A 42,722-nucleotide genomic window follows, 5' to 3' on the forward strand; every position below is an offset into this window, starting at 1 on the left:
GATGTGTATAAGAGACAGCATCGTCGAGCAGTTCAACGAGTCGGCCGCCACCCTGATCACCGAGTATCGCGGTCTGACGGTGGCGAACCTGGCGGAGCTGCGGCGATCACTTGCCGGTTCGGCCACCTACACGGTGGCGAAGAACACGCTGGTCAAGCGGGCTGCTGCCGAGGCCGGGCTGGAGGGCCTCGACGAGCTGTTCGCCGGTCCGACGGCGATCGCTTTCGTTCGGGGTGAGCCCGTCGACGCCGCCAAGGCCATCAAGAAGTTCGCCAAGGACCACAAGGCGCTGGTCATCAAGGGCGGCTACATGGACGGTCGGGCACTGACCGTCGCCGAGGTGGAGCGCATCGCCGACCTGGAGTCGCGCGAGGTGCTGCTGGCCAAGATGGCCGGTGCCATGAAGGCCAACCTGTCCAAGGCTGCCGGACTGTTCGCTGCCCCGGCATCGCAGATGGCGCGCCTGGCAGCGGCGCTGCAGGAGAAGAAGCCCGCCGAGGCAGCTCCTGCCGCCGAGGCCCCGGCTGCCGAGGCGCCGGCCGAGGCCGAGGCTCCCGCCGAGACCGACGCTCCGGCGGAGGCCGCCGAGGCTGCGGCCGAGACCGAATAACCCCAATCCCAACTTCCCTAACCGGAATCAGAAAGGACCGAAATCATGGCTAAATTGTCCACCGAAGAGCTGCTCGACGTCTTCAAAGAGATGACCCTGCTCGAACTGTCGGAGTTCGTGAAGCAGTTCGAGGAGACCTTCGACGTCACCGCCGCGGCTCCGGTCGCTGTGGCCGCCGTCGCTGGTGGCGCCCCCGCCGCCGCTGAGGCCGGCGAGGAGCAGTCCGAGTTCGACGTCATCCTGGAGTCGGCCGGCGAGAAGAAGATCGGCGTGATCAAGGTGGTCCGCGAGATCGTCTCCGGCCTGGGCCTCAAGGAAGCCAAGGACCTGGTCGACAGCGCCCCCAAGCCGCTGCTGGAGAAGGTCGCCAAGGAGGCTGCCGAGGACGCCAAGGCCAAGCTCGAGGCCGCCGGCGCCAGCGTCACCGTCAAGTAGTAGCGCTACGCAGCAAAGCCCCCGGGCCCCGCAAGGGTCCGGGGGCTTTTGCCGTTCAGCCGTGGTGAAGCGCCGCGGCCAGCGAATGCGCCGCCCGCTCGGGCGTATCGCCGAGGGCGACCAGCAGACTGATCGTCATCGGACTCAGGACCTGGGTTGCCGCGTAGACCTCGTCGTCCAACTCGCCGAAGTAGCCGGCCAGCTCCAGCATCATGAAGCCGTGCATCACCGTCCAGAACTGCGCGGCGGCGGCCACCACCGCCGCGTCGGTCTGCTCGGCCGACTCGTTCGGCGCCACCCGCAGGCGGCCGGCCTGTATCGATCGGTGCACGCCGCGGACCAGGTGGGCGAAGCTGGGCACCGCGGCGTCGATTTCGGCGGTGCCGAACGCGAGCATGTTGTGGGCGGGCGCATTGATGCCGTGTGCGCTGGTGCTGCCGAACATCAGCCGGTAGAGGTGGGGCCGATCGCGGGCGAACCTGCGGTAGACGATGCCGGTGGCGAGCAGGTCGGCGACGGGATCGTCGGTGGCGGGCAGCGTCAGTGCCTCGTCGAACTGGCGCAGGCCCTCGTCGGTGATCGCGGCGATCAGCTGCGGCATCCCGCCGAAGTGGGTGTAGACCGCCATGGTGGAGGTTCCGGCGGCGGCGGCGATCTTGCGGGTCTGCAGCGCTTCGGGACCGTGTTCGTCGAGCAGGGCGAGGGCCGCGGCCAGCAAGTCCTCGCGCACCGTCCGCTCGGGCTGCGAAGTCACGCTTGCCATCGTCGCACAGGCGGCGTACGGTTCAAATAACACTGAAATAACAATGTTATGGAGGCTTCCATGTCGATCGACACGTCACGTTCGGCGCGGACGCCGAACCCCTACCTCGACGACGTCCTGGCGCCGGTGGACGCCGAGCTGACGGTGACCGACCTGCGCGTCACCGGCCAGATCCCGGACTACCTCGACGGCCGCTACCTGCGCAACGGGCCCAACCCGGTCGCCGACGTCGATCCGGCGACCTACCACTGGTTCACCGGCGACCCGATGGTGCACGGCGTGGCGTTGGGTGACGGCCGGGCCCGGTGGTACCGCAACCGCTGGGTACGCACCCCGGCGGTCTGCGCCGCGCTGGGCGAACCCCTGCCGGGCCGCATCGACGTGCGGGCCGGGATGAAGTCCGTCGGACCGAACACCAACGTGCTCGAGCACGCCGGCAAGACGCTGGCGCTGGTGGAGGGGGGAGTGGCCAGCTACGAGCTGACCGAGGATCTGGACACGGTCGGCACCTGCGACTTCGACGGCACCCTGTACGGGGGCTACACCGCGCACCCGCATCGTGACCCGCGCACCGGCGAGTTGCACGCCGTGTCCTATTCCTTCGCCCGGGGCAGTTCTGTGCAGTACTCGGTGATCGACACCGCCGGGCGCATGCGCCGCTCCGTCGACATCGCGGTGACCGGAGCGCCGATGATGCACGACTTCTCGCTGACCGAGAAGTACGTGGTGGTCTACGACCTGCCGGTCACCTTCGATTCGGCCGACGTGCTGCCGGTGCGCATGCCCCGCTGGCTCAAGGCGCCGGCCCGACTGGTGCTGAGCAACCTGATCGGCAAGGTCCGGCTGCCCAACCCGGTCACCGCGCTGGTCAACCGCGACACCAGGCCCCCGTCCGGGATGCCCTACTCCTGGAATGCCGACTACCCCGCGCGCATCGGGGTGATGCCGCGCGAGGGCGCGCCGAAGGTGCGCTGGTTCGAGGTGGAGCCCTGCTATGTCTTCCACCCGGTCAACGCCTACACCGAAGTCACAGCGGCCGGACACGAGTTGCTGGTCCTCGACGTGGTGCGCTACGCGAAGATGTTCGAGGTCGACCGGCACGGCCCGGGCGACGTTCCGCCCACGTTGGACCGCTGGACGATCAACCTCGACACCGGGGCGGTGAACACCGAGGCGCGCGATGACCGGCCGCAGGAGTTCCCCCGGATCAACGAGGCGCTGACGGGGGTCAAACACCGTTTCGGCTACACCATGGGCATCCAGGGCGGCTTCGTCGGCGGGGCGGGGACGCCGATGTCGACCGCGCTCTACAAGCACGACTACCGCAACGGGACGAGCCTGACCGCGCCGCTGGATCCGGCGCTGGTGATCGGCGAGATGTCGTTCGTGCCCAGGCCCGGCGGCCGGGAGGAGGATGACGGCGTTCTGATCGGTATGGCCCACCACCGGGGCGCCGACGAGGGTCAACTGCTGATCCTCGACGCCGCGACCTGTGAGTCGGTTGCCACCGTGCACCTGCCGCAACGGGTTCCGATGGGCTTCCACGGCAACTGGGCACCAGTTGACTGAGGCAGACCTCCGATAACGGTCGCCCGGGTGCGCTACAGTGGCCCAAGCCACAAGCCAGTCGTGGCATGACGACGTTGCGGAAGGACCTCACTAATGGGTGTCGCCATCGAGGTACAGGGGCTTACCAAGTCCTTCGGATCGGCCCGGATTTGGGAAGACGTCTCTATGACCATTCCCGAGGGAGAGGTCAGCGTTCTGCTGGGACCCTCCGGTACCGGCAAGTCCGTGTTCTTGAAGTCCCTGATCGGCCTGCTGCGCCCCGAGCGCGGGTCGATCACCATCGACGGCACCGACATCCTGCAGTGCTCGGCCAAGGAGCTCTACGAGATCCGCACGCTGTTCGGCGTGTTGTTCCAGGACGGCGCGCTGTTCGGGTCGATGAACATCTACGACAACACCGCCTTCCCGCTGCGTGAGCACACCAAGAAGTCCGAGAAGGAAATCCGTGACATCGTCATGGAGAAGCTCGAGATGGTCGGTATGCCCAACGACGGCTACAAGTTCCCCGGCGAGATCTCCGGCGGTATGCGCAAGCGTGCCGGCCTGGCCCGGGCGCTGGTGCTCGACCCGCAGATCATCCTCTGCGACGAGCCCGACTCCGGCCTGGACCCGGTCCGCACCGCCTACCTGAGCCAGCTGCTGATCGACATCAACGCCCAGATCGACGCCACCATCCTCATCGTCACGCACAACATCAACATCGCGCGCACGGTGCCGGACAACATCGGCATGCTGTTCCGCAAGGAACTGGTGATGTTCGGGCCCCGCGAGGTGCTGCTGACCTCGGACGAGCCGGTGGTGCGCCAGTTCCTCAACGGCCGGCGTATCGGCCCCATCGGCATGTCCGAGGAGAAGGACCAGGCGACCGCGGCGGCCGAGGAAGCCATGATCGCCGCCGGCCAGAGCGACGGCGGCGTCGAAGAGATCGAGGGCGTGCCGCCCCAGCTCAGCGCGACCCCCGGCCTGCCGGAGCGCAAGGGGGTGGCCCGCCGCCGGGCTCGGGTGCGCGAGATTCTGCACACCCTGCCGCCCAACGCCCAGGCGGCCATCCGCGACGAGCTCGACGGCACCAACAAGTACGCCGTGCACGAGTTCCCGGCGGACGAAGACGCTCCCACTGCGTCCATCCCGACCCCGCCTGGCTGAGTCCGGCAAGGCTCGCCGACCTCAGCTCTTGACGGACGGACCTCGACGGTCCAATCTGTTCACCAGCACACTTGCGGGGAGCTCGGCGGAGGCCAGCCAGCACCGATAGGGCTCCGGGACGGCGCAGTTGAGGATTGCGTCAGCCTGCGCTATTGTTGGACGTTGCGCTGGCTTCCTCCTGCCCATCCCTTACTCGCACCCGAACACCGCAGTACAGCCTGAGCCAGGTCCGTCGGCTCGATTCAGGACTGTCACCTCGTGGTTGGGCTGTGCGTGAGACCGGACAGAGCGTTCGCCAGCCGAACCAACGGTCGATATTCGCAGCGAACGGGCCCGGTGAGATCCGGGGTCCGCTGGCCGCATTAGGTGCTGGAAGGATGCATCTTGGCAGTCTCCCGCCAGAGCAAAAAGAACGCTTCAGGTACTACCACCCACAATTCTCCCAACAGCTCCGTGCCCGGGGCCCCCAACCGGGTGTCCTTCGCCAAGCTGCGTGAGCCCCTCGAGGTTCCCGGTCTGCTCGACGTGCAGACCGACTCGTTCCAGTGGCTGATCGGGGCGCCGCAGTGGCGCGAGAAGATGGCCCAGCAGACCGGTGCTGCGCCCAAGGGTGGCCTTGAAGAGGTGCTCGAAGAGCTGTCCCCGATTGAGGACTTCTCCGGCTCCATGTCGCTGTCGTTCTCCGACCCGCGGTTCGACGAGGTCAAGGCGCCGGTCGAGGAGTGCCGCGACAAGGACATGACGTATGCCGCCCCGCTGTTCGTCACCGCGGAGTTCATCAACAACAACACCGGCGAGATCAAGAGCCAGACGGTGTTCATGGGTGACTTCCCGATGATGACCGAGAAGGGCACGTTCATCATCAACGGCACCGAGCGCGTGGTGGTGTCCCAGCTGGTGCGTTCGCCGGGCGTGTACTTCGACGCCAACATCGACAAGTCCACCGAGAAGACGCTGCACTCGGTGAAGGTGATCCCGGGCCGCGGCGCCTGGCTGGAGTTCGACGTCGACAAGCGCGACCTGGTCGGCGTCCGTATCGACCGCAAGCGCCGCCAGCCGGTCACCATCCTGCTCAAAGCGCTGGGCTGGACCTCCGAGGCGATCCGGGAGCGGTTCGGCTTCTCCGAGATCATGATGTCGACGCTGGAGAAGGACAGCGCCGCCAGCCCCGACGAGGCGCTGCTGGACATCTACCGCAAGCTGCGTCCGGGCGAGCCGCCGACCAAGGAGTCCGCGCAGACGCTGCTGGAGAACCTGTTCTTCAAGGAGAAGCGCTACGACCTGGCGCGGGTGGGTCGCTACAAGATCAACAAGAAGCTGGGCCTGACCGCCAACCCGGGCGAGTCGCAGCCGACCACGCTGACCGAAGAGGACATCGTGGCCACCATCGAGTACCTGGTGCGCCTGCACCAGGCCGCTCAGGACGGCGTCTCGGCCACCATGACGGTGCCGGGCGGCGTCGAGGTTCCCGTCGAGGTCGACGACATCGATCACTTCGGCAACCGGCGGCTGCGCACCGTGGGTGAGCTGATCCAGAACCAGATCCGGGTCGGCCTGTCCCGGATGGAGCGGGTGGTCCGCGAGCGGATGACGACGCAGGACGTCGAGGCCATCACGCCGCAGACCCTGATCAACATCCGCCCGGTGGTCGCCGCGATCAAGGAGTTCTTCGGCACCAGCCAGCTCTCCCAGTTCATGGACCAGAACAACCCGCTGTCGGGCCTGACCCACAAGCGCCGCCTGTCGGCGCTGGGCCCGGGTGGTCTGTCCCGGGAGCGGGCCGGCCTGGAAGTTCGTGACGTGCACCCGTCCCACTACGGCCGGATGTGTCCGATCGAGACCCCGGAAGGCCCCAACATCGGTCTGATCGGGTCGCTGTCGGTCTATGCGCGGGTCAACCCGTTCGGCTTCATCGAGACGCCCTACCGCAAGGTGGTCGACGGTGTGGTCACCGACGAGATCCACTACCTGACCGCCGACGAGGAGGACCGCCACGTCGTGGCGCAGGCCAACTCGCCGCTGGAGGACGACGGTCACTTCACCGAGGACCGCGTTCTGGTCCGCCGGAAGGGCGGCGAGGTCGAGTACGTGTCCTCGGCCGAGGTCGACTACATGGACGTCTCCCCGCGCCAGATGGTGTCGGTGGCCACGGCCATGATCCCGTTCCTCGAGCACGACGACGCCAACCGTGCCCTGATGGGCGCCAACATGCAGCGTCAGGCGGTTCCGCTGGTGCGCAGCGAGGCGCCGCTGGTGGGCACCGGCATGGAGTTGCGCGCCGCGATCGACGCCGGGGACGTGATCGTCGCCGACAAGACCGGTGTCATCGAGGAGGTGTCTGCCGACTACGTCACGGTGATGGCCGACGACGGCACCCGGCAGACCTACCGGATGCGCAAGTTCAACCGGTCCAACCACGGCACCTGCGCCAACCAGCGTCCGATCGTCAACGCCGGCCAGCGCGTGGAGGCCGGTCAGGTGATCGCGGACGGCCCGTGCACCGACAACGGTGAGATGGCCCTGGGCAAGAACCTGCTCGTGGCGATCATGCCGTGGGAAGGGCACAACTACGAGGACGCGATCATCCTGTCCAACAGGCTGGTCGAGGAGGACACGCTGACCTCGATCCACATCGAGGAGCACGAGATCGACGCCCGCGACACCAAGCTGGGCGCCGAGGAGATCACCCGGGACATCCCGAACGTCTCCGATGAGGTGCTGGCCGACCTCGACGAGCGCGGCATCGTCCGTATCGGCGCCGAGGTCCGCGACGGCGACATCCTGGTCGGCAAGGTCACCCCCAAGGGTGAGACCGAGCTGACGCCCGAGGAGCGGCTGCTGCGGGCGATCTTCGGCGAGAAGGCCCGCGAGGTCCGCGACACCTCCCTGAAGGTGCCGCACGGTGAGTCCGGCAAGGTCATCGGCATCCGGGTGTTCTCCCGGGAGGACGACGACGAGCTGCCCGCCGGTGTCAACGAGCTGGTGCGTGTCTACGTCGCGCAGAAGCGCAAGATCTCCGACGGTGACAAGCTGGCCGGCCGCCACGGCAACAAGGGCGTCATCGGCAAGATCCTGCCGGTGGAGGACATGCCGTTCCTGCCGGACGGCACGCCGGTCGACATCATCTTGAACACCCACGGTGTGCCGCGACGCATGAACATCGGTCAGATCCTGGAGACCCACCTGGGCTGGATCGCCAAGACCGGGTGGAACATCGATGTGGCGGCCGGTGTGCCGGACTGGGCGGACCAGCTCCCCGAGGAGCTGTACGCCGCCGGAGCGGACACCCGCACCGCGACCCCGGTGTTCGACGGGGCGCGGGAGGCCGAGCTGCAGGGCCTGCTGGCCTCGACTCTGCCCAACCGCGACGGCGAGGTCATGGTCAACGGCGACGGCAAGGCGAAGCTGTTCGACGGCCGCTCCGGTGAGCCGTTCCCGTACCCGGTGACCGTCGGCTACATGTACATCATGAAGCTGCACCACCTGGTGGACGACAAGATTCACGCGCGTTCCACCGGTCCGTACTCGATGATCACCCAGCAGCCGCTGGGCGGTAAGGCGCAGTTCGGTGGCCAGCGGTTCGGTGAGATGGAGTGCTGGGCCATGCAGGCCTACGGTGCGGCGTACACGCTGCAGGAGCTGCTCACGATCAAGTCCGACGACACCGTCGGCCGGGTGAAGGTCTACGAGGCGATCGTCAAGGGCGAGAACATCCCCGAGCCGGGCATCCCGGAGTCCTTCAAGGTGCTGCTCAAAGAGCTGCAGTCGCTGTGCCTCAACGTCGAGGTGCTGGCGAAGGACGGTGCGGCGATCGAGCTGCGCGAAGGCGAGGACGAGGACCTGGAGCGGGCAGCCGCGAACCTGGGAATCAACCTGTCCCGCAACGAATCCGCTTCTGTGGAAGACCTGGCCTAGTTACTAGTTACTAATCCCGCAAGGGGAAAGGGAGTTACGTGCTCGACGTCAACTTCTTCGATGAGCTCCGCATCGGCCTGGCGACCGCGGAGGACATCCGGCAATGGTCCTACGGCGAGGTCAAGAAGCCGGAAACGATCAACTACCGCACGCTCAAGCCCGAGAAGGACGGCCTGTTCTGCGAGAAGATCTTCGGACCGACTCGCGACTGGGAGTGCTACTGCGGCAAGTACAAGCGGGTGCGCTTCAAGGGCATCATCTGTGAGCGCTGTGGCGTCGAGGTGACTCGCGCCAAGGTGCGTCGTGAGCGGATGGGCCACATCGAACTGGCCGCCCCGGTCACCCACATCTGGTACTTCAAGGGCGTGCCGTCGCGCCTGGGCTACCTGCTGGACCTGGCGCCCAAGGACCTCGAGAAGATCATCTACTTCGCGGCCTACGTCATCACCAGCGTCGACACCGAGATGCGCCACAACGAGCTGTCCACCCTGGAAGCCGAGATGGTCGTCGAGAAGAAGGCGGTCGAGGACCAGCGCGACGCCGACCTGGAGGCCCGCGCCCAGAAGCTCGAGGCCGACCTGGCCGAGCTCGAGGCCGAGGGTGCCAAAGCCGACGTGCGCCGTAAGGTTCGCGACGGCGGCGAGCGCGAGATGCGCCAGCTGCGCGACCGTGCCCAGCGTGAGCTGGACCGCCTCGACAACATCTGGGACACCTTCGTCAAGCTGGCTCCCAAGCAGCTGATCGTCGACGAGACCGTCTACCGCGAGCTGGTGGACCGCTACGGCGAGTACTTCACCGGCGCCATGGGCGCCGAGTCGATCCAGAAGCTCATCGAGACCTTCGACATCGACGCCGAGGCCGAGTCGCTGCGCGACATCATCAAGAACGGCAAGGGCCAGAAGAAGCTTCGCGCCCTCAAGCGCCTCAAGGTGGTCGCCGCGTTCCAGCAGTCGGGCAACTCCCCGATGGGCATGGTGCTCGACGCGGTGCCGGTTATCCCGCCGGAGCTGCGCCCGATGGTCCAGCTCGACGGTGGCCGGTTCGCCACCAGCGACCTCAACGACCTGTACCGCCGGGTCATCAACCGCAACAACCGGCTCAAGCGACTGATCGATCTGGGTGCGCCCGAGATCATCGTCAACAACGAGAAGCGGATGCTGCAGGAGTCGGTCGACGCGCTGTTCGACAACGGCCGTCGTGGCCGGCCGGTCACCGGACCGGGCAACCGCCCGCTGAAGTCCCTGAGCGACCTGCTCAAGGGCAAGCAGGGACGGTTCCGTCAGAACCTGCTCGGCAAGCGTGTCGACTACTCGGGCCGTTCGGTCATCGTCGTCGGTCCCCAGCTCAAGCTGCACCAGTGCGGTCTGCCGAAGCTGATGGCGCTGGAGCTGTTCAAGCCGTTCGTGATGAAGCGGCTGGTCGACCTGAACCACGCGCAGAACATCAAGAGCGCCAAGCGGATGGTGGAGCGGCAGCGCCCCCAGGTGTGGGACGTCCTCGAAGAGGTCATCGCCGAGCACCCGGTGCTGCTCAACCGTGCACCCACGCTGCACCGGCTGGGTATTCAGGCCTTCGAGCCGCAGCTGGTGGAAGGCAAGGCCATCCAGCTGCACCCGCTGGTCTGTGAGGCCTTCAACGCCGACTTCGACGGCGACCAGATGGCCGTGCACCTGCCGCTGAGCGCCGAGGCGCAGGCCGAGGCCCGCATCCTGATGCTGTCGAGCAACAACATCCTGTCGCCGGCGTCGGGTCGTCCGCTGGCCATGCCGCGACTGGACATGGTTACGGGCCTGTATTACCTGACCACCGAGATCGAAGGTGACACAGGCGAATACACTCCGGCGGCCAAGGACCGTCCGGAGACGGGCGTGTACTCCTCGCCGGCCGAGGCGATCATGGCCGTGGACCGCGGCGCGCTGAGCGTGCGGGCACGGATCAAGGTGCGTCTGGACCAGCTGCGGCCGCCGGCCGAGGTGGAGACCGAGCTGTTCGGCGAGAACGGCTGGCGCCCGGGCGGCGCCTGGATCGCCGAGACCACGCTGGGCCGGGTCCTGTTCAACGAGCTGCTGCCGGCCGGTTATCCGTTCGTGGACAAGCAGATGCACAAGAAGGTTCAGGCCGTCATCATCAACGACCTGGCCGAGCGCTACCCGATGATCGTGGTCGCGCAGACCGTCGACAAGCTCAAGGACGCCGGCTTCTACTGGGCCACGCGTTCGGGGGTCACGGTGTCGATGGCCGACGTGCTGGTGCCGCCGCGCAAGAAGGAGATCCTCGACTCCTACGAGGAGCGCGCCGACAAGCTGGAGAAGCAGTTCCAGCGTGGTGCACTCAACCGGGACGAGCGCAACGAGGCGCTGGTGGAGATCTGGAAGGAAGCCACCGAAGAGGTGGGTCAGGCGCTGCGTGACCACTACCCGTCCGACAACCCGATCATCACGATCGTGGACTCCGGGGCCACGGGTAACTTCACCCAGACCCGGACGCTGGCCGGCATGAAGGGTCTGGTGACCAACCCCAAGGGTGAGTTCATCCCGCGGCCCATCAAGTCCTCGTTCCGTGAGGGCCTGACCGTGCTGGAGTACTTCATCAACACCCACGGCGCCCGAAAGGGTCTGGCGGACACCGCTTTGCGTACCGCCGACTCCGGTTACCTGACTCGTCGTCTGGTGGACGTGTCCCAGGACGTGATCGTGCGCGAGCACGACTGCGGTACTGAGCGCGGCATCATCGTCGACTTGGCCGAGGTCCAGGCCGATGGATCGCTGATCCGCAACCCGTTCGTGGAGACGTCGGCGTACGCCCGCACGCTGGCCGTGGACGCGGTCGACAGCAACGGCAACGTTGTCGTCGAGCGCGGACACGACCTGGGCGACCCGTCGATCGAGGCACTGCTGGCGGCCGGTGTCGCCAGCGTCAAGGTGCGCTCGGTGCTGACCTGCGCCACCGGAACCGGAGTCTGCGCCACCTGCTACGGCCGTTCGATGGCCACCGGCAAGCTGGTCGACATCGGTGAGGCGGTCGGTATCGTCGCCGCCCAGTCCATCGGTGAGCCCGGCACGCAGCTGACCATGCGTACCTTCCACCAGGGTGGTGTCGGTGAGGACATCACCGGCGGTCTGCCGCGGGTGCAGGAACTGTTCGAGGCCCGGGTGCCGCGCGGCAAGGCGCCGATCGCCGACGTCGCGGGTCGGGTGCAGCTCGAAGAGGGCGAGAAGTTCTACAAGATCACGATCGTGCCGGACGACGGTGGCGAGGAAGTGGTCTACGACAAGCTGCCCAAGCGTCAGCGGCTGCGCGTGTTCAAGCACGACGACGGCTCGGAGCGGTTGCTGGCCGACGGCGACCACGTCGAGGTCGGACAGCAGCTCATGGAGGGTTCTGCCGACCCGCACGAGGTGCTGCGTGTGCAGGGGCCCCGTGAGGTGCAGATCCACCTGGTCAACGAGGTCCAGCAGGTCTACCGGGCCCAGGGTGTGTCGATCCACGACAAGCACATCGAGGTGATCGTCCGGCAGATGCTGCGCCGGGTGACCATCATCGACTCGGGCGCCACGGAGTTCCTGCCCGGATCGCTGACCGAGCGGGCCGAGTTCGAGACCGAGAACCGTCGCGTGGTCGCCGAGGGCGGCGAGCCCGCGGCCGGCCGGCCGGTGCTGATGGGTATCACCAAGGCGTCGCTGGCCACCGACTCGTGGCTGTCGGCGGCCTCCTTCCAGGAGACCACCCGCGTGCTGACCGATGCGGCGATCAACTGCCGCAGCGACAAGCTGCAGGGCCTGAAGGAGAACGTGATCATCGGCAAGCTGATCCCGGCCGGCACCGGCATCAACCGGTACCGCAACATCGCCGTGCAGCCCACCGAGGAGGCCCGGGCCGCTGCGTACACGATCCCGTCCTACGAGGATCAGTACTACAGCCCGGACTTCGGCGCCGCCACCGGTGCCGCGGTTCCGCTGGACGACTACGGATACAGCGACTACCGCTAGTCGGCACACGAGAAGAGCCCCGGAGCAGCGCTCCGGGGCTCTTCTCGTTCGGCCGCGCAGAAGGCGGCGTGGACCCCCGGTGAGCACGCAAGGTTGCGGCCCGGCAGCCGACCCGGTTGCATCGTTGGCATGGGGGACGAACTCAAAGACACCACCTTCTCGCGCAAGCAGCGCCGCCAGTACCGGCACAAGATCCAGCAGTGCCTGGATGTCTTCGAGACGATGCTGGCCCAGTCCAGCTTCGACTGCGATCCGCCGTTGACCGGTATGGAGATCGAGGGCAACCTGATCGGCGCAGACTACCGGCCCGCCATGGCCAACGCCGGTGTCCTGTCATCTATCGACGATCCGGCGTTTCAGCGCGAATTGGGTTCCTACAACATCGAGTTCAACGTGCCGCCCCGGCAGTTCACGGCGCTGTCCGCGCTGGACCTCGAAGCGCAGGTGCGGGCCCGGCTCAATGCCGCCGAGGCCAAGGCCCGCGCCCACGACGCGCGGATCGTGATGATCGGGATTCTGCCGACGCTGATGCCCGAGCACCTGTCCGGGGACTGGATGAGTGACTCCGCGCGGTATGTGGCGCTCAATGACTCGATCTTCGCCGCCCGCGGCGAAGACATCGACATCGACATCGACGGCCCGGAGCCGCTGAACCTGCACGTCGGAGACATCGCGCCGGAATCGGCCTGCACCAGTACACAATTGCACCTGCAAGTCTCGCCGTCAGACTTCGCCAGCCACTGGAATGCCGCGCAGGTGGTGGCCGGCCCGCAACTGGCGATCGGCGCCAATTCCCCCTACTTCTTCGGCCATCGGCTCTGGGCGGAGACCCGGGTGGAGCTGTTCGCCCAGTCCACCGACACCCGCCCCGACGAGCTGAAGAACCAGGGCGTGCGGCCCCGGGTCTGGTTCGGCGAAAGGTGGATCACCTCGATCTTCGACCTGTTCGAGGAGAACGTGCGCTACTTCCCGTCGCTGCTTCCCGAGATCTCCGACGAGGACCCGGCCGACGAACTCGCGCAGGGCCGCCCCCCGCAGCTGGCCGAGCTGCGTCTGCACAACGGCACCGTCTACCGCTGGAACCGCCCGGTCTACGACGTCGTGGACGGCCGGCCACACCTGCGGGTGGAGAACCGCGTCCTGCCCTCGGGTCCTACGGTCGCCGACATGGTGGCTAACGCGGTCTTCTACTACGGCCTGCTGCACCGCCTGGCCCGTGAGCAGCGTCCGCTGTGGACCCAGTTGGGTTTTGCGGTGGCCCACGACAACTTTCGGCGGGCGGCGCGCCACGGCATGGCGGCCCGGCTGTTCTGGCCGGGCCTGGGCGAGGTGAGTGCGGCGGAGCTGACGCGGCGCGTGCTGCTGCCGTCGGCCCGGCAGGGTCTGGAGGAATGGGGCGTGGCAGCCGAGGTGGTCGACCACTACCTGGGCATCATCGCCGATCGGGTGACGACCGGACGCAACGGCGCCACCTGGCAGGTGGCGACGGTTCGGGCGTTGCAGGAGCGGGGCGCCAGCCGAACTGCCGCACTGTCGGAGATGCTGCGCCGCTACTGCACGCACATGCACACCAACCAGCCGGTGCACACCTGGCCGATCGAACTGGACTGACCGTCGGCGTCGCGGCGCCGGTAGGCTGGCCGCCGTGTTGATCGGATCCCATGTGCGCCCGCAGAATCCGCTGGCAGCCGCCGAGGCCGAGGGGGCCGAGGTGGTGCAGATATTTCTCGGCAACCCGCAGAGCTGGAAGGCTCCCAAGCCCCGCGAAGACGCGGCGCAACTGCGCGCGGCGGCGCTGCCGATCTATGTCCACGCGCCCTACCTGATCAACGTCGCCTCGCCGAACAACCGGGTGCGCATCCCGTCGCGCACCGTCTTGCAGCAGACCTGCGATGCCGCCGCCGACGTCGGCGCGGTGGCGGTGATCGTGCACGGCGGCCACGTCACCGCCGACGACGACGATCCGCAGGCCGGTTTCGTCCGATGGCGCAAGGCGCTGGACCGCCTGGAGACCACGGTCCCGGTGTACCTGGAGAACACCGCCGGGGGCGAGTACGCGATGGCGCGGCACTTCGACACCATCGCCAAGCTGTGGGACCACATCGGCGATACCGGCGTCGGGTTCTGCCTGGACACCTGCCACACCTGGGCGGCCGGGGAATCCCTGCCCGACGCCGTGGAGCGCATCAAGGCGATCACCGGGCGCATCGATCTGGTGCACTGCAACGACTCCAAGGACGCCGCGGGTTCCGGGCGCGACCGGCACGCCAACTTCGGTACCGGCCAGATCGATCCGGACCTGCTGGTCGCGGTGGTCAAGGCCGCCGGTGCGCCGGTGATCTGCGAAACCGCGGAGGAGGGCCGCAAGGCCGACATCGCGTTCCTGCGCGATCGCGTGAGCTGATAATGCGGATGCCGGAAAACCATCCCTTATGGCCGATTCAGTAGTTTCAACATGACAACGAGTTGGTTTCGTGCTACAAATGTGTGTAGGCGCCGTGACTGCGGCGGCTGCGCACTCGTCATCTCGGCACTGGAGGGGGTCCACATGTCTGAGCAACATGGCGTAGGGGGAATGCGCAGCGCCTAGTCCGGCGCCTCAAAATCGACGGCGGTCACGGCCTGAACCTCCCGACTTCAGGCTGTGACCGCCGTTTATTTCGTCGGACTCCTTGCGGTTACAGCCATTGTGCATGCGTGGAAAAACGGTAATACTCCGGTTATGGCCGACACGCATATCGTCACCAACCAGGTACTTCCGCTGGAGGGGTTCAACCCCGCCTCGTCCCCGGTCCTGATCGAGGCGCTGATCCGCGAGGGAGGCCAGTGGGGCGTCGACGCCGTGACCGAACTCGGAGCCCTGTCCGGATCCCAGCAGGTGCAACGCTGGGGCCGGCTGGCCGACCGCAACCGCCCGGTGCTGCACACCCACGACGTGGTCGGCAACCGGATCGACGAGGTCGAATACGACCCCGCCTACCACGAGTTGATGCGCGCCGCGATAGCGCACGGCCTGCACGCCGCCCCGTGGGCCGACCCGCGGCCCGGCGCGCACGTGGTCCGCGCCGCGCAGACCGGCGTGTGGACCGCCGAGCCGGGTCACATGTGTCCGATCTCGATGACGTATGCGGTCGTGCCCGCGCTGCGCAACAACGCCGAACTCGCCAAGACCTACGAGCCGCTGCTGACCAGCCGCGTCTACGACCCCGAGCTGAAGGTGCCGGTGACCAAAGCCGGAATCACCGCGGGCATGTCGATGACCGAGAAGCAGGGCGGCTCCGATGTGCGCGCCGGAACCACCCAGGCGGTGCCCAACGCCGACGGCAGCTACACCCTGACCGGCCACAAATGGTTCACCTCGGCGCCGATGTGCGACGTGTTCCTGGTGCTGGCGCAGGCGCCCGGTGGGCTGAGCTGCTTCTTCCTGCCCCGCATCCTGCCCGACGGGACCCGCAACCGGATGCGGCTGCAGCGGCTCAAGGACAAACTGGGCAACCACGCCAACGCCTCCAGCGAGGTCGAGTACGACGGCGCCACCGCGTGGCTGGTGGGACCGGAGGGCCGCGGGGTCTCGGTCATCATCGAGATGGTCAACCTCACCCGGCTGGACTGCGCGCTGGGCAGCGCGACCAGCATGCGGATGGGGCTGGCTCGCGCCACCCACCACGCGCAGCACCGCAAGGCGTTCGGCGCCTACCTGATCGATCAACCGCTGATGCGCAACGTGCTGGCGGATTTGGCCGTGGAGGCCGAGGCGGCCACCATGGTCGCGATGCGGATGGCCGGCGCCACGGACAAGGCGGTGCGCGGCGACGAGCGCGAGGGCCTGCTGCGCCGGCTCGGCCTGGCGGCCACCAAGTACTGGGTCTGCAAACGCGCCACGCCGCACGCCGCCGAGGCGATGGAGTGCCTGGGCGGCAACGGCTACATCGAGGACTCGCTGATGCCGCGGCTGTATCGGGAGGCGCCGCTGATGGGCATCTGGGAGGGCTCGGGCAACGTCAGCGCCCTGGACACGCTGCGCGCGCTGGCCACCGCCCCGCAGTCGGTGGACGTGCTCTTCGACGAACTCGCCGGCGCCGCCGGGCAGGACCAGCGCCTGGACGCCCACGTCGCGGCGCTGCAGACCCGACTGGCCGGCCTCGGATCCGACCTCGTCGCCGCCCAGAACCAGGCCCGCAAAATCGCCGAGGACATCGGCCTGGCGCTGCAGGGTGCGCTGCTGGTGCGCCACGGCCACCCGGCCGTGGCCGAGGCGTTCCTGGCGACCCGGCTCGCGCACCAGTGGGGCGGTGCCTACGGCACCCTGCCGGCCGGTCTGGACCTCGGACCGATCATCGAGCGCGCACTGGTCAAGGGCTGAGGCCGGCACGCCATGCGGCACCACATCGCCCCGGTCGAATTCGACAACCTGCGGACCATGACCTACGAGGTCACCGACCGCGTCGCCCGGATCACCTTCGACCGCCCCGAGCACGGCAACGCGATCACCGCCGACACCCCACTGGAGCTGTCGGCCCTGGTGGAGCGAGCCGATCTGGACCCGAATGTGCACGTGATCCTGGTGTCGGGCCGCGGCGAGGGCTTCTGCGCGGGCTTCGACCTGGGCGCCTACGCCGATGGGTCCGCATCGGCCGGCGGGGGGGACTACCGCGGCACCGTGCTCGACGGCAAGACCCAGGCCGCCAACCATCGCCCGGACAAGCCGTGGGACCCGATGATCGACTACCAGATGATGAGCCGTTTCGTGCGCGGTTTTGCGTCGCTGATGTACGCCGACAAGCCCACCGTGGTCAAGATCCACGGTTACTGCGTGGCCGGCGGCACCGACATCGCGCTGCACGCCGACCAGGTGATCGCGGCATCCGACGCCAAGATCGGTTATCCGCCGGCCCGGGTGTGGGGAGTGCCCGCCGCGGGACTGTGGGCCCACCGGCTCGGCGACCAGCGCGCCAAACGGCTTCTGCTGACCGGCGACTGCATCACCGGGGCGCAGGCCGCCGAATGGGGGCTGGCGATCGAGGCGCCCGATCCGGCCGACCTCGATGAGCGCACCGAGCGCCTGGTGGCCCGGATCGCCGCCATGCCGGTCAACCAGCTGATCATGACGAAACTCGCGCTCAACACCGCGCTGCTGCAACAGGGCGTTGCCACCAGCCGGATGGTCAGCACCGTATTCGACGGGGTGGCGCGGCACACCCCCGAAGGCCATGCTTTCGTCGCCGACGCGGTGGCACACGGGTTTCGCGACGCCGTGCGGCACCGCGACGAGCCGTTCGGGGACTACGGCCGGCAGGCCTCCGGGGTTTAGGAAGCCACGCCATGCCCGTACGGATGACAGCGCGCTCGGTAGTCCTGTCGGTGCTGCTCGGGGCGCACCCGGCGTCGGCTACCGCGGCTGAATTGTTGCGTCTCACCACCGGTTTCGGCATCAAAGAGACCGCCTTGCGGGTCGCGCTGACCCGGCTGGTCGCCGCCGGCGACCTGGTGCGCTCCGCCGAGGGCTACGGACTGTCCGAGCGTCTGCTCGAGCGCCAGCGTCAACAGGACGCCGCCCTGGACCCGCAGACCACAGACTGGGACGGCGACTGGCTGGCCGTGGTGATCACCAGCGTCGGCTGCGACGCGCGAACCCGCGCGGGCCTGCGGGCGGGGCTGTCCGAGCGGCGGTTCGCCGAACTGCGCGAGGGGTTCTGGATGCGCCCGGCCAATATCGCCGCCGAGCTCGACGGCTTGGCGCAGCACACCCGGCTGCTCACCGCTCGCGACGACCATCCGGCCGAACTGGCTGCCACACTGTGGGATCTGACCGGGTGGGCACGGACCGGCCACGAGCTGCTCGCCGCCATGGCCGAGGCGACGGACATCCCGGCCCGCTTCGTCGTCGCTGCGGCCATGGTCCGCCACCTGCGCCGGGATCCGGTGCTGCCAACCGAACTGCTTCCGGCGGATTGGCCGGGAGCGCGAATCCGCAGCCGCTACGCGGCCTTCGCGGACGAACTGGCCTCGCGCCGCGAGGCGGGCCGAGAGGCGGTGTTGCAATGAACGATTCGGTACGTGTGGAGCGCAGCGGCCCGGTCACCACGGTGATCCTCAACCGGCCGCACGCGCGCAACGCCGTCGACGGCCCGACCGCCGCGGCGCTGTATCAGGCCTTCGACGAGTTCGACCGCGACCAGGCGGCGTCGGTGGCGGTGCTGTGGGGAGACCACGGAACATTTTGCGCGGGTGCCGATCTCAAAGCGCTGGGCACCCCGAACGCCAATCAGACCCACCGCAGCGGTCCCGGCCCCATGGGGCCCACCCGAATGATGTTGTCCAAACCGGTGATCGCCGCGGTGAGCGGTTACGCGGTGGCCGGGGGACTGGAACTGGCGCTGTGGTGCGACCTGCGGGTGGCCGAGGCCGACGCGGTGTTCGGCGTCTTCTGCCGGCGTTGGGGGGTACCGCTGATCGACGGCGGCACCGTGCGACTGCCTCGGCTGATCGGGCACAGCCGCGCCATGGACATGATCCTCACCGGCCGGGCGGTGAACGCCGAGGAGGCGCTGGCAATCGGCCTGGCCAACCGGGTGGTTCCCCCCGGCCACGCGCGCCGGGCGGCGGAGCGGTTGGCGCTCGACCTGGCCGAGCTGCCGCAGGGCTGCCTGCGTTCGGACCGGTTGTCGGCGTTGCGGCAGTGGGGCCTGACCGAATCCCACGCACTGGATCAGGAATTCGACAGCATCGAGCGGGTCGGCGATGAGGCGCTGCGCGGGGCGGGCCGGTTCGCCGGCGGCGCCGGCCGCCACGGCGCCAAAGCCTGAGCGCGGGCCCGGGTGCCCAGCGGGCGTTGCCCGTCAGCGTCGCGCGGTGACGGTGTTGCCCGAGCCGCGATCGTCGACCTTCGGCTGCCCGTCGCGATAGGTGACCGAATTGTTGAGCCCGGTCAGTGTCAGGGTCTTGCCGATGCGCTCGATGGTGATGCGGTTGTCGGCGCCGCTGACGTCGACTGCCGCACAGCTGCCCCGGACCGTGAGCTTGTTGTTGGAACCGGCCACGGTGAGCGACTTGCCGTCAGCGCAGTCCAAGGCCGACGTCGCGCCGAACGACGCGTAGCTGAGCATGTCGGAGAACTGGCCGCCATAGCTCTTGGCGATCCGAGCGGATTCGGGCGCCGGCGAGCCGCAGCCGGTGAGCACGACCGCCAGCACTGCGATGCCGCCGGCCGCCAGCGGGCCGCGGCAGCGCCGGCGACCGCCGGTCACGCCGGTCACGCCGGTACGCGCTGGAGCCGGTTGGTCATGCCCAGCTCGCGTCCGCGGTCGAACAGCAGGGGATCACCGTTGTGGTAGTAGACGGTCTGGTCGTAGCCGTAGACGGTGACGTCGTTGACGATGTTCTCGGCGATCACGGTGTTCTGCGAACCCTGCATGGTCACCGCCCAGCAGCTGCCCACCGCGTGGACGGTGACGTTGACGCCGTTGACGAACAGCGTCCCGCCGTTGCAGTCCAGAACATGCGTATCGTGCACCCCGTAGATGTGGATGTCGCCGGGCACCGCTTGCGCGCTCGGGGCGCCGCCCAGGAAACCGGCTGCCAGAGCCAGCAGCGCGCCGGCACACGCGGTCCATTTCATCGACGGGCACCTCTCGCCAGACTCAATTTCGGCACAGCTTACGTCGGACGCGCGGGCGCGTACGCGAGTTCCCCCACTGATCGGTCGATTAGAGTTCTGTGCTGACCTCCTCGGCCAATGTGAAGGGCGTACTCCATGTCAGCTCGGCCAGACCCGCCCGCACCGGGGGGTCGCTCGCGCGCCAACGGCAAATCGGGGGCGCGCCCGGTCAAGCTGAGCCGTGACGGCATCGTCAACGCCGCCCTGAACTTTCTGGACCGGGAGGGCTGGGATGCCCTGACCATCAACGCGTTGGCCACGCAGCTGGGCACCAAGGGACCGTCGCTGTACAACCACGTGCACAGTCTGGGCGACCTGCGGCGCGCCATGCGCATGCGTGTCATCGACGACATCCTCGAGATGCTGACCCAGGTCGGCCAGGGCCGCGCCCGCGATGACGCGGTGCTGGCGATGGCCGGTGCCTACCGCAGCTACGCCCACCACCACCCGGGCCGGTATTCGGCGTTCACCCGGATGCCGCTGGGCGGCGACGACCCGGAGTACACCGCCGCGGCCACCCGGGCGGCCGCCCCGGTGATCGAGGTGTTGATGTCCTATGGGCTCGAAGGGGAGCGGGCGTTTCACGCGGCCCTGGAGTTCTGGGCGGCCATGCACGGGTTTGTGCTGCTGGAGATGACCGGAGTCATGGACGACGTAGACACCGACGCGGTCTTCGCCGACATGGTGCGCAGGCTGGCTTCGGCGATGGACAGCCGCACCGCGTAGCCGGGGGGCGGGCGCGGGAGCCCGGCGTCGACGCGCTTTGACCTGCCAGAGTGTTGGCGGGTATTGTGGTAGCTCGTGCCTGGCCACCGAGGCGCGTTTGGTGACATAACGCGCGCGCCTGGCCCAATTCGCATGTCCATTATGCAGCGGAGGAATCCGCAGCGGCCCATGCGACACGCCCGACCGCGGGGTAGCGGTGGGGCACAGACTGCAGGATTTACGAGAGTTTTGAACAGCGATACAGGAAGCCGGTAGATGCCAACCATTCAGCAGCTGGTCCGTAAGGGCCGCCGCGACAAGGTCGCCAAGGTGAAGACCGCGGCCCTCAAGGGCAGCCCGCAGCGTCGGGGGGTGTGCACCCGCGTGTACACCACCACTCCGAAGAAGCCGAACTCGGCACTTCGCAAGGTGGCGCGTGTCAGGCTGACCAGCCAGGTGGAGGTGACCGCCTACATCCCGGGTGAGGGTCACAACCTGCAGGAGCACTCGATGGTGCTGGTGCGTGGCGGGCGTGTGAAGGACCTGCCGGGTGTGCGCTACAAGATCATTCGCGGCTCGCTGGACACCCAGGGAGTCAAGAACCGCAAGCAGGCCCGCAGCCGCTACGGCGCGAAGAAGGAGAAGAGCTGATGCCGCGCAAGGGCCCCGCACCCAAGCGTCCGCTGGTCAACGACCCGGTCTACGGATCCCAGCTGGTCACCCAGCTGGTCAACAAGGTGCTGCTCGACGGCAAGAAGTCGCTGGCTGAGCGCATCGTCTACGGCGCTCTCGAGCAGGCTCGGGAAAAGACCGGCACCGACCCCGTCGTGACGCTCAAGCGTGCGCTCGACAACGTCAAGCCGGCTCTGGAGGTCCGCAGCCGCCGTGTCGGTGGCGCCACCTACCAGGTGCCGGTCGAGGTGCGCGCCGAGCGCTCCACCACCCTGGCGCTGCGCTGGCTGGTGAGCTTCTCGCGGGCCCGCCGGGAGAAGACCATGGTCGAGCGGCTGGCCAACGAGATCCTGGACGCCAGCAATGGCCTCGGCGCCGCGGTCAAGCGGCGCGAAGACACCCACAAGATGGCCGAGGCCAACCGGGCGTTCGCGCACTACCGCTGGTGATCACGTCGGCGTAACCGCTGACGCGCACCGGCGACAACAAGCAACCGAAGTTACCGAAAGAGTGGGAAGACTGCTGTGGCACAGGACGTGCTGACCGACCTGAGCAAGGTCCGCAACATCGGCATCATGGCGCACATCGATGCCGGTAAGACGACGACGACCGAGCGCATCCTGTACTACACCGGCGTCAACTACAAGATCGGTGAGACGCACGACGGCGCCTCCACGACCGACTGGATGGAGCAGGAGCAGGAGCGCGGCATCACCATCACCTCCGCCGCGGTGACCTGCTTCTGGAACAAGAACCAGATCAACATCATCGACACCCCCGGGCACGTCGACTTCACCGTCGAGGTGGAGCGCTCCCTGCGGGTGCTCGACGGCGCGGTCGCGGTGTTCGACGGCAAAGAGGGCGTGGAGCCGCAGTCCGAGCAGGTGTGGCGGCAGGCCGACAAGTACGACGTGCCCCGGATCTGCTTCGTCAACAAGATGGACAAGCTCGGTGCGGACTTCTACTTCACCGTGCGCACCATCGAAGAACGGCTCGGCGCGCGGCCCCTGGTGATCCAGCTGCCCATCGGCGCGGAGAACGACTTCGAGGGCATCGTCGACCTGGTCGAGATGAACGCCAAGGTGTGGCGCGGCGAGACCAAGCTCGGGGAGACCTACGAGACCATCGAGATTCCGGCCGAGCTGGCCGACAAGGCCGACGAGTACCGCACCGCCCTGCTGGAGACCGTCGCCGAGACCGACGAGGCCCTGCTGGAGAAGTACCTGGGCGGCGAAGAGCTCACGATCGAAGAGATCAAGGGCGGGATCCGCAAGCTGACGGTCTCCTCGGAGCTGTACCCGGTGCTGTGCGGCAGCGCCTTCAAGAACAAGGGTGTCCAGCCGATGCTGGACGCGGTGATCGACTACCTGCCGTCGCCGCTGGACGTCGAGTCGGTGCAGGGCCACGTGCCCGGCAAGGAAGACGAGATCATCAGCCGCAAGCCCAGCATCGACGAGCCGTTCGCGGCGCTGGCGTTCAAGATCGCGGTGCACCCGTTCTTCGGCAAGCTCACCTACGTCCGGGTCTACTCCGGCCGGGTCGAGTCCGGCGCTCAGGTGATCAACTCGACCAAGGGCAAGAAGGAGCGGCTGGGCAAGCTGTTCCAGATGCACTCCAACAAGGAGAACCCGGTCGACTCCGTCTCCGCCGGCCACATCTACGCGGTGATCGGCCTCAAGGACACCACCACCGGCGACACGCTGTGCGACCCGAACAACCAGATCGTGCTGGAGTCCATGACTTTCCCGGCTCCGGTCATCGAGGTGGCCATCGAGCCGAAGACCAAGAGCGACCAGGAGAAGCTGGGCCTGGCGATCCAGAAGCTGGCCGAAGAGGACCCGACCTTCAAGGTGCACCTGGACCCCGAGACCGGTCAGACCGTGATCGGCGGCATGGGCGAGCTGCACCTGGACATCCTGGTGGACCGCATGCGCCGCGAGTTCAAGGTCGAGGCCAACGTCGGCAAGCCGCAGGTGGCCTACAAGGAGACCATCCGCCGCAAGGTGGAGAAGGTCGAATACACCCACAAGAAGCAGACGGGTGGTTCCGGCCAGTTCGCGAAGGTCATCATCGACGTCGAGCCGTTCACCGGCGAAGACGGCGCGACTTACGAGTTCGAGAACAAGGTCACCGGTGGCCGCGTGCCCCGCGAGTACATCCCCGCGGTGGACGCCGGCGCCCAGGACGCCATGCAGTACGGCGTGCTGGCCGGCTACCCGCTGGTCAACATCAAGGTCACCCTGCTCGACGGTCAGTACCACGACGTCGACTCCTCCGAGATGGCGTTCAAGGTTGCCGGCTCGCAGGCGCTGAAGAAGGCTGCCGCGGCTGCGCAGCCGGTGATCCTGGAACCGATCATGGCCGTTGAGGTCACCACGCCCGAGGACTACATGGGCGATGTGATCGGTGACCTGAACTCCCGCCGTGGTCAGATCCAGGCCATGGAGGAGCGCAGCGGTGCGCGCGTCGTCAAGGCGCAGGTGCCGCTGTCAGAGATGTTCGGCTACGTCGGAGACCTCCGGTCGAAGACCCAGGGCCGGGCGAACTACTCCATGGTTTTCGACTCCTACGCCGAAGTGCCGGCGCAGGTGTCGAAGGAGATCATCGCGAAGGCAACGGGCGAGTAACCAACTTCCCGCCCGTGCCGCTACGGTGGCACAAACGAGAAAAGATCAATCCTGCTGTAACCCAGCACCAACAAGTCCAGGAGGACAAGAAGTGGCGAAGGCGAAGTTCGAGCGGACGAAGCCGCACGTCAACATCGGGACCATCGGTCACGTTGACCACGGCAAGACCACGCTGACCGCGGCTATCACCAAGGTTCTGCACGACAAGTACCCGAACCTGAACGAGTCCCGCGCGTTCGACCAGATCGACAACGCTCCCGAAGAGCGCCAGCGTGGTATCACGATCAACATCTCCCACGTGGAGTACCAGACCGAGAAGCGGCACTACGCCCACGTCGACGCGCCGGGCCACGCCGACTACATCAAGAACATGATCACCGGTGCCGCCCAGATGGACGGCGCGATCCTGGTGGTCGCGGCCACCGACGGCCCGATGCCGCAGACCCGCGAGCACGTGCTGCTGGCCCGTCAGGTGGGTGTGCCCTACATCCTGGTGGCGCTGAACAAGTCCGACATGGTCGACGACGAGGAGCTGCTCGAGCTCGTCGAGATGGAGGTCCGCGAACTGCTGGGCGCCCAGGAGTTCGACGAGGAGGCCCCGGTGGTCCGGGTGTCGGCTCTGAAGGCCCTCGAGGGTGACGAGAAGTGGGTCAAGTCCGTCGAGGACCTGATGGACGCCGTCGACGAGTCCATCCCGGACCCGGTCCGCGAGACCGACAAGCCGTTCCTGATGCCCGTTGAGGACGTCTTCACGATCACCGGTCGTGGCACCGTCGTCACCGGTCGTGTCGAGCGCGGCGTGATCAACGTCAACGAGGAAGTCGAGATCGTCGGCATCCGTCCGGAGACCACCAAGACCACCGTCACCGGTGTCGAGATGTTCCGCAAGCTGCTGGACCAGGGCCAGGCCGGTGACAACGTCGGTCTGCTGATCCGTGGTGTCAAGCGTGAGGACGTCGAGCGCGGCCAGGTTGTGGTCAAGCCCGGCACCACCACCCCGCACACCGAGTTCGAGGGCCAGGCCTACATCCTGTCCAAGGACGAGGGTGGTCGTCACACGCCGTTCTTCAACAACTACCGTCCGCAGTTCTACTTCCGGACCACGGACGTGACCGGTGTGGTGACGCTGCCGGAGGGCACCGAGATGGTCATGCCCGGCGACAACACCGAGATGTCGGTGAAGCTGATCCAGCCCGTCGCCATGGACGAGGGTCTGCGGTTCGCCATCCGCGAGGGTGGTCGCACCGTCGGCGCCGGCCGGGTCGTCAAGATCATCAAGTAGTTCTCTTTCTGCGACAGCAGAGGCGAAAGCCCCCTTCCCCGCGTCGGAAGGGGGCTTTCGTATTCGCCGGCGAGAACCCGGCGCGGCGATATTCTGTGGCACATGATGTGGCGCTATGTGAAAGCCCAGTTCATGGTCCTGTTGTTCGGCGGACTGGTGGGGCCCATCTTCCTGATCTGCTACCTGAGTTTCGGCCGGCTGGCGGGACTGGAATGGATGCTCTACTGGGGCATTGCGGTCACCTGTGCTGACGTGGTGGCCGCGGTGCTGTGGACCGGCTACGGAGCGAAGGCCGCGAACCGGCAGCAGTACCTCGAACAGCACGGCGTGCTGGCCCTGGCGCAGGTGGTCGCCATTCACGAGACCTCGACCCGGGTCAACAACCAGCCGCTGGTCAAACTCGACCTGCACGTCGAAGGGCCGGGGCTGGTGCCGTTCGACACCCAGGACCGGGTGCTGGCCACCCTGAACCGGTTGCCGGTGATCACCGCGCGCCGACTTGCCGTCCTGGTCGACCCCGCCACCAACGACTTCTGCGTCGATTGGCAGCGCAGCGCGCTGCTGGGCGGCACGGTCCCGGCACGGTTCACCCTCGCCGAGGACAACAAGACCTACGACCTGACCGGCCACACCGGCCCGGTGATGGAGATTCTGCAGATCCTGCGGGCACACGGCATCCCGGTGCAGGGCCAGATCGACATCCGTTCCGACCCGGCGGTGCGCCAGCAGGTGGCCGCGGTGGTCCGTCAGGCCGCCGAGCAGGCCACCGAGGCGGCGGCGGGCCGGGACGCCGCCGAGCCGCGATCGGCCGGAGAGCGCCTGCAGGAATTGGAGGTTCTGCGCCAGGAAGGAGTCGTCACCGACGACGAGTACCACCAGAAGCGGCAGCAGATCATCGCCGAGCTGTGACGGTCCCGATCGGTAGAACACGTTCTATATCCAGCTGTTAGCCTCGTCAGGTGAGCGAGAGCCAGAACCACAATCTGCAGGGCAAGGTGGCCTTCGTGACCGGCGCGGCGCGCGGTCAGGGCCGTTCGCACGCGATCCGGCTGGCGGCCGCCGGCGCCGACATCATCGCCACCGACATCTGCGGTCCGGTGTCGGACTCCATCACCTATCCCGCGGCCACCCCCGAAGATTTCGCCGAGATGGTCAGCGCCGTCGAGGCCCACGGCCGCAAGGTGCTGGCCCGTCCGGTGGACGTCCGTGACGACGAAGGGCTGCGCAGCCTGGTCGCCGACGGCGTCGAGCAGTTCGGCCGCCTCGACGTCCTGGTCGCCAACGCCGGTGTGCTGAGCTGGGGCCGGCTGTGGGAGCTCACCGACGAGCAGTGGAACACCGTGATCGACGTGAACCTGACCGGCACCTGGCGCACCATCCGTGCGGCGGTGCCGGCGATGATCGCGGCCGACAACGGCGGATCCATCGTGATCGTCAGTTCCTCGGCGGGCTTGAAGGCCACCCCGGGCAACGGCCACTACGCCGCGAGCAAGCACGCGCTGGTGGGCCTGACCAACACGCTGGCCCTCGAAGTCGGGGCGCACCGCATCCGGGTCAACTCGATTCACCCCTACTCGGTGGACACTCCGATGATCGAGCCGCAGGTGATGGCCGAGATCTTCACCGAGCGGCCGGACTATCTGCACGCGTTCCCCCCGATGCCGCTGCACCCGCAGTCGTTCATGACGCCTGACCAGGTCTCCGACGTGGTGGTTTGGTTGGCCGGCGATGGCTCTGGAATCCTGACGGGAGTCCAGATCCAGGTCGACAAGGGCGCGCTCAAGTACTGATCGCCTCTGGTCGGCAGAACAGGGGGATAGTGGTGCCCGACAACGGGATCGTCATCGTCGGCGGCGGCCTGGCAGCCGTGCGCACAGCCGAGGAACTGCGGCGCGCGGAATACGCGGGTCCGATCACGATCGTCTCCGACGAGTCCCGACCGCCGTACGACCGGCCGCCGCTGACCAAAGAGGTGCTGCGCGGTGAGCGTGACGACACCACGCTGGAGCCCCCCGAGTTCTACGCCGCCCACGACATCAGCCTGCGGTTGGGCTGCGGTGCCCGCAGCGTCGACACCGCGGCGCAGGAAGTGACCCTGGCCGACGGAACCGTGCTCGGCTACGACCACCTGGTGATCGCCACCGGGCTGGTGCCGCGGCGCATCCCGAGCCTGCCCGACCTCGACGGCATCCGGGTGATCCGGTCCTTCGAGGACAGCCTGGCGGTGCGCGACGATGCGGCCGGGGCGCGCCGGGCGGTGGTGATCGGGGCCGGCTTCATCGGTTGTGAGGCGGCGGCCAGCCTGCGCAAGCTGGGCTTGGACGTGGTCCTGGTCGAGCCGCAGCCGGCGCCGCTGGCCGCCGTGCTCGGTGAGCAGATCGGCGAACTGGTGGCGCGGCTGCACCGGGCCAACGGCGTCGACGTGCGCAGCGGCGTCGGGGTGGCCGAAGTTCGCGGCGCGGGACGGGTCCAGACCGTGGTGCTCACCGACGGGACCGAACTGGCGGCCGACCTGGTGGTGCTCGGCGTCGGCTCGACGCCCGCGACCGAATGGCTGGAGGGCTCCGGTGTGGAGCTGGACAACGGGGTGGTGTGCGACGCGACGGGACGCACCAGTGCGCCGCAGGTGTGGGCGGTCGGCGACGTCGCCTTCTGGCGGGGCCGCGACGGGCATCAGGTCCGGGTGGAGCACTGGAGCAACGTCGTCGCCCAGGCCCGCACCATGGTCCCGAACATGCTGGGCCGCGAGTCGCTGCACGACGTGGCGGTACCGGCGTATTTCTGGAGCGACCAGTACGACGTGAAGATCCAGTGCCTGGGCGAGCCGGAGGCCACCGACACCGTGCACGTGGTCGAGGACGACGGCCACAAGTTCCTGGCCTACTACGAGCGCAACGGCGTGCTGGCCGGGGTGGTGGGCGCCGGCCGGCCCGGCAAGGTGATGGGGGCCCGGGCCAAGATCGCCGCGGGAGCCCCGATCTCCGAGGTGCTCAACCCGTAGGCCGATCGTCCCCGACCTCCGGCGGAGAACGCTATTCTCTGACCGGAGATTGTGAGGTGCGCGATGGCGGAGGGCCAGCGGTCCCGGCTCGACGGTGCGTTGCTGGGGCGATGGCTCGACGCCAACGGGGCACCCGGCCACGGCGAGTTGCCCCGGCTTGAACCGCTGACCGGAGGCTCGCAGAACACGCTTTACCGGGTGCACCGGGGCGAGGCCGCCATGGTGCTGCGGATGCCCGGCCCGCGCGCCGACGCCGCCCGAATCGACGGGCTGCGGCGCGAGATCCGCCTGGTGCGGGCGTTGTCGGGCACCGACGTACCGCATGCGCAGCTGATCGCCGCTGACGACGGCGAGCTGCTCGGCACCCCGTTCTACGTCATGGCGGAGGTGACCGGCTGGAATTCGACCGGCAACGCCTGGCCGGCCCCGTTCGACACGGACCGAAATGCCCGCCGCGGCCTGGCTTTCGAGCTCGTCGAGGGCGCCGCCCGGCTCGGCCGGGTGGACTGGCGGGCGCAGGGCCTGGAAGGGTTCGGCCGCCCGGACGGATTCCACGAGCGCCAGGTGGACCGCTGGCTGGCATTCCTGGACCGCTACCGGGTGCGGGAGCTGCCGGGTCTGCACGAGGCCGCGGACTGGCTGCGCCGCAACCGGCCGCAGCACTACACCCCGGGCATCATGCACGGCGACTACCAGTTCGCCAACGTGATGTACGCCCACGGGGCACCGGCGAAACTGGTCGCCATCATCGACTGGGAGATGACGACCGTCGGGGATCCCCTGTTGGACCTGGCCTGGGCGTTGCTGGGCTACGACGGCGAGAACCCGCGCACCGACGGGTATTACGCCGACCTCACCGGTATGCCGGCCCGATCCGAGCTGCTGGCGCACTACGAGCGGCTCAGCGGCCTGTCCACCGAGAACATCGACTACTACCTGGTGCTGGCCAACTGGAAGCTGGGGATCGTGTTGGAGAAGACCTACGCCGCCTCGGTCACCGGCGCAGCGGTCGACCCGCAGATCGCCGCCGCCATGGGACCGATGATCCCGCAGTTGATCGGTGCCGCAGCCGAACTCGCCCGTTCCCTTCCGTCGAAGCGAGCGTGAGATGGGTTACGCCGACGCGCTCTTCGACCTGACCGACCGCGTGGTCCTGATCACCGGCGGCAGTCGCGGCCTGGGCCGCGAGATGGCGATGGCCGCCGCCCAGTGCGGCGCGGACGTGCTGATCGCCAGCCGCAAATTCGAGGCCTGCCAGCTGGCCGCCGCCGAGATCGAGGCCGCCACCGGACGCTCGGCGATGCCCTATGCCGTGCACGTCGGGCACTGGGATGAGCTCGACGGCTTGGTCGAGGCGGCCTATCAGCGGTTCGGCCGGGTCGATGTGTTGGTCAACAACGCCGGCATGTCGCCGGTCTATGACAAGCAGACCGACGTCACCGAGAAGATGTTCGACGCCGTGGTCAACCTCAACCTCAAAGGGCCCTTCAGGTTGTCGGCGTTGATCGGTGAACGGATGGTGGCGGCCGGCCGGGGATCGATCATCAATGTGAGCACCCACGGGTCGCTGCGCCCGCACCCGTCCTTCATTCCCTACGCTGCGGCCAAGGCCGGCCTCAACGTCATGACCGAGGCGCTGGCCCAGGCTTTCGGGCCGACGGTGCGGGTCAACACCTTGATGCCCGGCCCCTTCCTCACCGATATCTCCAAGGCCTGGGATTTCGGACAAGACGCCAACCCGTTCGGCTCCGCGGCATTGCAGCGCGCCGGCAATCCCCCCGAGATCGTCGGCGCAGCCCTGTTCTTGATGTCGGATGCCTCCAGTTTCACCACCGGCTCGATCCTGCGGGCCGACGGCGGCAGTGCCTGAGGCACCGACGAAAGGAACGAAGCGATGGCGTGGGACTTCTCCACCGAACCGGAGTTCGAGGCCAAGCTCGACTGGATCCGTTCATTCGTGCGCGACGAGGTCGAACCACTGGAAGTGCTGTTTCCCGGCTGCGAATATCTGCCGCTGACCGAGGAACGCCGCCGTATCGTCGACCCCCTCAAGGACCGGGTGCGCGAGCAGGGGCTGTGGGCTCCGCACCTGGGTCCCGAGCTGGGCGGTCAGGGATTCGGGGCGGTCAAACTGACCCTGATCAACGAGATCCTCGGCCGATCCAGCTGGGCGCCGATCGTGTTCGGCACCCAGGCCCCCGACACCGGCAACGCCGAAATCCTGGCCCGTTTCGGCACGCAGGAGCAAAAAGACCGCTACCTGGCCGGGCTGCTGTCGGGGGAGATCTTCTCCTGCTTCTCGATGACCGAGCCGCAGGGCGGAGCCGACCCGCGGGTGTTCACCACCAGTGCCCGGCGGGCCGGCCCCGAAGACGATGCCGACTGGGTGATCACCGGGCGCAAGTACTTCTCCTCCAACGCCTCGGTGGCGTCGTTTTTCATCGTGGTGGCCATCACCGACCCGGATGTGCCCGTGCACCGCGGGGCCTCGACGTTCTTGATCCCGGCCGGCACCCCCGGCCTGGTCATCGAAGCCACCCATCACCTGGTCGGCTCGCATCCCCACGAGGCCGGGCATTCCCTGGTGCGCTACGACGACGTCCGAGTGCCGGCCGACGCGATCCTGGGGGAGCCGGGGCAAGGATTCCTGATCCTGCAGAGCCGGCTGGCCGGCGGGCGCCTGCATCACGCCATGCGCTCGATCGGCGTGGCGCAGCGCGCCATCGACATGATGGCCCGCCGCGCCAAAAGCCGCTTCACCCAGGGCAGTTCGCTGGCCGACAAGCAGCTCGTGCAGGCCTTCATCGCCGACTCCTACGCCGAACTGATCCCGTTCCGCCTGACGGTGCTGCACGCCGCGTGGCTGATCGACTCCGGCGACGAGAAGGCGGCCCGCGCCGAGATCGGGGTCTGCAAGATCCTGGCCTCGCAGATACTCAAGTCGATCGGGTTGCGCGCCATCCAGGTACACGGCGCCATGGGGCTGACCGAACAGCTGCCGCTGACGAATGTGCTGCTGGGCGGAGTGGCGCTGGGCCTGGCCGACGGTCCCACCGAGGCGCACAAGGTGAACCTGTCCCGGCTGCTGCTCAAGGACTACGAGGCCGAGGATCCGGAGTGGCCCAGCGAGTTCCTGGACAACCGCCTCGCGGCCGCCCGCGCCAAGTACGGCCACCTGCTCGACGAGATCCCCGCGGTGCCCCGACCATGAGCCGGGCCGAGGCGACGACCCCCGCCGGGATGGCGGCCTGATCTGTGGCGCTACCTTGACGACCATGCGTGGCTACCTCAACACGGGTCGCCGGCCTGCGCCGGCCGATGTGGATCACCTTGTGTCGTTCTGCCTGCGTGGGCTGGGGGCCCACTGATGCGCGCGATCGTCTGCGAGCGCTACGGGCCGCCCGAGGACCTGGTGCTGCGGGAGCTGCCGGATCCCGAGCCCGGGCCCGGCACCATGGTGGTGCGGGTCCGTGCGGCGGCGGTCAACTTCCCCGACGTGCTGATGATCGACGGCAAGTACCAGCTCAAGATCCCGGTGCCGTTCACCCCCGGCAGTGAGCTGGCCGGGGACGTGCTGGCCGTCGGGGACGGCGTGTCCTTCGCCCCCGGCGACCGGGTGGTCGGCACCTCGTTCGTGGGCGGCTTTGCCGAGCAGGCGCTGGTGCCCGCCGCGGTGGCCTCTGCGATCCCCGAGGGCATCGACTACGCGGCCGCGGCCGGTTTCGGCGTCACCTACCGCACCGCCTACCACGGGCTGCGCTCGGTGGCCCGCGTCGGCGAAGGCGACTGGGTGGTGGTGCTGGGCGCGGCCGGCGGCGTCGGGCTGGCCGCCGTCGACCTCGGCGTGGCGATGGGCGCCAAAGTACTCGCGGCGGCCTCCAGCCCGGAGAAGCTGGAGGCGTGCCGGCAACGCGGCGCGGCGGCGACCGTGGACTACGACCGCGAGGACCTCAAGACGCGCATCCGCGAGATCACCGGCGAGGGCGCGCAGGCGGTGCTCGATCCGGTCGGCGGGCCCTACGCCGAGCCCGCGCTGCGCAGTCTGGCCCGCGGCGGGCGCTTCGTCACGCTGGGCTATGCCTCCGGCGTCATTCCCGCGATCCCGCTGAACCTGGTGATGCTCAAGGGCATCACCGTACAGGGCATGGAGATCCGCACCTTCGCCACCGACTTTCCGGCCGAGAACGAGCGCGATCTGGCCGAGCTGCAGCGGCTGTTCGCAGACGGCACGGTCAGCCCCTACATCGGTGCCCGTTTCCCGTTGGCCGAGACCGCGGCCGCGCTGCGCTACGTCGCCGACCGCAAGGCCGTCGGCAAGGTCATCATCGACGTCTGACCCAGACCAGGGTGTGCCGGCCCGTCACCCCGTCACTGGTGGTGGTCGCCGACAGGGTCAGCCGGTCGCCGTCGACGCGCGCCTGCCGCACCTGCGGTGCCGCCAGCAGCTCCGGCAGCATCGACACAGTGACTTCGTGGCGCACCGTCGCGGCGTCCTCGTCGACGTGGAAACGCCCGCCGTAGGCGATATAGCCGGGCGACATGTCGTCGCGCCCGGCCCCGTCGGCGCTCCCGGTCAGCTGCGCGGACATGTAGCCGTCGCCGGTGTAGAGGATCAAGCCGCGCGGCGCTGTGCCCAGGGGATGCGACACCGCGCCGGTGGCGATGTCGACGGAGTCGAACGATGCCAACTCCCAGCCGCCGAGCAGGGCCTCGCGCAGGGTGCTCATCAGGGCATGATGACGGTTCGGGCCACCGGCTCGGCGGCGGCCTGGCGGCTGTGCAGGCCACGCTGCAGGGCGCACAGCAGCGCGTCGCGGGTCTCGCGGGGATCGATGAGCTCGTCGAAGCCGAGCTGCTGGGCGGAGTGGTAGGAGGCCTGCAGTTCGGTGTCGCGCAGCTTGGCCGCCAGATCCTCCCCGGCGTGCGAGGCCGCGCTGAGCGCCGCAGCGCTCATCGCGCCCATCGTCGCCCCGGGATAGGCGAAGGTCGCCACCTGCGCGTCGAAGCCCAGCAGCGACATCACCATGGAACCGAACCCGTAGGCCTTGCGCAGGGTCAGATGCAGCTTCAAGGTGGTGGCCGCGGTCTGGGCGGCGAACATCCGGGCACCGGCCCGCAGCACCCCCGCGCGCTCCGAGCGGCTGCCGGGCAACATGCCGGGATTGTCGGCCAGGAACACGATCGGCAGGTGGAACGAGTCGGCCACCATGATGAAGTGCGCCGCCTTGTCCGCGGCGTCGGTGTCGATGGAACCGGCCAGCACCTGCGGCTGGTTGGCCACCACCGCAACCGGATGGCCGCCCAGATGCGCCAGGGCGCAGACGATCGCGCGGCCGAACCGCGGTTGGACCTCGAACCAGTCGGGCCGGTCGAAGACGACGTCGAGCACCGAGCGCATGTCGTAGACGCGGCGGTTGTCGCGCGACACGATGTCGAGCAGTTCGGGCGTGGCCCGTGCTTCGGCCGCGGCATCCGGTGCCAGCGACACCGGATAGGACCAGGCGCTGGACGGAAAATAGGACAGGTAGCGGCGGATGTCGTCGAGCACCGCCGCGTCGTCGGCGCCGAAGTTGTGCACCACACCGCTGGTCAGCGCCACGTCGGGGCCGCCCAGGTCTTCCTTGGAGATCACCTCGCCGGTGGACTCTTTGACCACCGGCGGGCCCGCGGTGAAGATCGCGCCGTGCGGGCTCATGATCCGGAAATCGCAGACCGGGCCGACCAGGGCGCCGTGCCCGGCCGACGGGCCGAGCACCGCGGCCACGGTCGGCACCTTGCCCGAGCACTGCGCCTGGGCCAGCAGGTCGGTGGGGGTGCGGCCGTAGTGTTCCCCGGTGGGCCGGAACCCGGCACCCTCGAGCAGCATCACCAGCGGGATCTTGTCGCGCAGCGCCAGTTCGGCGATGCGGTAGCGCTTGGCGTTGCCGCCGGGGCCGATACTGCCCGCCAGCGTGGTGAAATCCTCAGCGCCCACCATCACCGGCGAGCCGTTGATGAGCCCCGATCCGACCACGATGCCGTCGGCGGCGATCTGGCCGCCGACCATGGAGCCCAGTTCACGGAAGCTGCCGGGGTCGAGCAGGTGACCGATGCGTGCGCGCGCGTCGAGTTTGCCGGCAGCCCGGTGTTTGGCCACCCGTTCGGGGCCGCCCATGGCCCGGGTGCGCTGCCGCCGACGGTCGAGGTCCTCCAGCGTTTCCTGCCAGTCCCGGGCATTGGTCATCTGCGGCGTCCTCTTTCGTTGACCATACTGAAATTCTTACTGTAGCGTCTGCGAGCATGGCTGGAAGCGGCTTGCGGAGGCTCGCCCGGTATTCGCGTCGGCCGGAGCGTTCGGCTGAGCTCGGTTGGGCCGCAGCCGAGTTGGTGAAGTCGTGAACGCGCGGACCGCGATACCCCGGTATCCGCGCGACGTCACGAGCCAGTGGCTGTCGACGGTGTTGAGTGCCCGCGGCGAACCGGTTGAGGTGGCCTCGGTCGATGTCGTCGCCGTCGGTACCGGGCAGACCGGCGCCACCTATCGGGTGCTGGCCGACTACCGCGACAACCCCGCCGGGCTGCCGGGCAGTTTCGTGATCAAGCTACCGGCCGCCGATGACGCCGTGCGGGATCGCGTCGTCCTGGGATATCGCAGTGAGTGCGCCTTCTATCAGGAGGTCGCCGCGCGGGTGAAGGTACCCATACCACAGTGCTTCCACTGCGAAATCAACGAGGATGCAACCGAGTACGCACTGCTGCTCGCCGACCGGTCGCCCGCGGTTCAGGGCGATCAGATCGCCGGCTGCGACCCGCACCAGGCCCGGCTGGCGGCGACCGCGCTGGCCGGTCTGCACGCTCCCACCTGGTGCGACCAGCGCTGGCTGACCTTCCCCGGCCTGGCCATGACCCAGCTGGACGAGGCCGGCGCCAAGGGCATGGGCGACATCGCCCGGATGTGCGCCGCCACCACCGTGGCACGGCTCGGCGCCCAACTCGGCGACGCCGACTGCGCGACGCTGACCGCGGCCCTGGACCTCATCACCCCGTGGCTGTCGGTACCCCTGGGCCGGTTCGCGCTGATCCACGGCGACTATCGGCTGGACAACATGCTGTTCAGTCCCGACGGCGAGGCGGTCTGGGTGGTGGACTGGCAGACGCTGGGTGTCGGGCTGCCGGCCCGCGATCTGACATTTTTCACCGGCACCAGCATGGAACCCGAGCTGCGCAGCCGGATCGAGGCCGATCTGGTCGCCGAGTACCACAGCGCCTTGCTGGGCCACGGTGTCACCGGCTATGACCGGGAAACCTGTTGGCAGGACTACCGCTTCGGCGCGCTGCAGGTGCCGCTGATCTGCGCGCTGGGCCTGGTGTTCGCGACCGGCACCGACCGCGGCGACGACATGTTCGTGACGATGCTGCGGCGGGGATGCCAGGCCATCCGTGATCTGGGCACGCTGGAGCTGGTGGCCGAGCTGGCCGGTCGTTGACGACGGAGAAGGAGAGTCGGCGTTGATGGACGCTCAACCGCAGGGGTCCTCCCGGTCGGGGCCACCCGAGGGGGACTGGCTGGGGACGCCGTACCTGACGCTGCGGCGGGAGGGGCCCATCGCCGTCTGCACCATCGACCGGCCCCAGGCCCGCAATGCGCTGACCCCCGCCATGTACTTCGGTCTGCGGTACGCGGTGGGCCGGGTCAATCAGGATCCGGAGCTGGCCGGGCTGCTGATCACCGGTACCGGCGACGTGTTCGCCCCCGGCGGCGACATGGGCGGCGGCGGCGCGGACGACTGGATCACCTTCGGTTCCGCTCTGGGCATGGACATCACCCCGTTCGACACCCTGCGCAGTTCGGCCAAGCCGGTTGTCTGCGCCGTCAACGGACTGTGCCAGGGCGGCGGGCTGCAGATCGCCCTGTGCAGTGATGTGGCGGTGGTCAGCGACCGGGCCACCTTCCGGGTGCCGGAGCTGTTCCGCGGGATCGCCGACACCTATTACAGCCAGATGCTGGCGCGGGTGATCGGGCCGGTCCGCACGCGGGACCTGATGTTCACCGGCCGCACCGTCGATGCGCACGAGGCCCTGGACTGGGGCCTGGTGGCCCGGGTGGTTGCCCACGACGACCTGCTCGACACCGCGCGCGAGGTGCTGGCGCAGTGCTGTCGCACCGCCCCGGCGGCGCGCGGGGTGGTCAAGGCCAGCCTGGACTCCTACCTCGGCCTGTTCGACCGGATCGGGATGAACGCCAGCCTGGGTGCCCCGGAGGCCGTCGAGGGTTTCCGGGCGTTCAAGGAACGCAGATCACCGCAGTGGGTCCACCCCGATCTGCAGGTCGACGGCCGGCTCTGAGGTGAGCCGCTGCGTTCACGCAGAACGAGAATCTATGTGCAACAAAAGCAGAACCGGGTATCCCAGAATTCAGAAGTCCGATAGGATTCCACACGCAGTGACGCGGGAGGAGCCGGCCTGATGGGGATGAAGGACCTGATCCGGTGGTCCCCGGGGGCCGCGGCAGCCCGCCTGGCCGGCCCCATGGAGGCGGTCGGCGGACTCTTCGCGATGTCGGTGGACGCGGTCAGGTTCGCGTTCCGGCGGCCGTTCCAGGCCCGTGAATTCGTCGATCAGTGCTGGTTCGTCGCCCGGGTCTCGCTGATGCCCACCCTGCTGGTGGCCATTCCCTTCACGGTCCTGGTCAGTTTCATCCTCAATATCCTGCTGCGTGAGCTCGGGGCCGCGGACCTGTCCGGTGCCGGGGCCGCCTTCGGCGCCGTCACCCAGGTGGGACCGATGGTGACCGTGTTGATCGTGGCCGGGGCCGGTGCCACCGCGATGTGCGCCGACCTGGGCTCGCGCACCATCCGGGAAGAGATCGACGCCATGGAGGTTCTGGGCATCAACCCGGTGCAACGGCTGGTGACACCGCGCATGCTCGCCGCCGGCCTGGTGGCACTGCTGCTCAACAGCCTGGTGGTGATCATCGGCATCCTCGGTGGTTACGCCTTCTCGGTCTTCGTCCAGGACGTCAACCCGGGCGCGTTCGCGGCAGGCATCACCTTGCTGACCGGTGTTCCCGAACTGGTCATCTCCTGCGTCAAGGCCGCGCTGTTCGGTCTGATCGCGGGAATGGTGGCCTGCTACCGGGGTCTGACCATCTCCGGCGGCGGCGCCAAAGCCGTCGGCAACGCGGTCAACGAAACCGTCGTCTATGCCTTCATGTCACTGTTCGTGGTCAATGTCGTGGTCACTGCCATCGGCATCAAGATGACGGCGCGCTGAGGCATGGCAGTGCGCACTCTGCAGGCCGTCTACCCGCGGCTGACGCGGCAGCTCCGGCGCCCCATCACGGCGCTGAGCCAGGTGGGCGATCACACCCTGTTCTACGGCAGGGCGATCGCCACCACGCCGTTCGCCTTCGCCCGCTACCGCCGCGAGGTCATCCGGCTGATCGCCGAGATCAGCATGGGCACCGGCACCCTGGCGATGATCGGCGGCACCGTGGTGATCGTCGGCTTCCTGACCCTGGCGGCCGGCGGCACGCTGGCGGTGCAGGGATACAGCTCGCTGGGCAACATCGGCATCGAGGCCCTGACCGGATTTCTGGCGGCGTTCATCAATGTGCGTATCTCAGCTCCGGTGGTCGCCGGCATCGGCTTGGCCGCCACCTTCGGTGCCGGGGTCACCGCGCAGCTGGGGGCGATGCGGATCAACGAGGAGATCGACGCGCTGGAATCGATGGCGATCCGCCCGATCGCCTACCTGGTCAGTACCCGCATCGTCGCCGGACTGGTGGCGATCGTTCCGCTGTATGCCATCGCGGTGATCCTGTCCTTTATGGCCAGCCGCTTCACCACGGTGTTCCTGTTCGGGCAGTCGGCCGGGCTCTACGACCACTATTTCCGCACGTTCCTCAACCCCATCGACCTGTTGTGGTCGTTTCTGCAGGCGTTTCTGATGGCGATCACCATCCTGCTGATCCACACCTACTTCGGCTACTTCGCCGCCGGCGGCCCGGCCGGGGTCGGGGTCGCGGTCGGCAACGCGGTGCGGACCTCGCTGATCGTGGTGGTCTCGGTGACCCTGTTGGTCTCGCTGGCGGTCTACGGGGCCAGCGGCAACTTCAACCTGGCCGGCTGACGGGCCGGGCATTCGCACATAGCGGTATTGGCATTCTCATTTGGTGCAAGTACCGTATCCATCGATGAGTGACCCAGTGCAGACCTCCTCAGGGATTCCGCTGAAACCGGTATACGGCCCGGACGACCGGCGCGAAGAGCCGCCGCCCCCGGGCACCTATCCCTTCACCCGCGGAAACTTCGAGTCCGGCTACCGCGGCCGGCTGTGGACCTTCCGCCAGTACTCCGGCTTCGGCACGGCCGAGGAGTCCAACCGGCGCTACCGCTACCTGCTGAGTCAGGGCGGAACCGGGCTGTCGGTGGCGCTGGACCTGCCGACGCAGTGCGGCTACGACTCCGACGACCCCGAGGTCGGCGAGGAGGTCGGCCGGGTCGGGGTGGCGGTGGACACCCTGGCCGACGCCGAGATCCTGTTCGACTCGATTCCCCTGGACAAGATCAGCACCAGCTTCACCATCAACGGAACCGCCGCCATCCTGCTGGCGTTCTACGTCGCCGCCGCGGAGCGCTCCGGAGTACCCCGGGCCACGCTCACCGGCACCATCCAGAACGACATCCTCAAGGAATACGCCTCCCGAGGCACCTGGATCTGGCCGCCGGAGCCGTCGCTGCGGCTGATCGCCGACACCATCGAGTTCTGCGCCGCCGAAGTGCCCCGGTTCAACGCGATCTCGGTCGCCGGTGCGCATTTCCGTGACGCCGGCGCCAACGCGGTGCAGGAGATGGCGTTCACGCTGGCCGACGGCGTCACCTACTGCGACACCGTCGTGCAGCGGGGCCGCATGAGCATCGAGCAGTTCGCCCCGCAGGTCTCGTTCTTCTTCTACACCCACGGCGACTTCTTCGAAGAGGTCGCCAAATACCGTGCCGGACGGCGCCGGTGGGCCACCATCGTGCGGGAACGCTACGGCGCCGGCAGCGACAAGGCATCGATGTTCCGCTTCGGCTGCGTGGCCGGCGGGGCATCCCTGTTCGCGCCCCAGGCCCAGAACAACCTGGTGCGGGTGGCCTACGAGTCGATGGCCGCGGTGCTCGGCGGGGTGCAGTCGATGTTCACCGCCGCCTGGGACGAGCCCTTCGCGCTGCCCAGTGAGGAGTCCGCGACGCTGGCGCTGCGCACCCAGCAGATCCTGGCCTACGAGACCGGGGTGACCCGAGTGGCCGATCCGCTCGGCGGCTCCTACTTCGTCGAGGCGCTCACCGATGCCACCGAGGAACGCATCATCGAGATCATGGCCGACCTGGAGAACCACGGCGGCATGGTGCGTGCCATCGAGGACGGGTATCTGCAGGGGCTGATCGCCGACGAGGCGTTCAAGATCCACCACGAGATCGAGTCCGGCAGCCGGCCCGTGGTCGGTGTCAACAAGTTCACCTCCGACGAGCCGCCGCCGGAGATCGCCACCTACGAGCTCGACGCCGCCGGCCGTGAGGTTCAGCTCAAGCGGCTGGCGCGGATCAAGGCCGAACGCAACGCCGACGACGTCGCCGCCAAACTGGCGGCGCTGTCGCGCGCCGCCGAGGGCGACACCAACCTCATGCATCCCCTGATCGACTGCGCCAACGCCTACTGCACGGTGGGCGAGATGGTCTCGGCGCTCAAAGCAGTCTGGGGCGAATTCCAGCAACCGGTGGTGTACTGATGACTTCTCCGCTTCCCTCCGCCGTCCCGGCCCGTGTCCTGGTCGCCAAACCCGGTCTCGACGGCCATGATCGCGGCGCCAAGATCGTCGCCCGCACGCTGCGTGACGCCGGTTTCGAGGTCATCTACACCGGCATCCGGCAGCGCGTCGAGGACATCGTCGCCACCGCCTTACAGGAAGACGTGGCAGTGGTGGGCTTGAGCATCCTGTCCGGCGCACACATCGCGTTGACCGGGCGCGTCGTCGATGCCCTGCGCGCCGCCGACGCCGGAGACATCGCCGTGGTGGTGGGCGGCACCATCCCGCAAGGCGACGTGCCCAAGCTGCTGGAGGCGGGGGCCGCCGCGGTGTTTCCCACCGGGACGTCGCTGGAGGAGCTGGTGAGCGGCGTGCGCCAGGTGGTGGATCAGGGAAAGGCGCACTAGTCATGCGACTCGGGGTGATGATCGGAGCCGAACGCGGCGACATGGCGCGCAAAGTCGCCAAGCTGATCTCCGACATCGAGTGGGCCGATCAGGCGGGCCTGGCCACCGCGTGGATGCCGCAGGTGCCCGACGATTTCGACCTGCTGACCATGGTGGCGCTGATGGCCTGCCACAGCACCCGGATCGAACTGGGCACCGCCGTGGTGCCGCTGCAGGCCCAGCACCCGATAGCTCTTGCCCGCCAAGCACTGTCGGTGCACGCGGTCTCGGGTGGGCGGCTGGCCCTGGGCGTCGGGCCGTCGCATCACTGGATCATCCGCGACATGCTCGGCCTGCCCTACGACAAGCCCGCCGCCTACACCCGCGACTACCTGCAGGTGCTCAACGCCGCGTTGGCCGGCCCCGGACCGGTGGATGTCGAGAACGAGCACTTCACCGTGCACAACCCCACCGCGCTGGGCGCCCAGACCCCGATGCCGGTGCTGGTGGCCGCGCTGGGGCCGGTGATGCTGCAGATCGCCGGCGAGCACGCCGACGGCACGTCGCTGTGGATGGCCGACGAGAAGGCCATCGCCGAACACATCGCGCCGCGGATCAACAAGGCCGCGGCCGCAGCGGGCAGGCCCGCGCCCCGCATCGTCGCCGGCATTCCGGTCACGCTGTGCGCCAACTCCGAGATCGAGACCGCCAAGGAGCGGGCCAACCGGATCCTGGCCGAAGCCGAGACCTCGCCGAACTACCAGCGGCTGCTCGACCGCGGTTCGGCCCGTGACGTGGGCGACCTGTGCGCCGCCGGCGACGAGGAGTCGATCCTCAAGCGGTTCAAGCAGTTCGCCGACGCCGGAGTGACCGACCTGTCGGTGCGGCTGCTGCCGATCGGCGACTCCCGTGACGAACTGATCGCCTCGAAGTACCGCACCCGCGAGGTGATCGCCGAGCTCGCCAAGGCGGTCTAGGTGAGCGGACCGCTTGCCGGGATCCGCATCCTCGAGGTGGGGGTGATGCTGGCCGGCCCCTACGCCACCATGCTGCTGGCCGATCTCGGCGCGGAGGTCATCAAGATCGAGCCGCCCGGCGGGGAGATCTCGCGGCAGGTCGGCGCCAGCTACTTCGCCAGCCTCAATCGCAACAAGACCAGCATCCAGCTGGACCTGGCGTCAGAGGCAGGGCAGGCGAAACTGGGGGAGCTGGTCGCCGAATCCCATGCGCTGCTGGTGAACATGAAGCCGTCGGTGATCAAGCGCCTGGGGCTGACCTATGACGCCCTGCGCCGGCACAACGAGCGGATCGTCTGTGTCGCACTCACCGGGTTCGGTCTGCACGGCGGCGACGATCCGGCCTTCGACTACGTGATCCAGGCCGCCACCGGGGTGGCCGCGATGACCGGGGATCCAGACGCGCCGCCGACGTTGCCGGGCTACTCCTCGGCGGACAACTCCACGGGGCTGACGGCGGCTCTGGGTCTGCTGGCGCAGATCGTCAGCGGGCGCGGCGGGCAGGTGGAGGTGTCACTGCTGGACGTGATGCTCTCGCAACTGAACTACCGAGCGTCGGCCTACCTCAACGACGGTGTCGAGCCGCAGCGCTACCCCCACGGAGCCCATTCGTATTATGTTCCCGCGCAGCTTTTCCCGACCGCGCAGGGATATCTGGCCCTGTTCGTCACCCACGACGGCTTCTGGAAGGCGTTCGCCGCAGAGGCCGGCATCGAGGGCTTCGAGACGATGACGCAGCGGGTGGCCCACCGTGACGAGGTGCTCGCCGTGGTCACCGCAGCGCTTGCCGCCGACACCGCTGCGGGGTGGGAGGCGCGGCTTCGCCCGTTGGGCATTCCGGCGGCGGCGGTGCGCACACTGCCCGAGGCGCTCAAAGAACACCCGGAAATGATCGTCGCCGCAGGCGATTTCCGGCTGGTGGGCAGCCCGATCCGGATCGCCGGGTATGAGCCGGTGTATGCACCGCCACCGGGGTTGGGGGACTGAGCTCTGGAATGCAGGCGGTTAAGTGGGGTTCGGGGCATTTGGGGACGTGTCCGGACTGGGTGCTACGGTTCCGTGCGGTGATCTACCGAGGGTAGGGCTGGACGTGAGGGGGACCCGATTGATGGTCCAGTCGCTATGCGGCTTGGGGTTGGTGGGTCGTGGTCCACTTTAGGGCGAACTCGGCGGGACTGA

Annotated in this window: 37 protein-coding genes; 32 read left to right on the top strand and 5 right to left on the bottom strand. The window is 68.1% G+C overall.

The genetic code is table 11. The features are described from left to right. The first annotated feature begins 1 nt into the window (after position 1). Together rplJ and rplL are read left to right on the top strand one after the other, a co-directional pair. Positions 2–610 (top strand): 50S ribosomal protein L10, encoded by a 609-nt coding sequence (gene rplJ / locus LI92_RS05670; RefSeq protein WP_046316909.1) that lies wholly within the window; start codon positions 2–4, stop codon positions 608–610. A 45-nt stretch (positions 611–655) separates the two neighbouring features. Beyond that, positions 656–1,045 carry a 50S ribosomal protein L7/L12 gene (rplL, locus tag LI92_RS05675; RefSeq protein ID WP_046316910.1) on the top strand — a complete coding sequence of 130 codons (390 nt, stop codon included), beginning with the start codon at positions 656–658 and terminating at the stop codon, positions 1,043–1,045. A 55-nt stretch (positions 1,046–1,100) separates the two neighbouring features. Here the strand turns inward: rplL and LI92_RS05680 are convergent, their stop codons facing one another. After that, positions 1,101–1,808 carry a TetR/AcrR family transcriptional regulator gene (locus LI92_RS05680; protein WP_046316915.1) on the bottom strand — a complete coding sequence of 236 codons (708 nt, stop codon included), beginning with the start codon at positions 1,806–1,808 and terminating at the stop codon, positions 1,101–1,103. Between the two features lie 60 nt (positions 1,809–1,868). Here LI92_RS05680 and LI92_RS05685 point away from each other — a divergent pair, with 60 nt between their 5' ends. The 10 genes from LI92_RS05685 (at position 1,869) to LI92_RS05730 (ending at position 19,233) form a co-directional block, all read left to right on the top strand. Further along, positions 1,869–3,377 (top strand): carotenoid oxygenase family protein, encoded by a 1,509-nt coding sequence (locus LI92_RS05685; protein ID WP_502691402.1) that lies wholly within the window; start codon positions 1,869–1,871, stop codon positions 3,375–3,377. A gap of 93 nt (positions 3,378–3,470) precedes the next feature. After that, a complete protein-coding gene (locus LI92_RS05690; protein WP_046316916.1) occupies positions 3,471–4,523 on the top strand; it encodes an ABC transporter ATP-binding protein in 1,053 nt (350 codons plus the stop codon). A gap of 384 nt (positions 4,524–4,907) precedes the next feature. Continuing rightward, positions 4,908–8,438, top strand: a complete 3,531-nt coding sequence (rpoB, locus tag LI92_RS05695; RefSeq protein ID WP_192829987.1) for a DNA-directed RNA polymerase subunit beta — start codon at positions 4,908–4,910, stop codon at positions 8,436–8,438. Positions 8,439–8,476: 38 nt separating this feature from the next. Next, positions 8,477–12,427, top strand: a complete 3,951-nt coding sequence (locus LI92_RS05700) for a DNA-directed RNA polymerase subunit beta' (RefSeq protein WP_046316919.1) — start codon at positions 8,477–8,479, stop codon at positions 12,425–12,427. A 129-nt stretch (positions 12,428–12,556) separates the two neighbouring features. Further along, on the top strand, positions 12,557–14,038 hold the full coding sequence (locus LI92_RS05705) for a glutamate-cysteine ligase family protein (RefSeq protein WP_046316920.1): 1,482 nt from the start codon (positions 12,557–12,559) through the stop codon (positions 14,036–14,038). A gap of 34 nt (positions 14,039–14,072) precedes the next feature. Further along, positions 14,073–14,831 carry a deoxyribonuclease IV gene (locus LI92_RS05710; protein WP_046316922.1) on the top strand — a complete coding sequence of 253 codons (759 nt, stop codon included), beginning with the start codon at positions 14,073–14,075 and terminating at the stop codon, positions 14,829–14,831. 318 nt (positions 14,832–15,149) lie between these two features. After that, complete coding sequence (locus LI92_RS05715) at positions 15,150–16,790, top strand: acyl-CoA dehydrogenase family protein (RefSeq protein ID WP_046316925.1); 1,641 nt, start codon at positions 15,150–15,152, stop codon at positions 16,788–16,790. 12 nt (positions 16,791–16,802) lie between these two features. After that, entirely contained in the window at positions 16,803–17,738 is a 936-nt protein-coding gene (locus tag LI92_RS05720) for a crotonase/enoyl-CoA hydratase family protein (RefSeq protein ID WP_046316930.1), read from the top strand. A gap of 23 nt (positions 17,739–17,761) precedes the next feature. Beyond that, the gene (locus tag LI92_RS05725) at positions 17,762–18,472 is read left to right on the top strand and encodes a PaaX family transcriptional regulator C-terminal domain-containing protein (protein WP_046316988.1); all 711 of its coding nucleotides are present in this window, start codon (positions 17,762–17,764) and stop codon (positions 18,470–18,472) included. Beyond that, a complete protein-coding gene (locus tag LI92_RS05730; protein ID WP_046316934.1) occupies positions 18,469–19,233 on the top strand; it encodes a crotonase/enoyl-CoA hydratase family protein in 765 nt (254 codons plus the stop codon). The genes LI92_RS05725 and LI92_RS05730 overlap by 4 nt, the downstream gene beginning before the upstream one ends. Positions 19,234–19,266: 33 nt before the next feature. On the opposite strand, the gene LI92_RS24280 is transcribed toward LI92_RS05730, so the two are convergent. Together LI92_RS24280 and LI92_RS05740 are read right to left on the bottom strand one after the other, a co-directional pair. Further along, the gene (locus LI92_RS24280) at positions 19,267–19,683 is read right to left on the bottom strand and encodes a DUF3060 domain-containing protein (RefSeq protein ID WP_286134881.1); all 417 of its coding nucleotides are present in this window, start codon (positions 19,681–19,683) and stop codon (positions 19,267–19,269) included. Further along, a complete protein-coding gene (locus LI92_RS05740; RefSeq protein WP_046316938.1) occupies positions 19,680–20,045 on the bottom strand; it encodes a DUF3060 domain-containing protein in 366 nt (121 codons plus the stop codon). The genes LI92_RS24280 and LI92_RS05740 overlap by 4 nt, the downstream gene beginning before the upstream one ends. A 135-nt stretch (positions 20,046–20,180) precedes the next feature. Here LI92_RS05740 and LI92_RS05745 point away from each other — a divergent pair, with 135 nt between their 5' ends. The 12 genes from LI92_RS05745 (at position 20,181) to LI92_RS05800 (ending at position 32,707) form a co-directional block, all read left to right on the top strand. Continuing rightward, positions 20,181–20,810, top strand: coding sequence for a TetR/AcrR family transcriptional regulator (locus LI92_RS05745; protein ID WP_046316939.1), 630 nt, complete (start codon positions 20,181–20,183; stop codon positions 20,808–20,810). 255 nt (positions 20,811–21,065) lie between these two features. Then, the gene (gene rpsL, locus LI92_RS05750; protein ID WP_046316940.1) at positions 21,066–21,440 is read left to right on the top strand and encodes a 30S ribosomal protein S12; all 375 of its coding nucleotides are present in this window, start codon (positions 21,066–21,068) and stop codon (positions 21,438–21,440) included. After that, positions 21,440–21,910 carry a 30S ribosomal protein S7 gene (gene rpsG / locus LI92_RS05755; RefSeq protein WP_046316943.1) on the top strand — a complete coding sequence of 157 codons (471 nt, stop codon included), beginning with the start codon at positions 21,440–21,442 and terminating at the stop codon, positions 21,908–21,910. The genes rpsL and rpsG overlap by 1 nt, the downstream gene beginning before the upstream one ends. A gap of 75 nt (positions 21,911–21,985) precedes the next feature. Next, a complete protein-coding gene (fusA, locus tag LI92_RS05760) occupies positions 21,986–24,088 on the top strand; it encodes an elongation factor G (protein WP_046316945.1) in 2,103 nt (700 codons plus the stop codon). Positions 24,089–24,179: 91 nt separating this feature from the next. Further along, positions 24,180–25,370, top strand: a complete 1,191-nt coding sequence (gene tuf, locus LI92_RS05765) for an elongation factor Tu (protein WP_046316947.1) — start codon at positions 24,180–24,182, stop codon at positions 25,368–25,370. Positions 25,371–25,472: 102 nt separating this feature from the next. Further along, positions 25,473–26,279 (top strand): SHOCT domain-containing protein, encoded by an 807-nt coding sequence (locus tag LI92_RS05770; RefSeq protein ID WP_046316950.1) that lies wholly within the window; start codon positions 25,473–25,475, stop codon positions 26,277–26,279. A gap of 50 nt (positions 26,280–26,329) precedes the next feature. Beyond that, positions 26,330–27,160 (top strand): mycofactocin-coupled SDR family oxidoreductase, encoded by an 831-nt coding sequence (locus LI92_RS05775; protein ID WP_082109573.1) that lies wholly within the window; start codon positions 26,330–26,332, stop codon positions 27,158–27,160. After that, positions 27,157–28,371 carry an NAD(P)/FAD-dependent oxidoreductase gene (locus LI92_RS05780; protein ID WP_152665348.1) on the top strand — a complete coding sequence of 405 codons (1,215 nt, stop codon included), beginning with the start codon at positions 27,157–27,159 and terminating at the stop codon, positions 28,369–28,371. The genes LI92_RS05775 and LI92_RS05780 overlap by 4 nt, the downstream gene beginning before the upstream one ends. A 63-nt stretch (positions 28,372–28,434) precedes the next feature. Further along, positions 28,435–29,478 carry a phosphotransferase family protein gene (locus tag LI92_RS05785; protein WP_046316953.1) on the top strand — a complete coding sequence of 348 codons (1,044 nt, stop codon included), beginning with the start codon at positions 28,435–28,437 and terminating at the stop codon, positions 29,476–29,478. A gap of 1 nt (position 29,479) precedes the next feature. After that, positions 29,480–30,241, top strand: a complete 762-nt coding sequence (locus LI92_RS05790) for an SDR family NAD(P)-dependent oxidoreductase (RefSeq protein WP_046316956.1) — start codon at positions 29,480–29,482, stop codon at positions 30,239–30,241. Positions 30,242–30,265: 24 nt separating this feature from the next. Next, positions 30,266–31,582 (top strand): acyl-CoA dehydrogenase family protein, encoded by a 1,317-nt coding sequence (locus tag LI92_RS05795; protein WP_046316958.1) that lies wholly within the window; start codon positions 30,266–30,268, stop codon positions 31,580–31,582. 156 nt (positions 31,583–31,738) lie between these two features. Beyond that, complete coding sequence (locus tag LI92_RS05800; protein ID WP_046316960.1) at positions 31,739–32,707, top strand: NADPH:quinone oxidoreductase family protein; 969 nt, start codon at positions 31,739–31,741, stop codon at positions 32,705–32,707. Here the strand turns inward: LI92_RS05800 and LI92_RS05805 are convergent. Both LI92_RS05805 and LI92_RS05810 read right to left on the bottom strand, forming a co-directional pair. Then, positions 32,694–33,098 carry a lipocalin-like domain-containing protein gene (locus LI92_RS05805; RefSeq protein WP_046316962.1) on the bottom strand — a complete coding sequence of 135 codons (405 nt, stop codon included), beginning with the start codon at positions 33,096–33,098 and terminating at the stop codon, positions 32,694–32,696. The two genes, LI92_RS05800 and LI92_RS05805, sit on opposite strands and share 14 nt — an antisense overlap. Next, on the bottom strand, positions 33,098–34,594 hold the full coding sequence (locus LI92_RS05810) for an acyl-CoA carboxylase subunit beta (protein WP_046316964.1): 1,497 nt from the start codon (positions 34,592–34,594) through the stop codon (positions 33,098–33,100). The genes LI92_RS05805 and LI92_RS05810 overlap by 1 nt, the downstream gene beginning before the upstream one ends. Before the next feature lie 151 nt (positions 34,595–34,745). Between LI92_RS05810 and LI92_RS05815 the strand changes: the two genes are divergently transcribed. The 8 genes from LI92_RS05815 to LI92_RS05850 all read left to right on the top strand — a co-directional run bounded on the left by LI92_RS05815 (position 34,746) and on the right by LI92_RS05850 (position 42,530). Next, positions 34,746–35,837 carry a phosphotransferase family protein gene (locus LI92_RS05815; RefSeq protein ID WP_046316967.1) on the top strand — a complete coding sequence of 364 codons (1,092 nt, stop codon included), beginning with the start codon at positions 34,746–34,748 and terminating at the stop codon, positions 35,835–35,837. Positions 35,838–35,862: 25 nt separating this feature from the next. Next, entirely contained in the window at positions 35,863–36,696 is an 834-nt protein-coding gene (locus LI92_RS05820) for an enoyl-CoA hydratase/isomerase family protein (RefSeq protein ID WP_046316969.1), read from the top strand. Positions 36,697–36,816: 120 nt separating this feature from the next. Then, positions 36,817–37,623: an MlaE family ABC transporter permease gene (locus LI92_RS05825; RefSeq protein ID WP_046316971.1), complete on the top strand. Its 807-nt coding sequence runs from the start codon at positions 36,817–36,819 to the stop codon at positions 37,621–37,623. 3 nt (positions 37,624–37,626) lie between these two features. Further along, positions 37,627–38,481 (top strand): MlaE family ABC transporter permease, encoded by an 855-nt coding sequence (locus LI92_RS05830; RefSeq protein WP_046316973.1) that lies wholly within the window; start codon positions 37,627–37,629, stop codon positions 38,479–38,481. Positions 38,482–38,545: 64 nt separating this feature from the next. Further along, positions 38,546–40,123, top strand: a complete 1,578-nt coding sequence (locus LI92_RS05835; RefSeq protein WP_046316976.1) for a methylmalonyl-CoA mutase family protein — start codon at positions 38,546–38,548, stop codon at positions 40,121–40,123. Further along, a complete protein-coding gene (locus tag LI92_RS05840) occupies positions 40,123–40,548 on the top strand; it encodes a cobalamin B12-binding domain-containing protein (RefSeq protein WP_046316978.1) in 426 nt (141 codons plus the stop codon). The genes LI92_RS05835 and LI92_RS05840 overlap by 1 nt, the downstream gene beginning before the upstream one ends. 2 nt (positions 40,549–40,550) lie before the next feature. Continuing rightward, the gene (locus LI92_RS05845) at positions 40,551–41,504 is read left to right on the top strand and encodes a TIGR03564 family F420-dependent LLM class oxidoreductase (protein WP_046316980.1); all 954 of its coding nucleotides are present in this window, start codon (positions 40,551–40,553) and stop codon (positions 41,502–41,504) included. Further along, a complete protein-coding gene (locus tag LI92_RS05850) occupies positions 41,505–42,530 on the top strand; it encodes a CaiB/BaiF CoA transferase family protein (protein WP_046316983.1) in 1,026 nt (341 codons plus the stop codon). Positions 42,531–42,722 lie beyond the last annotated feature (192 nt).

The organism is Mycobacterium sp. UM_Kg1, assembly GCF_000972925.1.
Classification (GTDB): Bacteria; Actinomycetota; Actinomycetes; order Mycobacteriales; family Mycobacteriaceae; genus Mycobacterium; species Mycobacterium hiberniae.

Bases quoted from the DNA above. Each gene is read 5' to 3' on its own strand.
- LI92_RS05770 (WP_046316950.1), top strand. From the start codon at position 25,473: ATGATGTGGCGCTATGTGAAAGCCCAGTTCATGGTCCTGTTGTTCGGC.
- LI92_RS05715 (WP_046316925.1), top strand. From the start codon at position 15,150: ATGGCCGACACGCATATCGTCACCAACCAGGTACTTCCGCTGGAGGGG.
- rpsL (WP_046316940.1), top strand. From the start codon at position 21,066: ATGCCAACCATTCAGCAGCTGGTCCGTAAGGGCCGCCGCGACAAGGTC.
- LI92_RS05830 (WP_046316973.1), top strand. From the start codon at position 37,627: ATGGCAGTGCGCACTCTGCAGGCCGTCTACCCGCGGCTGACGCGGCAG.
- LI92_RS05725 (WP_046316988.1), top strand. From the start codon at position 17,762: ATGACAGCGCGCTCGGTAGTCCTGTCGGTGCTGCTCGGGGCGCACCCG.
- LI92_RS05800 (WP_046316960.1), top strand. From the start codon at position 31,739: ATGCGCGCGATCGTCTGCGAGCGCTACGGGCCGCCCGAGGACCTGGTG.
- LI92_RS05835 (WP_046316976.1), top strand. From the start codon at position 38,546: ATGAGTGACCCAGTGCAGACCTCCTCAGGGATTCCGCTGAAACCGGTA.
- LI92_RS05740 (WP_046316938.1), bottom strand. From the start codon at position 20,045: ATGAAATGGACCGCGTGTGCCGGCGCGCTGCTGGCTCTGGCAGCCGGT.
- LI92_RS05825 (WP_046316971.1), top strand. From the start codon at position 36,817: ATGGGGATGAAGGACCTGATCCGGTGGTCCCCGGGGGCCGCGGCAGCC.
- LI92_RS05745 (WP_046316939.1), top strand. From the start codon at position 20,181: ATGTCAGCTCGGCCAGACCCGCCCGCACCGGGGGGTCGCTCGCGCGCC.
- LI92_RS05845 (WP_046316980.1), top strand. From the start codon at position 40,551: ATGCGACTCGGGGTGATGATCGGAGCCGAACGCGGCGACATGGCGCGC.
- LI92_RS05790 (WP_046316956.1), top strand. From the start codon at position 29,480: ATGGGTTACGCCGACGCGCTCTTCGACCTGACCGACCGCGTGGTCCTG.
- LI92_RS05820 (WP_046316969.1), top strand. From the start codon at position 35,863: ATGGACGCTCAACCGCAGGGGTCCTCCCGGTCGGGGCCACCCGAGGGG.
- LI92_RS05705 (WP_046316920.1), top strand. From the start codon at position 12,557: ATGGGGGACGAACTCAAAGACACCACCTTCTCGCGCAAGCAGCGCCGC.
- LI92_RS05810 (WP_046316964.1), bottom strand. From the start codon at position 34,594: ATGACCAATGCCCGGGACTGGCAGGAAACGCTGGAGGACCTCGACCGT.
- LI92_RS05795 (WP_046316958.1), top strand. From the start codon at position 30,266: ATGGCGTGGGACTTCTCCACCGAACCGGAGTTCGAGGCCAAGCTCGAC.
- LI92_RS05680 (WP_046316915.1), bottom strand. From the start codon at position 1,808: ATGGCAAGCGTGACTTCGCAGCCCGAGCGGACGGTGCGCGAGGACTTG.
- LI92_RS05720 (WP_046316930.1), top strand. From the start codon at position 16,803: ATGCGGCACCACATCGCCCCGGTCGAATTCGACAACCTGCGGACCATG.
- LI92_RS05805 (WP_046316962.1), bottom strand. From the start codon at position 33,098: ATGAGCACCCTGCGCGAGGCCCTGCTCGGCGGCTGGGAGTTGGCATCG.
- LI92_RS05730 (WP_046316934.1), top strand. From the start codon at position 18,469: ATGAACGATTCGGTACGTGTGGAGCGCAGCGGCCCGGTCACCACGGTG.
- LI92_RS05685 (WP_502691402.1), top strand. From the start codon at position 1,869: ATGTCGATCGACACGTCACGTTCGGCGCGGACGCCGAACCCCTACCTC.
- LI92_RS05785 (WP_046316953.1), top strand. From the start codon at position 28,435: ATGGCGGAGGGCCAGCGGTCCCGGCTCGACGGTGCGTTGCTGGGGCGA.
- rpsG (WP_046316943.1), top strand. From the start codon at position 21,440: ATGCCGCGCAAGGGCCCCGCACCCAAGCGTCCGCTGGTCAACGACCCG.
- rplL (WP_046316910.1), top strand. From the start codon at position 656: ATGGCTAAATTGTCCACCGAAGAGCTGCTCGACGTCTTCAAAGAGATG.
- LI92_RS05690 (WP_046316916.1), top strand. From the start codon at position 3,471: ATGGGTGTCGCCATCGAGGTACAGGGGCTTACCAAGTCCTTCGGATCG.
- LI92_RS05840 (WP_046316978.1), top strand. From the start codon at position 40,123: ATGACTTCTCCGCTTCCCTCCGCCGTCCCGGCCCGTGTCCTGGTCGCC.
- rplJ (WP_046316909.1), top strand. From the start codon at position 2: ATGTGTATAAGAGACAGCATCGTCGAGCAGTTCAACGAGTCGGCCGCC.